General features: G+C 57.3%; 52 protein-coding genes (2 of these 52 cut by a window edge). 29 read left to right on the top strand and 23 right to left on the bottom strand.

What is annotated here, in order from left to right:
- The 3 genes from IM265_RS04635 to deoR form a co-directional block, all read left to right on the top strand.
- Positions 1–486: the 3' portion of a phosphatase PAP2 family protein gene (locus IM265_RS04635; RefSeq protein WP_193030905.1), read on the top strand. It extends 243 nt beyond the left edge of the window; 486 of the gene's 729 nt are visible here — the last part of the coding sequence; its start codon lies beyond the left edge, outside the window; the stop codon is at positions 484–486.
- A gap of 7 nt (positions 487–493) precedes the next feature.
- Positions 494–1,102: an undecaprenyl-diphosphate phosphatase gene (gene ybjG, locus IM265_RS04630; protein ID WP_028012487.1), complete on the top strand. Its 609-nt coding sequence runs from the start codon at positions 494–496 to the stop codon at positions 1,100–1,102.
- A 66-nt stretch (positions 1,103–1,168) separates the two neighbouring features.
- Entirely contained in the window at positions 1,169–1,927 is a 759-nt protein-coding gene (deoR, locus tag IM265_RS04625) for a DNA-binding transcriptional repressor DeoR (RefSeq protein ID WP_047368171.1), read from the top strand.
- A 39-nt stretch (positions 1,928–1,966) separates the two neighbouring features.
- On the opposite strand, the gene dacC is transcribed toward deoR, so the two are convergent.
- Complete coding sequence (gene dacC, locus IM265_RS04620; protein WP_032644979.1) at positions 1,967–3,172, bottom strand: serine-type D-Ala-D-Ala carboxypeptidase; 1,206 nt, start codon at positions 3,170–3,172, stop codon at positions 1,967–1,969.
- Between the two features lie 240 nt (positions 3,173–3,412).
- Here dacC and IM265_RS04615 point away from each other — a divergent pair, with 240 nt between their 5' ends.
- Positions 3,413–4,039 carry a glutathione S-transferase family protein gene (locus tag IM265_RS04615; protein WP_063437584.1) on the top strand — a complete coding sequence of 209 codons (627 nt, stop codon included), beginning with the start codon at positions 3,413–3,415 and terminating at the stop codon, positions 4,037–4,039.
- On the opposite strand, the gene IM265_RS04610 is transcribed toward IM265_RS04615, so the two are convergent.
- Both IM265_RS04610 and bssR read right to left on the bottom strand, forming a co-directional pair.
- Positions 4,040–5,158 (bottom strand): PQQ-dependent sugar dehydrogenase, encoded by a 1,119-nt coding sequence (locus IM265_RS04610; RefSeq protein WP_048957049.1) that lies wholly within the window; start codon positions 5,156–5,158, stop codon positions 4,040–4,042.
- Positions 5,159–5,266: 108 nt separating this feature from the next.
- A complete protein-coding gene (bssR, locus tag IM265_RS04605; RefSeq protein WP_048960862.1) occupies positions 5,267–5,650 on the bottom strand; it encodes a biofilm formation regulator BssR in 384 nt (127 codons plus the stop codon).
- Positions 5,651–5,866: 216 nt separating this feature from the next.
- On the opposite strand from bssR, the gene rimO reads away from it, so the two are divergent.
- Entirely contained in the window at positions 5,867–7,192 is a 1,326-nt protein-coding gene (rimO, locus tag IM265_RS04600; protein WP_041910688.1) for a 30S ribosomal protein S12 methylthiotransferase RimO, read from the top strand.
- Positions 7,193–7,255: 63 nt separating this feature from the next.
- On the opposite strand, the gene gsiD is transcribed toward rimO, so the two are convergent.
- The 5 genes from gsiD to iaaA are packed head-to-tail and all read right to left on the bottom strand — an operon-like array spanning position 7,256 to position 13,478.
- Positions 7,256–8,167 (bottom strand): glutathione ABC transporter permease GsiD, encoded by a 912-nt coding sequence (gsiD, locus tag IM265_RS04595; RefSeq protein WP_047368167.1) that lies wholly within the window; start codon positions 8,165–8,167, stop codon positions 7,256–7,258.
- Position 8,168: 1 nt separating this feature from the next.
- A complete protein-coding gene (gsiC, locus tag IM265_RS04590; protein ID WP_045630942.1) occupies positions 8,169–9,089 on the bottom strand; it encodes a glutathione ABC transporter permease GsiC in 921 nt (306 codons plus the stop codon).
- Between the two features lie 5 nt (positions 9,090–9,094).
- Complete coding sequence (gsiB, locus tag IM265_RS04585) at positions 9,095–10,633, bottom strand: glutathione ABC transporter substrate-binding protein GsiB (RefSeq protein ID WP_193030903.1); 1,539 nt, start codon at positions 10,631–10,633, stop codon at positions 9,095–9,097.
- 23 nt (positions 10,634–10,656) lie between these two features.
- Positions 10,657–12,528: a glutathione ABC transporter ATP-binding protein GsiA gene (gsiA, locus tag IM265_RS04580; protein ID WP_045630941.1), complete on the bottom strand. Its 1,872-nt coding sequence runs from the start codon at positions 12,526–12,528 to the stop codon at positions 10,657–10,659.
- 11 nt (positions 12,529–12,539) lie between these two features.
- Positions 12,540–13,478 carry a beta-aspartyl-peptidase gene (iaaA, locus tag IM265_RS04575; protein ID WP_045260003.1) on the bottom strand — a complete coding sequence of 313 codons (939 nt, stop codon included), beginning with the start codon at positions 13,476–13,478 and terminating at the stop codon, positions 12,540–12,542.
- Between the two features lie 188 nt (positions 13,479–13,666).
- On the opposite strand from iaaA, the gene moeA reads away from it, so the two are divergent.
- Both moeA and moeB read left to right on the top strand, forming a co-directional pair.
- Complete coding sequence (gene moeA, locus IM265_RS04570) at positions 13,667–14,899, top strand: molybdopterin molybdotransferase MoeA (RefSeq protein WP_193030901.1); 1,233 nt, start codon at positions 13,667–13,669, stop codon at positions 14,897–14,899.
- A gap of 1 nt (position 14,900) precedes the next feature.
- Complete coding sequence (gene moeB / locus IM265_RS04565) at positions 14,901–15,653, top strand: molybdopterin-synthase adenylyltransferase MoeB (protein WP_193030899.1); 753 nt, start codon at positions 14,901–14,903, stop codon at positions 15,651–15,653.
- Positions 15,654–15,742: 89 nt separating this feature from the next.
- Here the strand turns inward: moeB and fsa are convergent, their stop codons facing one another.
- Positions 15,743–16,405, bottom strand: a complete 663-nt coding sequence (gene fsa / locus IM265_RS04560; protein ID WP_028012473.1) for a fructose-6-phosphate aldolase — start codon at positions 16,403–16,405, stop codon at positions 15,743–15,745.
- A 128-nt stretch (positions 16,406–16,533) separates the two neighbouring features.
- On the opposite strand from fsa, the gene IM265_RS04555 reads away from it, so the two are divergent.
- From IM265_RS04555 to IM265_RS04540, 4 genes are all read left to right on the top strand, one after another.
- Positions 16,534–17,433, top strand: a complete 900-nt coding sequence (locus tag IM265_RS04555; RefSeq protein WP_193030897.1) for a glycyl-radical enzyme activating protein — start codon at positions 16,534–16,536, stop codon at positions 17,431–17,433.
- Positions 17,434–17,437: 4 nt separating this feature from the next.
- Complete coding sequence (locus tag IM265_RS04550; protein ID WP_045630937.1) at positions 17,438–19,870, top strand: formate C-acetyltransferase/glycerol dehydratase family glycyl radical enzyme; 2,433 nt, start codon at positions 17,438–17,440, stop codon at positions 19,868–19,870.
- 154 nt (positions 19,871–20,024) lie between these two features.
- Positions 20,025–20,840, top strand: a complete 816-nt coding sequence (locus IM265_RS04545) for a Cof-type HAD-IIB family hydrolase (RefSeq protein ID WP_028012470.1) — start codon at positions 20,025–20,027, stop codon at positions 20,838–20,840.
- A 149-nt stretch (positions 20,841–20,989) separates the two neighbouring features.
- Positions 20,990–22,246 carry a DUF1479 domain-containing protein gene (locus tag IM265_RS04540; RefSeq protein WP_045259977.1) on the top strand — a complete coding sequence of 419 codons (1,257 nt, stop codon included), beginning with the start codon at positions 20,990–20,992 and terminating at the stop codon, positions 22,244–22,246.
- Here the strand turns inward: IM265_RS04540 and IM265_RS04535 are convergent.
- On the bottom strand, positions 22,243–23,316 hold the full coding sequence (locus IM265_RS04535) for a LacI family DNA-binding transcriptional regulator (RefSeq protein ID WP_047368158.1): 1,074 nt from the start codon (positions 23,314–23,316) through the stop codon (positions 22,243–22,245). The two genes, IM265_RS04540 and IM265_RS04535, sit on opposite strands and share 4 nt — an antisense overlap.
- Positions 23,317–23,604: 288 nt before the next feature.
- Here IM265_RS04535 and IM265_RS04530 point away from each other — a divergent pair, with 288 nt between their 5' ends.
- Positions 23,605–24,906: an MFS transporter gene (locus IM265_RS04530; protein ID WP_028012467.1), complete on the top strand. Its 1,302-nt coding sequence runs from the start codon at positions 23,605–23,607 to the stop codon at positions 24,904–24,906.
- Between the two features lie 17 nt (positions 24,907–24,923).
- Positions 24,924–27,287 (top strand): TIM-barrel domain-containing protein, encoded by a 2,364-nt coding sequence (locus IM265_RS04525; protein ID WP_193030895.1) that lies wholly within the window; start codon positions 24,924–24,926, stop codon positions 27,285–27,287.
- 187 nt (positions 27,288–27,474) lie between these two features.
- On the opposite strand, the gene IM265_RS04520 is transcribed toward IM265_RS04525, so the two are convergent.
- The gene (locus IM265_RS04520; RefSeq protein WP_041910703.1) at positions 27,475–29,070 is read right to left on the bottom strand and encodes an ABC-F family ATPase; all 1,596 of its coding nucleotides are present in this window, start codon (positions 29,068–29,070) and stop codon (positions 27,475–27,477) included.
- Between the two features lie 222 nt (positions 29,071–29,292).
- Here IM265_RS04520 and ldtB point away from each other — a divergent pair, with 222 nt between their 5' ends.
- Positions 29,293–30,213 (top strand): L,D-transpeptidase, encoded by a 921-nt coding sequence (gene ldtB, locus IM265_RS04515; protein ID WP_008501186.1) that lies wholly within the window; start codon positions 29,293–29,295, stop codon positions 30,211–30,213.
- A gap of 41 nt (positions 30,214–30,254) precedes the next feature.
- Here the strand turns inward: ldtB and IM265_RS04510 are convergent, their stop codons facing one another.
- The 3 genes from IM265_RS04510 to IM265_RS04500 are packed head-to-tail and all read right to left on the bottom strand — an operon-like array spanning position 30,255 to position 33,737.
- A complete protein-coding gene (locus IM265_RS04510; RefSeq protein ID WP_025912880.1) occupies positions 30,255–30,971 on the bottom strand; it encodes a GntR family transcriptional regulator in 717 nt (238 codons plus the stop codon).
- A 15-nt stretch (positions 30,972–30,986) separates the two neighbouring features.
- Positions 30,987–32,309, bottom strand: a complete 1,323-nt coding sequence (locus tag IM265_RS04505) for a PTS sugar transporter subunit IIC (RefSeq protein ID WP_182034127.1) — start codon at positions 32,307–32,309, stop codon at positions 30,987–30,989.
- Positions 32,310–32,360: 51 nt separating this feature from the next.
- Positions 32,361–33,737 (bottom strand): glycoside hydrolase family 1 protein, encoded by a 1,377-nt coding sequence (locus tag IM265_RS04500; protein ID WP_193030893.1) that lies wholly within the window; start codon positions 33,735–33,737, stop codon positions 32,361–32,363.
- A 298-nt stretch (positions 33,738–34,035) separates the two neighbouring features.
- Between IM265_RS04500 and IM265_RS04495 the strand changes: the two genes are divergently transcribed.
- A complete protein-coding gene (locus tag IM265_RS04495) occupies positions 34,036–35,139 on the top strand; it encodes a succinylglutamate desuccinylase/aspartoacylase family protein (RefSeq protein WP_048999203.1) in 1,104 nt (367 codons plus the stop codon).
- A gap of 98 nt (positions 35,140–35,237) precedes the next feature.
- On the opposite strand, the gene IM265_RS04490 is transcribed toward IM265_RS04495, so the two are convergent.
- The 6 genes from IM265_RS04490 to mntR form a co-directional block, all read right to left on the bottom strand.
- The gene (locus IM265_RS04490) at positions 35,238–36,278 is read right to left on the bottom strand and encodes an aldo/keto reductase (RefSeq protein WP_193030891.1); all 1,041 of its coding nucleotides are present in this window, start codon (positions 36,276–36,278) and stop codon (positions 35,238–35,240) included.
- A gap of 104 nt (positions 36,279–36,382) precedes the next feature.
- On the bottom strand, positions 36,383–37,906 hold the full coding sequence (locus IM265_RS04485) for an efflux transporter outer membrane subunit (protein ID WP_193030889.1): 1,524 nt from the start codon (positions 37,904–37,906) through the stop codon (positions 36,383–36,385).
- Positions 37,906–39,477, bottom strand: a complete 1,572-nt coding sequence (locus tag IM265_RS04480) for a DHA2 family efflux MFS transporter permease subunit (RefSeq protein WP_028012453.1) — start codon at positions 39,475–39,477, stop codon at positions 37,906–37,908. Before IM265_RS04480 ends, IM265_RS04485 begins: the two co-directional genes overlap by 1 nt.
- Positions 39,474–40,568, bottom strand: a complete 1,095-nt coding sequence (locus tag IM265_RS04475; RefSeq protein WP_041910714.1) for an HlyD family secretion protein — start codon at positions 40,566–40,568, stop codon at positions 39,474–39,476. The genes IM265_RS04480 and IM265_RS04475 overlap by 4 nt, the downstream gene beginning before the upstream one ends.
- A 101-nt stretch (positions 40,569–40,669) precedes the next feature.
- A complete protein-coding gene (locus tag IM265_RS04470) occupies positions 40,670–41,779 on the bottom strand; it encodes an anion transporter (RefSeq protein ID WP_088204898.1) in 1,110 nt (369 codons plus the stop codon).
- A complete protein-coding gene (gene mntR / locus IM265_RS04465) occupies positions 41,776–42,249 on the bottom strand; it encodes a manganese-binding transcriptional regulator MntR (protein WP_008501176.1) in 474 nt (157 codons plus the stop codon). The genes IM265_RS04470 and mntR overlap by 4 nt, the downstream gene beginning before the upstream one ends.
- 183 nt (positions 42,250–42,432) lie before the next feature.
- On the opposite strand from mntR, the gene mntS reads away from it, so the two are divergent.
- A complete protein-coding gene (mntS, locus tag IM265_RS04460; RefSeq protein ID WP_032644847.1) occupies positions 42,433–42,561 on the top strand; it encodes a manganase accumulation protein MntS in 129 nt (42 codons plus the stop codon).
- 269 nt (positions 42,562–42,830) lie between these two features.
- The gene (locus tag IM265_RS04455; protein WP_193030887.1) at positions 42,831–44,414 is read left to right on the top strand and encodes a phosphoethanolamine transferase; all 1,584 of its coding nucleotides are present in this window, start codon (positions 42,831–42,833) and stop codon (positions 44,412–44,414) included.
- A 117-nt stretch (positions 44,415–44,531) separates the two neighbouring features.
- Here the strand turns inward: IM265_RS04455 and ompX are convergent, their stop codons facing one another.
- Positions 44,532–45,050 carry an outer membrane protein OmpX gene (ompX, locus tag IM265_RS04450; RefSeq protein WP_028012448.1) on the bottom strand — a complete coding sequence of 173 codons (519 nt, stop codon included), beginning with the start codon at positions 45,048–45,050 and terminating at the stop codon, positions 44,532–44,534.
- 355 nt (positions 45,051–45,405) lie between these two features.
- On the opposite strand from ompX, the gene rhtA reads away from it, so the two are divergent.
- The 6 genes from rhtA (at position 45,406) to ybiO (ending at position 52,011) form a co-directional block, all read left to right on the top strand.
- Entirely contained in the window at positions 45,406–46,293 is an 888-nt protein-coding gene (gene rhtA, locus IM265_RS04445) for a threonine/homoserine exporter RhtA (RefSeq protein ID WP_041910716.1), read from the top strand.
- Positions 46,294–46,592: 299 nt separating this feature from the next.
- The gene (dps, locus tag IM265_RS04440; RefSeq protein ID WP_008501171.1) at positions 46,593–47,096 is read left to right on the top strand and encodes a DNA starvation/stationary phase protection protein Dps; all 504 of its coding nucleotides are present in this window, start codon (positions 46,593–46,595) and stop codon (positions 47,094–47,096) included.
- A 361-nt stretch (positions 47,097–47,457) separates the two neighbouring features.
- Positions 47,458–48,201 carry a glutamine ABC transporter substrate-binding protein GlnH gene (gene glnH / locus IM265_RS04435; protein ID WP_014831177.1) on the top strand — a complete coding sequence of 248 codons (744 nt, stop codon included), beginning with the start codon at positions 47,458–47,460 and terminating at the stop codon, positions 48,199–48,201.
- Positions 48,202–48,294: 93 nt separating this feature from the next.
- Positions 48,295–48,954: a glutamine ABC transporter permease GlnP gene (gene glnP, locus IM265_RS04430; protein ID WP_003858462.1), complete on the top strand. Its 660-nt coding sequence runs from the start codon at positions 48,295–48,297 to the stop codon at positions 48,952–48,954.
- Entirely contained in the window at positions 48,951–49,673 is a 723-nt protein-coding gene (gene glnQ, locus IM265_RS04425; protein ID WP_193056006.1) for a glutamine ABC transporter ATP-binding protein GlnQ, read from the top strand. The genes glnP and glnQ overlap by 4 nt, the downstream gene beginning before the upstream one ends.
- A gap of 124 nt (positions 49,674–49,797) precedes the next feature.
- Positions 49,798–52,011 carry a mechanosensitive channel protein gene (ybiO, locus tag IM265_RS04420; RefSeq protein WP_193031018.1) on the top strand — a complete coding sequence of 738 codons (2,214 nt, stop codon included), beginning with the start codon at positions 49,798–49,800 and terminating at the stop codon, positions 52,009–52,011.
- Between the two features lie 45 nt (positions 52,012–52,056).
- Here ybiO and rlmF read toward each other — a convergent pair whose 3' ends face one another.
- Complete coding sequence (gene rlmF / locus IM265_RS04415) at positions 52,057–52,968, bottom strand: 23S rRNA (adenine(1618)-N(6))-methyltransferase RlmF (protein WP_193030883.1); 912 nt, start codon at positions 52,966–52,968, stop codon at positions 52,057–52,059.
- Between the two features lie 243 nt (positions 52,969–53,211).
- Between rlmF and mcbA the strand changes: the two genes are divergently transcribed.
- The 3 genes from mcbA to ybiJ all read left to right on the top strand — a co-directional run bounded on the left by mcbA (position 53,212) and on the right by ybiJ (position 54,416).
- Positions 53,212–53,478 carry a DUF1471 family periplasmic protein McbA gene (gene mcbA, locus IM265_RS04410; RefSeq protein WP_047368146.1) on the top strand — a complete coding sequence of 89 codons (267 nt, stop codon included), beginning with the start codon at positions 53,212–53,214 and terminating at the stop codon, positions 53,476–53,478.
- 124 nt (positions 53,479–53,602) lie between these two features.
- Positions 53,603–53,869: a DksA/TraR family C4-type zinc finger protein gene (locus IM265_RS04405; RefSeq protein ID WP_028012442.1), complete on the top strand. Its 267-nt coding sequence runs from the start codon at positions 53,603–53,605 to the stop codon at positions 53,867–53,869.
- Between the two features lie 286 nt (positions 53,870–54,155).
- Positions 54,156–54,416, top strand: coding sequence for a DUF1471 family protein YbiJ (gene ybiJ / locus IM265_RS04400; RefSeq protein ID WP_014883102.1), 261 nt, complete (start codon positions 54,156–54,158; stop codon positions 54,414–54,416).
- Positions 54,417–54,535: 119 nt separating this feature from the next.
- On the opposite strand, the gene ybiB is transcribed toward ybiJ, so the two are convergent.
- Positions 54,536–55,498: a DNA-binding protein YbiB gene (gene ybiB, locus IM265_RS04395; protein ID WP_045630919.1), complete on the bottom strand. Its 963-nt coding sequence runs from the start codon at positions 55,496–55,498 to the stop codon at positions 54,536–54,538.
- A gap of 255 nt (positions 55,499–55,753) precedes the next feature.
- Here ybiB and IM265_RS04390 point away from each other — a divergent pair, with 255 nt between their 5' ends.
- The 3 genes from IM265_RS04390 to IM265_RS04380 all read left to right on the top strand — a co-directional run.
- On the top strand, positions 55,754–56,290 hold the full coding sequence (locus IM265_RS04390) for a fimbrial protein (protein ID WP_028012440.1): 537 nt from the start codon (positions 55,754–55,756) through the stop codon (positions 56,288–56,290).
- Positions 56,291–56,359: 69 nt separating this feature from the next.
- The gene (locus IM265_RS04385) at positions 56,360–57,034 is read left to right on the top strand and encodes a molecular chaperone (RefSeq protein WP_045259963.1); all 675 of its coding nucleotides are present in this window, start codon (positions 56,360–56,362) and stop codon (positions 57,032–57,034) included.
- A gap of 26 nt (positions 57,035–57,060) precedes the next feature.
- Positions 57,061–57,230, top strand: partial view of a fimbria/pilus outer membrane usher protein gene (locus IM265_RS04380; protein WP_136486311.1) — the 5' portion only. 2,374 nt of this gene lie beyond the right edge of the window; only the first 170 of its 2,544 coding nucleotides appear in the window; it begins with the start codon at positions 57,061–57,063; its stop codon lies beyond the right edge, outside the window.

Raw genomic sequence — 57,230 nt, 5'->3', positions numbered from 1 at the left:
CGTCTGGCGAAGTACATTGCGATTGCCTTAGGCGCCGTGGCGCTGCTTTACGGCGCTTACAAACGTAACGCAAGGCTTGTCACAGCCGCGCTGCTGATGGGGCTTGGCGCGCTGGTGGTCGGCGTGCTGAAAAGCATCAGCCACCACAGCTGCCCGTGGGATCTGGTGGAATATGGCGGTAAGGCCATGTCTTACCCCCTGTTCAGTGCTGTTCCGGCAGACAGCGGTCCGGGCCGCTGCTTCCCGGGTGGCCATTCTTCCAGCGGCTTTATGGTGATGGGGCTGTTTTTTGCCTTCTGGCGCGAGCGTCCGCGTCTCGCCTGGAGCTTTGTGGTCCTTGGCGCGGTTCTGGGTCTGGCGATGGGCTTCGGCCAGGTGATGCGCGGGGCACATTTTTTCTCTCACAACCTGTGGGCCGGGTGGTGGGTCTGGTTTTCCCAGGTGGCGGTCTACGGGCTGGTTTCCACCCGGTTTGCAAAAGAGTGATTACGCTATGCTAGAGAATCTGAATTATCAGCTGTTTTATCTGATCAACGCCACCCCGGCCTCGCCAGAGTGGATGATTGATTTTGCCACCTTTCTGGCGAAAGACCTTATCAGCATCGTGCCTGCGCTGGCTGCCATTCTCTGGCTGTGGGGGCCGCGCAGCCAGGTTAAGGCACAGCGCCAGCTGGTGATCAAAGTCGCGATGGCGCTCGGGGTAAGCGTGCTGGTCAGCTATCTTCTCGGCCACGCATTCCCGCACGATCGTCCTTTTGTCGATCGCATTGGCTACACCTTCCTGCACCACGCGCCGGATGACTCTTTCCCGAGCGATCACGGTACGGTTATCTTCACCTTCGCGCTGGCTTTCCTGTTCTGGCATCGCCTGTGGTCGGGGGCGGTGCTGATGGTGGTCGCTGTGGCTATCGCCTGGTCGCGCGTCTATCTTGGCGTCCACTGGCCGCTGGATATGGTGGGCGGTTTCCTGGTGGGGCTGATTGGCTGCGTGAGCGCGGCTATCCTGTGGAATCTCTTCGGTGAGGCGCTCTACCGCGGGCTCTCTTCGCTCTATCGCGCCATTTTTGCCATCCCGATCCGCAAGGGCTGGATACGTGACTAACCCCAACCGGACAGGTTACACTGAGCCCCCGCCCTGCGGGGGCTCACTTTTTTATCCCGAGGAACTATGGAAACACGACGCGATGACCGCATTGCTCAGCTGCTGCAGGCGCTGAAGCGCAGCGATAAGCTGCATCTGAAGGAAGCCGCCAACCTCCTCGGCGTCTCAGAGATGACTATTCGTCGCGATCTGAACAGCGACAGCGCCCCCGTGGTACTGCTGGGCGGGTACATCGTCCTTGAGCCACGCAGCGCCAGCCATTATCTGATCAGCGACCAGAAGACACGTCTGGTTGAAGAGAAGCGCAAAGCCGCGCGCCTTGCGGCTACGCTGGTTCAGCCGCACCAGACGCTGTTTTTTGACTGCGGCACCACTACGCCGTGGATTATCGAAGCCATCGACAGCAGCATTCCCTTTACCGCCGTGTGCTACTCCCTGAACACCTTTCTGGCGCTTCAGGAGAAACCCGAGTGCCGGGTGATCCTCTGCGGCGGCGAGTTTCACGCCAGCAACGCCATCTTTAAACCGCTTAACCTGCAGGACACGCTTAGCAATTTATGCCCGGACATCGCGTTTTATTCTGCCGCAGGCGTGAACGTGCGCCAGGGTGCAACCTGCTTTAATCTGGAGGAGCTGCCGGTCAAGCACTGGGCGTTAAATGCCGCGCAGTATCATGTGCTGGTGGTCGATCACAGTAAGTTTGGCAAGGTGCGTTCGGCAAGAATGGGCGAGCTGGCGCAGTTTGACGCCATCGTCAGCGATTGCCGCCCCGATGACGAGATTGTGGCCCATGCAAAGGCACAGCAGGTGAAGTTGATGTATTGAGGTTATGCCGGGTAAGCGCAGCGCCACCCGGCATAAAACTTAACTAAACCAGCTGCCAAACCAGCTATGGAATTTCATCAACACGAAATCCCACATCCGGCTGAAGAAGCCGCCCTCTTCCACCGCTTCCATCACAATCAGCGGACGCTGTTCAATCGACTTACCGTTTAGCTGGAAATCAATCGTCCCGACCACCTGGCCTTTTTTCAGCGGCGCGGTGAGCTGCGGTTCGGTCAGGGTATAGCTTGCTTTCAGGTTTTTCAGCTGACCGCGTGGAATGGTCACGGAACCGGCCTCACCCGCCCCCAGATTCACCTCGCTCTTATCACCAAACCAGACGCGCTGGCTGACGAACGTGGCATCCGGTTTAATCGGCGTCACGGTTTCATAGAAGCGGAAGCCCCAGGTCAGCAGTTTTTCTGACTCGTTAAAGCGGATGCGGTCGGTTTTGGTGCCCAGCACCACCGAGATCAGGCGCATGTCGCCCTGCGTCGCGGAGGCCACCAGGTTGTAGCCCGCGCCAGCCGTAGTGCCGGTCTTCATTCCGTCCACGTTAACGTTGCTGCTCCACAGCAGGCGGTTGCGGTTCGGCTGGCGAATTTTGTTGAAGGTAAACTCTTTCTCTTTGTGGATGGCGTATTCATCCGGCACGTCGTGGATCAGCGCTTTTCCCAGCAGCGCCATGTCGCGCGCGGTACTGAACTGTCCCGGCGCATCCAGGCCGTGGACCGTTTTGAAGGTGGTGTTGGTTAAGCCGAGCTTTTGCGCATAGCCATTCATCAAACCAATGAAAGAATCCTGACTGCCGGCAACGTAGTCGGCCAGCGCGATACACGCATCATTTCCCGACTGAATGATTACCCCTTTGTTCAGATCGGAGACGGAGACCTGATCGCCTGGCTTCAGGAACATCACCGACGAGCCCCGCAGCGCCGGGTTGCCGGTCGCCCAGGCATCCTTCCCGATGGTGACCATATCGTCCAGCTTGATCTTGCCCGCTTTTAACGCCTGCCCGACCACATAGCTGGTCATGATTTTGGTCAGGCTGGCCGGATCGAGTTTCTCATCCGCATTGCCTTCCGCCAGCACCTTACCGCTGGAATAGTCCATCAGGATCCAGGCGCGCGCGTCCACAGGCGGCGCTTCGGGCGCAGCCTGTTCAGCCGCGTAGAGTGTTGGTGCAAACAGGAAAAGAAGCGCAGAGCCTGCCGCCAGGCTGCGCAGAGAAGTCATTTTTCGCGTCATAAATGCCACCCGAGTGTCCATTCAAAAATTACGTCACATCACCGTGTCGCAAGAAGCGATGAGTAATAGCGCACTAAAACGGTTAAAGAAACCCAACGAGGGTAAAGTTATTAAAGTTTATGCAATAACATTCATTTACGCTTTGATTCAGGCGATTTTTTTGTCTTCTGTTGCGTAATTGTTAGGTTTATCTCACCATGGCAAAAAGCCGACCCGGATTCACACTCAACAGGAGTAAATATGATTACGCTGTGGGGCAGGAATAATTCGACCAACGTTAAGAAAGTGCTCTGGACGCTGGAGGAACTGGATTTACCGTTTAACCAAATCATGGCTGGCATGTCGTTCGGCGTGAACAAAGAGGCCGACTATCTGGCGATGAACCCGAACGGCCTGGTGCCGCTGCTGCGCGATGACGAAACAGACGCAACGCTTTGGGAGTCCAACACTATTGTGCGTTACCTCGCCGCCCAGTACGGTCTTGGCCGCCTGTGGGTTGAAAACCCGGCGCAGCGCGCGCAGGGTGAGAAGTGGATGGACTGGGCAAATCAGACGCTCTCTCCCGTTCACCGCGTGATCCTGATGGGGCTGGTGAGAACCCCTGAAGCCGAGCGTGACTACCCCGCCATTCATGCCGCGCAGGATGCCTGCGAAAACCTGTTTGCGATGATGGACGATGAGCTGTCGAAGCACGCCTGGTTCTCCGGCGATACGTTCGGCGTGGGGGACATTGCCGTAGCGCCGTTCGTCTGGAACCTGACTAACCTCGGTCTGAAATGGACGCCGCGCCCGAACCTTGACCGCTGGCTTAAGCAGCTTAGCGAGCGCCCGGCGTACCGTAACGTGGTGATGATCCCGGTCACCTGATTACGCACCGGACGGGCTGACTTTTAACAGCTGCCCGTCCGTTTCGTCAGTCAGGACATACAGATAGCCATCCGGCCCCACTCGCACATCGCGAATACGCTGCTCCCGGTCGCCCAGGATCCGCCCGTCCTCCGTCACTTTATTGCCGTCCACGCTCAGCACGATAACGTCCTTTTCCTTCAGCGCCCCAATAAACAGCTTGTTTTTCCACTGCGGGAACACGTCGCTATTATAGAACGCCATGCCGCTGACCGCGGGCGACACTTTCCAGACAAACAGCGGCTTTTCGGCTCCCTCAACGTGCTCGCCTTTGGCTTCCGGGATTTTCAGCCCGCTGTAGTTAATGCCGTGCGTTGCCAGCGGCCAGCCGTAATTTTTGCCCTTCTCCGGGATGTTGATTTCATCCCCGCCGCGCGGGCCGTGCTCGTTCAGCCACAGCGTGTCGCTCCACGGGTTCATCGCCATCCCCTGCGGGTTACGAATGCCGTAGGACCAAATTTCCGGCCGCGCGCCGGAGGTGTTCACAAAGGGGTTATCCGGCGGCACTTTACCGTCTTCGGTGAGGCGCACCACCTTACCCTGCAGCTTGTCCAGATCCTGCGCCGTCGGGCGCTGGTTGTTCTCGCCGAGTCCAATAAAGAGATACCCTTTGCCGTCGAACACCAGTCGCCCACCAAAATGGTTACCGGTTGAGAGCTTCGGCATCTGGCGGAACACTACCTGGAATCCCTCGATGCGGGAAAGATCGTCGCTCAGGCGGCCATAGCCCACCGCCGTTCCGGCCTTGCCGTCACGCCCGGCTTCGGCATAGCTCAGCCAGACGCGGCGCGACTTTTCAAAATCAGGCGCCAGCACCACGTCCAGCAGTCCTCCCTGGCCGTTCGCCCACACCTTCGGCACGCCGACAATGGGATCGGAAAGCCCTTTCCCGGCCTGCCAGCGCTTGAGCTGCCCGCCCTTAAGAGTGACCAGTAAACCGTCATTACCCGGCAGGAACGCCATCGACCAGGGGTGATCGAGTCGGTTTTGCAGCACCTCAACCTTTACCGCCTCTGGCGCAGCAAGAAGCGAAAACGGAATAAACAATGCAGGCAGGAAAATCAACGAGGATCGAGGCATAAAGCGCTCCTTTTTCGGCATATGGCATAAAGATTAGCCATTACCTCCGGGCGCGTTACCACTTTTACAAAAGCTTAATCAGATGGGGGGAGTTGTCTCCCCCCGAACTCAGTGCTGTGCAAGCGTCTCGTGCTTGTTAAGACACATGATGCAAAGAGAGAGCGTTGTCAGGCAGTTTTCAAGCTTCTCCGCGTTAACAGCGATAAAAGTCGGGCAGTCGTGGCGTCCGTTCATCAAACATACCCCTGCAATGGAGAGCACCTCAGCGGCGCGACGCAGCGCCATCAGCTCGCATTCATCGTATTCCGCCTTCAGGGTCGGTGCTTTTTCACGCATGAAATTACACAGTTCAAACAGATTATCACGCAGATGTTCGCTTTCGCTGACTGACATATAGCCCTTTGCCTTCCTGAGCTGCAGATAGGCGGCCAGGTCGATTCGGGCGTTGATCAGCTTGTTAAGCAGATCGCGTTTCAGTCTGTCAACGGACATGCTATTTCCTCCTCTGTCAGCCATGTTGCACATTCAGAATAAGGTCATTTTTTGTACAGTTTAATGCCTGAGATCAATTATTCTTAACTGATTAACATTATTTACAATGTTACAACCTCGGCCTGGCGCATCCACCTTGCAAAGAGTGTATAAATCCCCCGCGATACGCTGTAAAATCCCGCCCTGATAACTCCATAATTGATGAATTTTTAACCTATGAGCAATGTTACGCACCAGCCGAAAATCGGCTTCGTCTCCCTGGGCTGCCCGAAAAACCTGGTGGATTCAGAACGCATCCTGACCGAACTGCGCACCGAGGGCTATGACGTGGTGCCAAGCTACGACAACGCCGATATGGTGATCGTTAACACCTGCGGCTTTATCGACAGCGCGGTGCAGGAGTCACTGGAAGCGATCGGTGAAGCGCTGACCGAAAACGGTAAAGTGATTGTTACCGGCTGCCTGGGCGCGAAAGTGGACCAAATCCGCGAAGTGCACCCGAAGGTGCTGGAGATCACCGGCCCGCACAGCTACGAGCAGGTGCTGGAACATGTTCATCACTACGTGCCAAAACCAAAGCACAACCCGTTCCTGAGCCTGGTGCCGGAACAGGGCGTGAAGCTGACGCCGCGTCATTACGCCTACCTGAAAATTTCTGAAGGCTGCAACCATCGCTGCACCTTCTGCATCATCCCGTCCATGCGTGGCGATCTGGTGAGCCGTCCGATTGGCGAAGTGCTGGCGGAAGCGAAACGTCTGGCTGATGCGGGCGTGAAGGAGCTGCTGGTCATCTCCCAGGACACCTCAGCTTATGGCGTGGACGTCAAACACCGCTCCGGTTTCCACAACGGCGAGCCGGTGAAAACCAGCATGGTGGGCCTGTGCGAGCAGCTGGCTAAGCTCGGTATCTGGACACGTCTGCACTACGTCTACCCGTACCCGCACGTTGACGATGTGATCCCGCTGATGGCGGAAGGCAAAATCCTGCCGTACCTGGATATCCCGCTGCAGCACGCCAGCCCGCGTATCCTTAAGCTGATGAAACGCCCTGGCTCCGTTGACCGCCAGCTGGCGCGCATCAAGCAGTGGCGTGAGATCTGCCCGGATCTAACCCTGCGCTCCACCTTTATCGTCGGCTTCCCGGGTGAAACCGAAGAAGACTTCCAGATGCTGCTCGACTTCCTGAAGGAAGCGCGCCTGGACCGTGTCGGCTGCTTCAAATACAGCCCGGTGGAAGGCGCAACCGCCAACGAGCTGGCGGATCAGGTGCCGGAAGAGGTTAAGGAAGAGCGCTGGAACCGCTTCATGCAGCTGCAGCAGCAGATTTCTGCTGAACGTCTGCAGGAGAAAGTAGGCCGTGAGATCATGGTTATCATCGACGAAGTGGACGAAGAAGGCGCGATTGGCCGCAGCATGGCGGACGCCCCTGAAATCGACGGCGCGGTGTACCTGAACGGCGAAACCAACGTTAAGCCGGGTGATATTATTCGCGTCAAAGTTGAAAACGCGGATGAGTATGACCTGTGGGGTAGCCGGGTTTAATCTCACTGCACATCTTTTACAGGCCGGGTAAGGCGTAGCCGCCACCCGGCACATTTCACTGCACTACCCCTTTATCCTCGGATCCAGCGCGTCGCGCAGCCCATCCCCCAGCAGGTTAAACGCCAGCACGGTCAGGAAAATCGCCAGGCTCGGGAAAATCGCCACGTGTGGCGCAATCACCATATCCGCCCTCGCCTCGTTCAGCATCGCGCCCCATTCCGGTGTCGGAGGCTGCGCGCCTAAGCCCAGAAACGACAGGCTGGCCGCCGAAATAATCGACACGCCGATACGCATGGTGAAATAGACTACGATGGACGACACCGTCCCGGGCAGAATATGGCTGAACAGAATGGTGGTATCGCTGGCTCCCATGCTGCGGGCGGATTCAATAAACGTCTGCTGTTTCAGCACCAGCGTGTTGCCGCGCACCAGGCGGGCAAAGGCCGGAATCGAAAAGACCGCCACCGCGATAATGACGTTGGCCATGCCGCTGCCCATAATGGCGACAACGGCAATCGCCAGCAGAATGCCGGGGAAAGCAAACAGCACGTCGCAGATGCGCATGATGATGCGGTCCCACCAGCCTTCATAATACCCGGCGACGAGCCCCAGCACGGTACCGATAGCCGCGCCGATCAGCACCGCGACTACCCCGGCGGCGAGAGAAATTTGCGCCCCCACCAGCACGCGGCTGAAGATATCGCGGCCAAGCGAGTCCACGCCGAACCAGTGCAGCATTGAGGGGCCGTCGTTCAGACGGTCGTAGTCAAAGTAGTTTTCCGCATCAAACGGCGCTATCCACGGCGCAACGACCGCCACGGCAATCAGCACCAGCACGAACAGCCCCGCCGCCATTGCGACCGGCTGACGGCGAAAACGTCGCCAGAATTCGGACCACGGGGTGCGGACATGCTCCGGTTTCAGCCCCGGCATCGCGTTCAAAACGGCCTGACGCCGCCAGTTCAACAATCGCATCTTACTTATACCTGATGGCCGGGTTAATGGCGGCGTAGAGCACGTCCACCACTAAGTTGATAAGAATAAACTCCAGCGAGAAAAGCAGGACTTCTGCCTGAATCACCGGGTAGTCGCGCATCTCGACGGAATCGACCAGCAGACGCCCCAGCCCCGGCCAGTTGAAGACCTTTTCTACGACGATAGAGCCACCCAGCAGGAAACCAAACTGTAGCCCCATCATCGTCACCACCGGGATCATCGCATTGCGGAACCCGTGCTTGAGAATGACCCACTTCTCGCTGACTCCTTTCGCCCGCGCGGTGCGAATATAATCTTCGCTCAGCACGTCCACGAACGAGGCACGGGTAAAGCGGGCCATCACCGCCGAAACGGCAGCGCCCAGCGTCATGGAGGGCAGAATGTAATGCTTCCAGGTATCGGCCCCGACGGTCGGCAGCCAGCCCAGCTCGACGGAGAAGATTTGCATCAGCAGCATCCCCAGCGCGAATGCCGGGAAGGAGATGCCGGTCACCGCCAGAGCCATGCCGAGCTTGTCCGGCCAGCGGTTACGCCAGACGGCCGCAATAATCCCCGCGCCCAGCCCAAACGCCACCGCCCAGCCCATGCTGGCAATCGTTAGCCAGAACGTGGGCATAAAGCGGCTGGCAATCTCCTCCGACACCGGACGCCGCGACACCATTGAAATACCAAAGTCGCCCTGCAGAACGTTGCACATATAGTGCAGAAACTGCATATACAGCGGCTGGTCGAGGCCCAGCTGTTTACGCACCAGCTCAATGACGGTGGCATCCGCTTCGGGCCCGGCTACCAGACGCGCCGGATCGCCCGGCAGCATGTGGACAAACAAAAACACCAGCACCGCCACTATCAGCAGCGTCGGGATAAGCCCCAGCAGACGTTTACAAACATAATTCAGCATGAGGTTTATTTTAAATCCGCATCGTCAAAGCTAAAGCCGGTGTCCGGCATGATGTAGAACCCGGTCAGCGCTTTGTTATGGGCTGAGACCAGTTTCTCCACCACCAGCGGTACCCACGGCGACTCTTTCCAGATAATGTCCTGCGCGTCCTTGTAGAGGCGGGCTTTCTCTTCCGGTTTGGTGGTTTTCAGGGCATCGGCCAGGTCTTTGTCCACCTGCGGATTGCTGTAAAACGCGGTGTTGAACAGTGTTGGCGGCCAGTTCTGCGAAGCAAACAGCGGCGACAGCGCCCAGTCGGCTTCACCGGTCGAGGCCGACCAGCCGGTGTAGAACATCCGCACGCCGCTCTCTTTCTGCCCTTTCCCCTCCACTTCTGCCGCACGCTGCCCGGCATCCATCGCGGTGACCTGCGCCTTAATCCCCACCTGCGCCAGCTGCTGCTGGGTGAACTGCAGCACCTTCTGGGCGGTGCTGTGATTGTGCGACGACCACAGCGTGGTGCTGAAGCCGTTCGGGAAACCCGCCTCTTTCAGCAGCTCGCGCGCTTTAGCCGGATCGTACGGCCACGGCTGATAGCTTTGCGCATACGCGATAGCCGGCGGCAGCACGCCGGTGGCCGGGGTGGCATAACCCGCAAAAGCGACCTTCACCAGCGCCTGACGGTTAATGGCATAGTTGATGGCTTCACGCACCTTCGGGTTATCGAACGGCTTCTGCGTGACGTTCATGCTGATGTAGCGCTGCATGATAGACGGGCTGGCAACCAGCTCCAGCTTGCTGTTTTTCTGCAGAATGGCGGCCTGCTCATACGGGATGGGGAAGGCAAACTGCGCCTCGCCGGTTTGCAGCATTGCCGCGCGGGTGTTGTTATCCACCACCGGACGCCAGGTGATGGTGTCCAGCTTCGGCAGCCCCTGCTGCCAGTATCCCGCGAATTTTTTCACCTTCACATAATCGGTCTGGTTCCAGGTGAGCAGCTCGTACGGCCCGGTTCCCACCGGGTGGAAGCCGATCTCTTTACCGTACTTTTTCAGCGCGGCGGGCGAGATCATCGCCGTCGCCGGATGCGCCAGAATATTGATAAACGCGGAGAATGGCTCTTTCAGAGTGATTTTTACCGTTGCCGGGTCAACTACCTCGGTGCTGGCGATATTTTTATACAGGTTATAGCGCTTGAGGCTGTTTTCAGGATTGCTGGCACGGTCGAGGTTGACCTTTACCGCCTCCGCATTGAAATCAGTCCCGTCCTGGAACTTCACGCCGGAACGGAGCTTGATGGTATAGACCAGCCCGTCGTCGGATACGGTGTACCCCTCCGCCAGCACATTTTTCAGCTTCATCTCTCTGTCGAGACCAAACAGCCCCTGATAGAACGATTTCGCCACCGCCTGGGAGAGCGTGTCGTTGGCGTCGTACGGATCGAGCGTGGTGAAGTTGGAGCCGACGGCAACCACCACGTCTTTGGCGGCGAACGCGGGGGCAGCGGCCAGGGCTGCCGTCACGCTCGCGGCTAACAACCATCTACGCGCTACAAATGTAACCATTGTGTTCTCCTGCCTGTTGTAAGTTATAACCGTGAGAAGGCATTGTCCTGGCGCGGCGGAGCCACGAAGTGGCCCGGACCAACCTCACGCAGCGTGACGCGCTCCACGGCTTCGCCGCGTTTACGAATGTTGCTCGGCATCTCATCCTGCAGCAGCACGCGCTGGCCGTGGCGGTGCGCGGGATCGGCAACCGGGACCGCCGCAATAAGCTTGCGCGTGTAGGGGTGCTGCGGGTTCTCAAACACCGCCCTTCGCGGGCCAATCTCCACGATCTGCCCCATAAACATCACCGCCACGCGGTGGCTGATACGCTCAACCACCGCCATGTCGTGCGAGATAAACAGGAAGGCAATCCCCATATCCCGCTGTAAATCCAGCAGTAAGTTGATAATTTGCGCCCGGATCGAGACATCCAGCGCCGAGACGGACTCATCCGCAATCACCACCTTCGGGTTCAGCGCCAGCGCGCGGGCGATGCAGATACGCTGCCGCTGCCCGCCGGAAAACTCGTGCGGATAACGCCAGGCGTGTTCCGGCTTCAGGCCAACGCGTTCCAGCAGCCAGGCCACGCGACGCTGCGCCGCCTCGCCGTCGAGCAGGTTATGCACCCGCAGCGGCTCCATAATTGAGTACCCTACCGTATGGCGCGGGTCGAGAGAGGCATACGGATCCTGGAAGATAAACTGAATATCTCGCCGTATCGCCTGTAATTTATTATCTGGTAGGGTGTCGATACGTTCACCGTTAAAGGTGATCGTCCCCTCCTGGGTCTCCACGAGCCTGAGCAGCGCCCGCCCGGTGGTGGATTTCCCGCAGCCGGACTCTCCTACCAGCGCCAGCGTTTCACCCGGCCAGAGATCAAAACTGACGTTTTCCACCGCATGCACTTCGCGCTTCAGGCGGTTGAAAATTCCGCTGCGCAGCGGAAAGCGGGTCACCAGATTGCGCACTTCGAGTATCGGTTTGCCCGACACCACGGTGTCCTGCTCGCCTTCATCCTCCTGCGGCTCTGTCGCCTCCAGGGAAATCAGCGGAAAACGACGCGGCAAATCGCTGCCGTTCATTGCCCCAAGCCGCGGCACCGCCGCCAGCAGCGCTTTGGTGTAAGGATGCTCGGGGGCATGGAAAATCTGCTCGACCGCACCGGTTTCCACAGCATTGCCCTTGTGCATCACCAGCACCCGATCGGCGATGTCAGCCACTACGCCCATATCGTGAGTGATGAAAATCACCCCCATCTCCATCTCCTGCTGCAGCACTTTGATGAGCTGCAGGATCTGCGCCTGAATCGTCACGTCCAGCGCCGTCGTCGGCTCATCGGCGATCAGCACCGCCGGACGGCAGGAGAGCGCCATGGCAATCATCACCCGCTGGCGCATGCCGCCGGAAAGCTGATGCGGGTAGCGCCCCAGAATGGCCTGCGCCTCCGGAATGCGCACCAGCTCCAGCATGCGTCGGGCCTCTTTGAGCGCCTCATCGCCGCTCAGCCCCTGATGCAGCCGGATGGACTCGGCAATTTGCTCCCCGACCGGGAACACCGGGTTCAGGGAGGTCATCGGCTCCTGGAAGATCATCGCGATATCCGCCCCGCGCACGCCCTGCATCTGCGCGCCGCTCAGCTCGTTTAAATCAATGACCTGACGGTTACGGCGGCGCAGGAGCATTTTCTCGCTGCTGATTTGCCCGCCCGTCTGTTCCAGCAGGCGCATCAGCGCCAGCGCGGTGACCGATTTCCCGGAGCCGGATTCGCCAACAATCGCCAACGTCTCGCCGCGCCTGAGCGAGAACGATAAATTCTGTACTGCGGGGATGAACTGCCGCTCTTCCTGAAACGCAATATTCAGCTGATGGACAGCCAGCACCTCGCGGTTGTCCAGTTCTTCAGTGTGCGGCACGCGCTGCCCCCTTATTCACGATAGATGCCCGTGCTCGGCTCATCACCGGCATAACCCCAGGCGCGGTACATGCCTTCGCTGTTGAACGGCAGGGCCACGTTGCCCTCACGATCGACCGCAATCAGCCCGCCGACGCCGCCCAGGGCAGGTAATTTTTCCATCACCACGCGCTCGCAGGCCTCGCTCAGGCTTAAACCGCCGTAATCCATCAGCGCGGTGATGTCGTAGGCCGCGAGGGCGCGAATAAACACTTCCCCGGTGCCGGTACACGACACCGCTGCCGTGGCGTTATTGGCATAGCAGCCCGCGCCGGGCAGCGGGCTGTCGCCGACGCGTCCCGGCAGCTTGTTGGTCATGCCGCCCGTTGACGTCGCCGCCGCGAGGTTACCGGCTTTATCGAGCGCCACCGCGCCGACCGTGCCCATTTTGGTGGTTTCATCCAGCGGCGCAGTATGGTCAAGCTGCGTTATACCCGCCGTACGGGCTTCCAGCAGCTGCTGATAGCGTTCTTCCGTGGAAAACAGATCCGGCGATACCGGTTCCATTCCGTGCTCAAAGGCAAATTTTTCCGCCCCAGCGCCCGCCAGCAGAACGTGCGGGCTCTCCTCCATCACCAGACGCGCCGCCAGCACCGGATTTCGCAGATGGCTCACGCCCGCCACGGCGCCCGCCTTCAGGGTGACGCCGTCCATCACGCAGGCGTCCAGCTCGTGGGTTTCATCCCGGGTAAAGACCGAACCTATTCCGGCATTAAAGAGCGGACACTCTTCCAGCAGGCGCACCGCCTCGGTGACCACATCCAGCGCGCTCTCGCCCGCTTCCAGCATTTTCTGGCCCGTTTCCACAATGGCGTACAGCGCGTCAATGTAGCGCTTTTCCTGCTCGGGACTGAGCTGTGCACGGGTGATTGCCCCTGCGCCGCCATGAATTGCGATTACCGCATTAACCATTCGCATCACCCGTTAGCCTGATTCGCGGCTTTTTCTATAAATATCATTATCGTCGATGAAACTTCAGATGATTTTTGAATATAGAAAGACGCAACAGTGATGTAAAGCGTACACCCATCGGGTCATACAGTTAGCCGCACTTTTCTGCCATAATGGGCGCTTTCGTTGTTACTCCGCAGGAGCCCACCATGGATTTTACCGCCGGACTGATGCCGCTTGAGACGGCACTCTCGCAGATGCTTGACCGTATTTCTCCGCTGCATGACGTTGAGACGCTGCCGCTTGTGCGCTGTTTTGGTCGTATTGCCGCGCGCGATATCGTCTCGCCGATGAACGTGCCGGGGTTCGATAACTCCGCGATGGACGGTTACGCGGTACGCCTGGCGGATCTCCAGACGGGTAACGCCCTGCCGGTGGCGGGTAAAGCCTTTGCGGGTCAGCCGTTTGGCAGCGAATGGCCTGCGGGCACCTGCGTGCGCATCATGACCGGCGCGCCGGTTCCGCAGGGCTGCGATGCCGTGGTGATGCAGGAAGAGACCGAGCAGACCGACGACGGCGTGCGTTTTACCGCGAACGTTAAAGCGGGCCAGAACATCCGCCGCACGGGCGAAGACATCACCCTCGGCGCGACCGTTTTTGCCGCCGGGCAGAAATTGACGGTAGGTGAACTGCCGGTGCTGGCGTCGCTCGGCATCGCCGAAGTTGACGTTGTCCGCAAGGTGCGCGTGGCGGTTTTCTCCACCGGCGACGAGCTGCAGCTTCCGGGCCAGCCGCTGCAGGACGGCCAGATTTATGACACCAACCGCCTGACGGTACACCTGATGCTGGAGCAGCTGGGCTGCGAGGTGATTAACCTCGGCATCATTCCAGACGACCCGGAAAAACTGCGCGCGGCGTTTATCGAGGCGGACAAATCCGCCGACGTGGTCATCAGCTCCGGCGGCGTCTCCGTGGGCGAAGCGGATTACACTAAAACCCTTCTTGAAGAGCTGGGCGAAATCGCCTTCTGGAAGCTGGCGATTAAGCCGGGCAAACCTTTCGCGTTTGGCAAGCTTCCGCACAGCTGGTTCTGCGGCCTGCCGGGTAACCCGGTCTCTGCGGCACTCACCTTCTACCAGCTGGCGATCCCGCTGCTGGCGAAGCTTTCCGGCAACAAGGCCAGCCCGCTGCCGGAACGCCTGCGCGTGCGTGCCGCTACGCGCCTGAAAAAATCGCCGGGTCGTCTCGATTTCCAGCGCGGCATTCTGGCACGCGGCGCGGACGGTGAGCTCGAAGTGAGCACCACCGGACACCAGGGCTCTCACATTTTCAGCTCCTTCAGTCTGGGTAACTGCTTCATCGTGCTGGAGCGCGAGCGCGGCAACGTGGAAGCCGGCGAGTGGGTTGAGGTAGAAAGCTTTAACCACCTGTTCGGAGGCTGACATGACGGTGGAGCTGAGCGACCAGGAGATGATGCGCTACAACCGCCAGATCGTGCTGCGCGGGTTTGACTTTGAGGGCCAGGAAGCGCTTAAGGCAGCCAATGTGCTGGTCGTCGGTCTCGGCGGGCTGGGCTGCGCCGCCGCGCAGTATCTTGCGGCAGCGGGCGTGGGCAGGATGACGCTGTTGGATTTCGATACCGTCTCGGTGTCCAACCTGCAGCGCCAGACGCTGCACAGCGACGCGACGGTTGGCCAGCCGAAAGTGGGCTCTGCCCGCACGGCGCTGGCGCGCATCAACCCCAACGTTCAGTTCACCCTGATTGACGCGATGCTGGATGACGACGCGCTGTTCGCGCAGATTGCGCAGCACGATCTGGTGCTCGACTGCACCGATAACGTCGCCGTCCGTAACCAGCTGAACGCGGGCTGTTTTGCCCACAAAACCCCACTGGTCTCCGGCGCGGCAATACGCATGGAGGGGCAAATCAGCGTCTTCACGTACGCGGATGGTGAACCCTGCTACCGCTGCCTGAGCCGTCTGTTTGGCGAGAATGCGCTGACCTGCGTCGAGGCGGGCGTGATGGCACCACTCGTCGGCGTGATTGGCTCATTGCAGGCAATGGAAGCGATCAAAGTGCTGGCACACTACGGCACGCCTGCCGCGGGGAAAATCGTGATGTATGACGCGATGACCTGCCAGTTCCGCGAGATGAAGCTGATGCGTAACCCGGGGTGTGAGGTTTGCGGAGGTTAAAGCAAACGGCAACCTTCAGGTTGCCGTTTTAGTGTTTGCTCCCTCTCCGTGTGGGAGAGGGTTGGGGTGAGGGCATCAGGCCGCCCCCGTCAGATAGACGTCCGTCCAAACGCTCCCTGCCAGTCCTGCTCAAACTTCACGATCGCCGCATCCACCGCAGGGGAAGTAATAAACTGCTGCGCCACGTCCAGTGGCAGCGTGATGGACTCGCACCCTGCCAGCAGGCAGTCCAGCGCCTGACGCGGGGTTTTAAAGCTCGCGGCCAGCACCTTTGACTGCGGCGCGTGCAGCGCCAACAGCTGCTGCAGTTCAATTACGGTCTGAATCCCGTCCCCGCCCTGCGCGTCCACGCGGTTAACGTAAGGGGCCACATACTCTGCTCCGGCCAGGGCGGACAGCATCCCCTGCGCGGCGCCATACACCGCCGTGCCCAGCGTCGGGATCCCTTCCGCTTTCAGCATCTTAATGGCTGCCAGCCCTTCTGCGGTCACCGGCACCTTCACCACCAGGTCGTTAATGATAGCGCGCAGCTTGCGCGCGTCTTCCACCATCCCTTCGGCGGTGGTTGCCATTACCTGCGCAAACAGACGGCCCTTACCGCCCAACGCGTCGTGCAGCGCGGGCAGCAGCTCGTCGAGCGGCGTTTTTCCTGCCGCCACAATGCTTGGGTTGGTGGTCACGCCCGCCAGCGGGAAGATACGCGCCAGCTTTTTGACTGCCGCAACGTCAGATGTGTCGAGATAAAGTTCCATGATGTCACCCTCAAAAATTAGCCTGCACTTACCCTATCACGATAAAACCTGCTCAAGAGTTGACCTGAATCAAGATAACTTTCATTCGAAAGTCATTTAATCTTCATATGCAACTTGAGGGCAAAAATATGATCTTCAATATTCAGCGTTATTCCACCCACGACGGCCCCGGTATTCGAACCGTGGTGTTCCTGAAAGGCTGCTCGCTGGGCTGTCGCTGGTGTCAGAACCCGGAAAGCCGCTCGCGCAGCCGGGACGTGCTGTTTGACGCGCGCCTGTGTCTGGAAGGCTGCGACCTGTGCCAGCTGGCGGCACCGGGCTGTATCGAACGCGCGCTCAATGGCCTGGTCATCCACCGCGAAAAGCTGAGTGAAGAGACGCTTAACGCCCTCACCGACTGCTGTCCAACGCAGGCGCTTACCGTCTGCGGTGAAGAGAAGCAGGTGGACGAGATCATGACCACCGTGCTGCGCGACAAACCTTTTTATGACCGCAGCGGCGGCGGGATCACCCTCTCCGGCGGCGAGCCGTTTATGAACCCGGAGCTGGCGCACGCCCTGTTCAAGGCCAGCCACGAACAGGGTATCCACACCGCCGTCGAAACCTGCCTTCACGTGCCGTGGCACTATATCGAGCCGTCATTACCGTACGTCGATCTGTTCCTTGCCGACCTTAAGCACGTCGACGGAGCGGTGTTCAAACAGTGGACCGACGGTTCGGCCAAACGGATCCTGGACAACCTGAAGCGCCTCGCCGCTGCCGGGAAAAAGATCACCATCCGCGTGCCGCTGATCCAGGGCTTTAACGCCGATGAAACGTCCATCACAGCCATTACCAACTTCGCCGCCGACGAACTCGGCGTCGATGATATTCATTTTTTGCCGTATCACACGCTGGGCATGAACAAATACACCCTGCTCAGCCAACCTTACTCTGCCCCTGACAAACCGCTGGATAACCCTGCCCTGCTGGATTTCGCGCAGCAGTATGCCTGCCAGAAAGGGTTAACCGCGACCTTACGAGGATAAACCTATGACCACCCTGAATCTCAACACCCTCAGCGAACGTATTAAAGCGCATAAAATGGCGCTGGTGCATATCGTCAAGCCGCCGGTCTGTACCGAGCGCGCGCAGCATTACACCGAAATGTACCAGCAGCACATGGACAAGCCGATCCCGGTGCGTCGCGCCCTGGCGCTGGCACATCACCTGGCGGAACGCACCATCTGGATCAAGCACGACGAGCTGATTATCGGCAACCAGGCAAGCGAAGTGCGCGCCGCGCCGATCTTCCCGGAATATACTGTCTCCTGGATTGAGAAAGAGATTGACGATCTGGCGGACCGTCCGGGTGCGGGCTTCGCGGTGAGCGAAGAGAACAAGCGTGTGCTGCATGAAATCTGCCCGTGGTGGCGCGGCCAGACGGTGCAGGACCGCTGCTACGGCATGTTCACCGACGAGCAGAAAGGCCTGCTGGAAACCGGCATCATCAAAGCCGAAGGCAACATGACCTCCGGCGACGCGCACCTGGCGGTAAACTTCCCGCTGGTGCTGGAGAAAGGTCTCGACGGCCTGCGCGCCAAAGTGGACGAGCGCCGCTCGCGCATCAACCTGACGGTGCTGGAAGACCTGCACGGCGATCAGTTCCTGAAGGCAATTGATATCGTGCTGGAAGCCGTCAGCCTGCACATCAAACGCTTCGCCGACCTGGCGCGTGAGATGGCGTCTACGGAAACCCGCGAAAGCCGCCGCGACGAGCTGCTGGCGATGGCGGAAAACTGCGACGTGATTGCCCACGAGCCGCCAAAAACATTCTGGCAGGCGCTGCAGCTGTGCTACTTCATTCAGCTGATCCTGCAGATTGAGTCCAACGGCCACTCCGTTTCCTTCGCCCGTATGGACCAGTATCTCTATCCGTACTATCGCCGCGACGTGGAGCTGGACCAGAGCCTGGATCGCGAGCACGCCATCGAGCTGCTGCACAGCTGCTGGCTGAAGCTGCTGGAAGTGAACAAGATCCGCTCCGGCTCGCACTCCAAAGCCTCTGCCGGCAGCCCGCTGTACCAGAACGTCACCATTGGTGGTCAGAAGCTGGTCAACGGCGAGCCGATGGACGCGGTGAACCCGCTCTCCTACGCGATCCTGGAATCCTGCGGCCGTCTGCGCTCTACCCAGCCGAACCTGAGCGTGCGCTATCACGCGGGCATGAGCAACGACTTCCTCGACGCCTGCGTGCAGGTGATCCGCTGCGGCTTCGGGATGCCGGCATTTAACAACGATGAAATCGTGATCCCGGAATTTATCAAGCTTGGCGTGGAGCGCGACGATGCGTATGACTACGCGGCCATCGGCTGTATCGAAACCGCGGTGGGCGGCAAGTGGGGCTACCGCTGCACCGGCATGAGCTTTATCAACTTCGCCCGCGTCATGCTGGCGGCGCTGGAAGGCGGCCGCGACGCCACCAGCGGCAAGGTGTTCCTGCCGCAGGAAAAAGCGCTCTCAGCCGGCAACTTCGACAATTTCGAGGAGGTGATGGCAGCGTGGGACAGCCAGATCCGCTACTACACCCGCAAATCCATCGAGATCGAGTACGTGGTGGATACCATGCTGGAAGAGAACGTCCACGACATTCTCTGCTCGGCGCTGGTGGACGACTGCATCGAACGCGCGAAAAGCATCAAGCAGGGCGGCGCGAAGTATGACTGGGTCTCCGGCCTGCAGGTGGGTATCGCCAACCTCGGCAACAGCCTGGCAGCGGTGAAAAAGCTGGTCTTTGAGCAGGGCGCTATCGGTCAGCAGCAGCTGGCGGCGGCGCTGGCGGATGACTTCGACGGGCTGACCCACGAGCAGCTGCGCCAGCGCCTGATCAACGGCGCGCCGAAGTACGGCAACGACGACGACAGCGTGGACATGCTGCTGACCCGAGCCTATCAGACCTACATTGAAGAGCTGAAGCAGTACCACAACCCGCGCTACGGCCGCGGCCCGATTGGCGGTAACTACTACGCGGGCACGTCGTCTATCTCCGCTAACGTGCCGTTCGGCGCGGCGACGATGGCGACGCCGGACGGACGTAAGGCGCATACCCCACTGGCGGAAGGGGCCAGCCCGGCCTCCGGTACCGACCACCTCGGCCCGACGGCGGTGATCGGCTCGGTCGGTAAACTGCCTACCGAGGCGATCCTGGGCGGCGTGCTGCTTAACCAGAAGCTGAACCCGTCGACGCTGGAAAACGACAGCGATCGCCAGAAGCTGATGGTACTGCTGCGTACCTTCTTCGAGGTGCACAAGGGCTGGCATATTCAGTACAACATCGTCTCGCGCGAAACGCTGCTGGAGGCGAAGAAACACCCGGACCAGTACCGCGACCTGGTAGTGCGCGTGGCGGGTTACTCGGCGTTCTTCACCGCCCTGTCGCCGGATGCGCAGGACGATATTATCGCCCGTACTGAGCATACGCTGTAGCGAAGTATTCCCTCTCCCCGTGGGAGAGGGAGAAAACACTAAAAACGGCAACCTCGGTTGCCGTTTTGCTTTTACTTTCGAATGAAATTAAATTTGTGCTCCCCGTCACCTTGTTATTAGAATGTTTCAAAACGCAGTGACCCAGGAGCACAGTATGACCGTTAAAGTTATCGTCACCGATATGGACGGAACTTTCCTTGATGATGCCAAGCAGTACGATCGTGACCGCTTCCAGGCACAGTTTGAGCAGCTTAAAGCCCGCGATATTGAATTCGTTGTCGCCAGCGGCAATCAGTATTACCAGCTCATCTCCTTCTTCCCCGAGCTGAAAGAGCAGATCTCCTTCGTGGCGGAGAACGGCGCGCTGGTGTTTGACCACGGCGAACAGGTTTTCCACGGCGAGCTGACCCGCCATGAGTCGCAGATCGTTATTGGCGAACTGCTGAAAGACGAAGGGCTGAACTTTGTAGCCTGCGGTCTGGAGAGCGCCTACGTCAGCGACAAAGCCCCGGACGCCTTCGTGGCGCTGATGTCAAAGCACTATCACCGCTTAAAACGCATCAGCGATTACCGCGAAATCGACGACGTGCTGTTTAAGTTCTCCCTGAACCTGCCGGACAGCGATATCCCGAACCTGGTCGATAAACTGCACGTCTCCCTGGACGGCATCATGAAGCCTGTCACCAGCGGTTTCGGTTTTGTCGATTTGATTATCCCCGGCCTGCACAAAGCCAACGGCATTAGCCGCCTGCTGAAACGCTGGAAAATCTCCCCGCAGGAGTGCGTCGGCATTGGCGACAGCGGCAACGATGCCGAGATGCTGAAGCTGGTGAAATACTCTTTTGCGATGGGCAACGCGGCGCAGAGCATTAAAGACATTAGCCGCTACAGCACCGACGATAACAACCATCAGGGCGCGCTGAACGTCATTCAGGCCGTGCTCGACAACCACTCTCCTTTCGACGTCTGATCCTTTCCTCGCCGGAGCCCCGCTCCGGCCTCTCACTCTTTTTCCGACCTGTGGCTTGCGTCAAGTTTTTAAACTTGCATTAACTTATTTTTAACTTAAAGTATCACTTGTAGACATTTTTACTTTCGAATGAAAGATGCGAGGCAGTTATGACCTTTACCAGTGAAACCTTGCCAGCGGACCACAAAGCGGCAATCCGTCAGTTAAAACGTGAGTTACGCGCGCAGATCGGCGACGTGCAGGCGGTGTTCGACAAGCTCAGCGATAAAATCGCCACCCGCGTGGCGGAGATCAACGCCCTGAAAAATAAAGGCGAATCCGTCTGGCCGGTGATTCCGTTTGCAGATGTGAAAAACGGCACGATTACCGACGCTCAGCGCGAGGCCGTTAAGCGCCGCGGCTGCGCGGTGATTAAAGGTCACTTCCCCCGCGAGCAGGCGCTGGCGTGGGATCGGTCGATGCTCGACTACCTCGATCTGAACAAGTTTGACGAGGTGTACAAAGGGCCGGGCGACAACTTCTTCGGCACCTTAACCGCCTCCCGCCCGGAGATTTACCCGATCTACTGGTCCCAGGCGCAAATGCAGGCGCGCCAGAGTGAAGAGATGGCGCAGGTGCAGTCGTTCCTGAACCGTTTATGGACATTCGAGAGCAACGGCAAGCAGTGGTTTAACCCTGACGTCAGCGTGATTTACCCGGACCGCATTCGCCGCCGTCCGCCGGGAACCACCTCCAAAGGGCTGGGGGCGCATACCGATTCCGGCGCGCTGGAGCGCTGGCTGCTGCCGGCTTACCAGCAGGTGTTTGCCCGCGTGTTTGACGGCAACGTCGAGAAATACGATCCGTGGAACGCCGCGCACCGTACTGAAGTGGAAGAATATACCGTGGATAACACCACCAAGTGCTCGGTGTTCCGCACCTTCCAGGGCTGGACGGCGCTGTCGGACATGATCCCCGGCCAGGGGCTGCTGCACGTGGTGCCGATCCCGGAAGCGATGGCCTACATTCTGCTGCGTCCTCTGCTGGACGACGTGCCAGAAGACGAACTGTGCGGCGTGGCGCCGGGGCGCGTGCTGCCGATTTCCGAGAAGTGGCACCCGCTGCTTGTCGAAGCATTGACCAGCATTCCGGCGCTGGAAGCCGGTGATTCCGTGTGGTGGCACTGCGACGTGATCCACTCCGTCGCGCCGGTGGAAAATCAGCAGGGCTGGGGCAACGTGATGTACATCCCCGCCGCGCCAATGTGCGAGAAGAACCTCGCCTATGCGAAAAAGGTCAAGGAAGCGCTGGAAACCGGCGCGTCGCCGGGAGACTTCCCGCGCGAGGATTATGAAAAAAGCTGGCAGGACCGTTTTACCGTGAACGATCTCAATATCCACGGCAAGCGTGCGCTGGGCATGGCTTAACTGTCGTACAGCCCTTCCCGCTCCACGGCGGTGCGTCGTTTCCCCTGACGTATCCGCCGTACCGATTCCCGCACGGCCAGCGTGCCGTTCAGCAGCAATGTTCCTACCGGCGCGTCCGGGCGCATCAGCCGCTGCTGGAGCATATGCACCGCTTCCGTTCCCAGCTCGTCGCGGGGAACATGCACCGCCGTTAAGGGCACATCCTGAATCGCCGCCAGATTAAAGCCGTCAATGCTCATCACCGAGACGTCCTGCGGCACGCGCAGACCGTGATTTTGCAGCGCGCTGATGGTGCCCGCCGCCATAAAGTCCCCGCCTACCAGGAACGCCGTCGGCAGGTCTTTTCCCTTCTGTTGGTTAAGCCACTCGCTCACCAGTTGCTCCGTCTCTCTGGCGCTGAAGCTTGGCACCACCAGCAGATCGCGCCTGTCGTTAAACCTGAGATTATGAGCGTGCCACGCGTCGCGGATCCCCGCCAGGCGCAGCTCCATGGTGTAGCGACGCAGGCACAGCACGTTCATCACCTCGCGGTGCCCCATCTCGAACAGGTACTCCGCCGCCCGCTCGCCAATAGCACGGTGATCCGGGGCAACGGCAGGCAGGCGCATGCGGCGGTCCCGACAGTTAATCAGCATGCAGGGTTTCCCCACATCCACCGCCAGATCGTGGATATGCGGATCGTCGATACCGAGCAGAATGGCCGCCTGGGTATCCGGCTCGTTCATGCGTGCCAGAAAAATCTGGGCGTCGCTGTCGTTCTCCTCCAGCGCGCAGTAGCGCAGCCGAACCTCGTGCGAGGCAAGCCCTTTGCTCACGCTCTGGATCACGCGGTAGTAAAAGATGTCGGACCGCTCGTCGAAGGCACGCTGAGGGGCAAAAACCACCAGGCTGTTAAGCAGCAGACGCCCCGCCGCCATGCCGTCCATTACCCCCAGCTCCCGCGCGCACGCCAGCACCTTAGCCCGCGCCTTTTCGCTGGTATTCGCTTTGCCTGCCAGCACACGGGAAACCGTACTGATGGAGAGCTGGGTACGGGCGGCGATTTCGGTGATTTTTAGCCTTTTGTCCATTTTGTGATCTGGCTCCATTTGCGAAATGAAAAAATTTTCATAGCGTATTCATCAGGCAATAACTGACATAAAGACCATCATGCCAGAGGGTTTACGTCAGTTATGAGAAATTTTGCACAAAATCCACTTTTGCCCTCTCATTTTCTTCCCTAAGGTGAACTTGTCACACAGCTTCCATACTAGTTGTATAGCAACTTAAGCATTCTAAGCGGATAGAAATCAAAGGCATAACAATCTGTGTGACACCTGAACCTCCGTCCCCTTACCGTCCGTCTTGTGGAGAGTAAAATGAGTCAGGACATCAATAACACCGTTGCGACAAGCAAAACCCGTCGCGTCATTAAGAATTTGCGCTGGTACGTGCTGGTGCTGTTTTTACTTGGCGTCACCGTTAACTACATCACCCGTAACTCACTGGGGATCCTCGCCCCGGAACTGAAAGAGAGCCTCGGGATCACCACCGAGCAGTACTCCTGGATAGTCGGCGCGTTTCAGATCGCCTACACCATTTTCCAGCCCCTGTGCGGCTGGCTGATTGACGTTATCGGCCTGAAGATTGGCTTTATGGTCTGCGCCGGGATCTGGGCGCTGATGTGTATCTTCCACGCGGGTGCCGGAAGCTGGCTACATCTCGCGATTCTGCGCTTCTTTATGGGTGCTTCCGAAGCTGCCGCCACGCCAGCGAATGCCAAAACCATCGGTGAATGGTTCCCGAAATCAGAGCGTCCCGTTGCCGCCGGCTGGGCGGGCGTGGGCTTCTCCATCGGCGCGATGCTGGCCCCGCCTATCATCTACTTTGCTCACGCGTCGTTCGGCTGGCAGGGCGCGTTTATGTTTACCGGCGTGCTGGCGCTGCTGTGGGTGATCCTCTGGTGGGCGTTCTACCACAACCCGGAACAGCACCCGAACCTGAGCCGCGACGAGCTGGCGTTTATCAAGCAGGATAACGAACCCGCACCGGTCAAGCTGCCCTTCCTGACCGCGCTGAAAACCGTCTCGAAAAACAAACGCTTCTACGGTATCGCCATCCCAGCCTTTATGGCAGAACCCGCCTGGGCGGTGCTGAGCTTCTGGGTGCCCCTGTACCTCGCCAAAGAGCACGGCATGGACCTGAAGCAGATTGCGATGTTTGCCTGGCTGCCCTTCCTCGCCGCCGACCTCGGCAGCGTGGCAAGCGGCTACCTGACGCGCCTGTACACCCGCTGGTTCGGCTGCTCCCGCGTGAACTCGGTGGTGGCAAGCTCCGTCACCGGCGCGTTTCTGATGATTTCTCTGGCCATCGTCGCCGTGACCCGCGACCCGTATATCACCATCGTGCTGATCTCCATCGGCGGCTTCGGGCACCAGATTATCTCCTGCATGCTGAGCGCGCTGGTGGTGGAGTCCTTCGACAAAGGCCAGATGGCGACCGTCAACGGCATGCGCGGCTCGGCGGCGTGGATCGCCAGCTTCCTGTTCTCGCTATTAATCGGGGTGACCGCCGACAAAATCGGCTTCAACCCGCTCTTTATTGCCATGGGCTTTTTTGACCTGATTGGCGCTCTCTTCCTGGTGGCATTTATTGCTGAACGTCGCGCCAAGCGCGCCTGATAGTGGATGTATTGCATATGAAAACCCTGAAAAACTGGACCGTTGATAAGCAGTCTGCGAATCATCTGGAGCTGCTGGTCGATAACCAGCACCGCCTGTGCCTGTACGTGCTGGAACAAAACCTGTTCCGCGTGCTGATTAAGCGCAAAGGCGAGCTGGCGCTGGACCGCACCTGGAGCATCGCGCCGGAACAGGACGTGCCGTGGGAAGGCCGCCATCGTGACGACTTGAGCGGTTTCTCCTGCCCGGCCTGGACCCTGACGCAGCAGGATGACGCAGTGACGGTGGCAACCGAGCAGCTGCGCGTCACCGTCCACCAGCCCCTGTGGCTGGAGTGGCACTACCGTAATGATGCGGGCGAATGGCAGCCGCTGGTCCAGGATCGCCCGACCAGCGCCTACCTGCTGAACGCCCACGGCGACGGCGTGGCGCACTATCTCAGCCGCCGTAAGGACGAGCGTTTTTACGGCCTGGGTGAGAAAGCGGGCGATCTGCAGCGCAACGGCAAACGCTACGAGATGCGTAACCTGGACGCGATGGGCTATAACGCCGCCAGCACCGACCCGCTCTACAAGCACATTCCGTTCACCCTTACCCGCCGCGACGACGTGAGCTACGGCCTGTTCTACGACAACCTGAGCAGTTGCTGGCTGGATCTGGGCAACGAGATCGACAACTATCACACCGCCTATCGCCGCTGGCAGGCGGAAGCGGGCGATATTGATTACTACCTCTTTACCGGCAAGCGCGCGCTGGACGTCACCAAAGCCTTCGTGCGCCTGACCGGGAAAACGCTGTTTGGGCCGAAGTGGAGCCTGGGCTACAGCGGCTCGACCATGCACTACACCGACGCGCCGGACGCGCAGAATCAGCTGATGAACTTCATCCGCCTGTGCGAAGAGCACGCCATTCCGTGCGATTCGTTCCAGCTCTCGTCCGGCTATACCTCCATCAACGGCAAACGCTACGTCTTCAACTGGAACTACGACAAAGTGCCGCAGCCGAAGGCGATGAGCCAGGCCTTCCACGACGCGGGACTGAAGCTTGCGGCCAACATCAAGCCGTGCCTGCTGCAGGATCATCCCCGCTATAACGAAGTGGCGGAACGCGGCCTGTTCATTCGCGATTCAGAAACCGACGCGCCTGAACGTTCCAGCTTCTGGGATGACGAAGGCTCGCACCTCGACTTCACCAACCCGCAGACGGTGCAGTGGTGGCAGAACGGCGTGACCACGCAGCTGCTGGAGATGGGCATCGACTCCACCTGGAACGACAACAACGAGTACGAAGTGTGGGACGGGGAAGCCCGCTGCTTTGGCTTCGGCAAGGAGATCGCCATCAAGCACATTCGCCCGGTGATGCCGCTGCTGATGATGCGCGCCTCGCTGGAAGCGCAGCAGCGCTTTGCGCCGGAAAAACGCCCGTATCTCATCTCCCGCTCCGGCTGCGCCGGGATGCAGCGCTACGTTCAGACCTGGAGCGGCGACAACCGCACTAACTGGGACACCCTGCGCTATAACATCCGCATGGGGCTGGGCATGAGCCTGTCCGGATTATTCAACGTCGGGCACGACGTCGGCGGTTTCTCCGGCGACAAGCCGGACGCCGAGCTGTTCGTGCGCTGGGTGCAGAACGGCGTAATGCACCCGCGCTTTACCATCCATTCCTGGAATGACGATCGCACCGTGAACGAGCCGTGGATGTACCCGGGCGTCACGCCTGCCATTCGCGGCGCCATTGAGCTGCGCTACCGCCTGCTGCCGTATCTCTACACCCTGCTCTGGCAGGCGCACGCCGACGACGAGCCGATGCTGCGCCCGACCTTCCTCGACCACGAGCACGACGCGCAGACCTTCGAAGAGTGCGATGACTTCCTGCTGGGCCGCGACCTGCTGGTGGCAAGCGTCGTCGAAGCCGGGCAGCGCGAGCGCCGCGTCTGGCTGCCAGATAACGAAACGGGCTGGTACGATTTTTACACCCACGCGTGGTATGCGGGCGGGCAATCCATCGTTCTCGACGCGCCGCTGGAAAAACTGCCGCTGCTGGTGCGCGCCGGGGCCGGTCTGCCGCTTAGCGAGCGCATCACGCATGTGAGTGCTGAAAAAGATACGACCCGCGAGCTGAAGCTGTTCCCGGTTAAAGGCGTCGGCACAACCACGGGGCTGCTGTTTGAGGACGACGGTGAAAGCTGGGGCTATCAAAAGGGCAATGCGCTGTGGGTGGAATGGGAAATGGAGTGTGATGGCGCAACCATCAACCTGAAGGTCAACGCGCGCGGGGATTATCGTCCGGCGTGGAAGGCGCTTAAGGTGTCGTTACCTGCGGGGGAAAAACGTACGCTGCGGGTGAACGGGGTTGAAGGGAGCGAGTGGGTGGTGTAGTGCGGCCAGATGCCCTCACCCTAACCCTCTCCCACGGGGAGAGGGGATAAAGGCACGACGCCTTTCCCTAAGTATTTCGCGCTGCAGGAAGGCGGCAAACCTGTGAATCCCCGGGAGCTTACATAAGTAAGTGACCGGGGTGAACAGGTGCAGCCAACGCATCTGCAGCGTGAAAGACGACGGGAAATTAGCCGTCGATACCTTTGCTGCGCAGGTAATCTTCGTAGTTACCGGTGAAGTCCACCACGCGCTCTGGCGTAATTTCGATCACGCGGGTCGCCAGGGAGCTGACGAACTCACGGTCGTGAGAGACGAAGATTAGGGTGCCCTGATACATCTCAAGCGCCATGTTCAGCGATTCGATCGATTCCATGTCCAGGTGGTTGGTCGGTTCGTCCATCACCAGAATGTTCGGTTTTTCCATCATCAGCTTGCCGAAGAGCATGCGGCCTTTTTCACCACCGGAGAGCACTTTGGCGGGCTTTTTGATGTCGTCCTGGCTGAACAGCAGACGACCCAGAATGCTGCGCACCGCCTGCTCGTCGTCACCTTCCTGCTTCCACTGGCTCATCCAGTCGAAGACGGTCAGGTCGTTTTCGAACTCATATTCGTGGTCCTGCGCGTAGTAACCAATCTGCGCGTTTTCAGACCACTTCACGGTGCCGTTGTCCGGCTGCAGTTCACCCACCAGGGTTTTCAGCAGGGTAGATTTACCCACGCCGTTGGCGCCCAGAATGGCAATCTTCTCACCCACTTCCAGCAGCAGGTTGAAGTTTTTAAACAGCGGGCCTTCATCGAAGCCTTTGGTAAGGGCTTCCACTTCCAGCGCGTTACGGAACAGTTTCTTGTCCTGCTCGAAGCGGATGAACGGGTTCTGACGGCTGGAGGCTTTAACTTCTTCCAGCTTAATTTTGTCGATCTGACGGGCGCGCGATGTTGCCTGACGTGATTTAGAGGCGTTAGCGCTGAAGCGGCTCACGAAGGACTGCAGGTCCGCAATCTGTGCTTTCTTCTTGGCGTTATCTGCCAGCAGACGCTCGCGCGCCTGGGTGGCTGCCGTCATGTACTCGTCGTAGTTGCCCGGATATACGCGCAGCTCGCCATAGTCCAGATCCGCCATGTGCGTACAGACCATGTTCAGGAAGTGACGGTCGTGCGAGATGATGATCATGGTGCTGTCGCGGTCGTTCAGCGTCTGCTCCAGCCAGCGGATGGTGTCGATATCCAGGTTGTTCGTTGGTTCGTCGAGCAGCAGGATGTCCGGGTTAGAGAACAGCGCCTGCGCCAGCAGCACGCGCAGCTTCCAGCCAGGCGCGACTTCGCTCATCGGGCCGTAATGCTGTTCAACCGGAATACCCACGCCCAGCAGCAGCTCGCCCGCGCGGGCTTCCGCAGAGTAGCCGTCCATTTCGCCGTACTGCGTTTCCAGATCGGCCACTTTATAGCCGTCTTCTTCGCTCATTTCGGCGAGACCGTAGATACGATCGCGCTCCTGCTTCACTTCCCACAGCTCCGCGTGCCCCATGATCACGGTGTCGAGCACGGTGAACTCTTCGAAGGCGAACTGATCCTGACGCAGCTTACCGATACGCTCGTTCGGATCGAGCGACACGTTGCCCAGCGTCGGCTCTAAATCGCCGCCGAGGATCTTCATAAAGGTGGATTTTCCGCTACCGTTGGCACCAATCAGGCCGTAACGGTTGCCGCCGCCAAATTTGACGGAAATGTTTTCGAACAGCGGCTTACTGCCAAACTGCATAGTGACGTTGCTGGTAACTAACACGGAGAGATTCCTGCGAAAAGTGTGATAAACACGGCATTATGCCACAATTCCGAATTGAGATCCCGTGTTGCGGCAATCCACTAAACTTTAACAAAATCGAAAAAAATGTGATTTCGTACACATCTGAATTCCCTGTTAGCGGGAATGCACATATAATGCGCTCCCATCACAGATTCAGACTTATCAACTCATCGCCTGAATGGCTTAGATACCTCGCACAACATGAACATGAAATTAACAACGCTTTTTGCGGCGGCGTTAGCCGTAGTAGGTTTTTGTAAGACCGCGTCTGCGGTGACGTATCCCCTGCCGACAGACGGAAGCCGTCTGGTGGGTCAAAACCAGGTGGTGACGGTGCCTGAGGGTAACTCTCAGCCGCTGGAGTATTTCGCCGCGCAGTACCAGTTGGGCCTGTCCAACATGCTGGAAGCGAACCCGGGCGTTGACCCGTATCTGCCAAAAGCAGGTACCGTGCTGAATATTCCTCAGCAGTTGATCCTGCCGGATACCGTTCATGAAGGCATCGTGATTAACAGCGCCGAAATGCGCCTGTATTACTACCCGAAAGGCACTAATACCGTTATCGTGCTGCCAATCGGTATCGGCCAGTTGGGTAAAGACACCCCGCTGAACTGGACCACCAAAGTAGAGCGTAAGAAAGCGGGCCCAACCTGGACCCCTACCGCCAAAATGCACGCGGAATACATCGCTGCGGGCGAGCCGCTGCCCGCCGTTGTGCCAGCCGGCCCGGATAACCCGATGGGCCTGTACGCGCTGTATATTGGTCGTCTGTACGCCATCCACGGCACCAACGCCAACTTCGGTATCGGCCTGCGCGTGAGCCACGGCTGCGTGCGCCTGCGTAACGACGACATCAAGTTCCTGTTCGAAAACGTGCCGGTCGGTACGCGCGTGCAGTTCATCAACGAACCGGTGAAAGCGACGTCTGAGCCAGACGGCAGCCGCTACATCGAAGTGCACAACCCGCTGTCAACCAGCGAAGACCAGATCAACAACAACGAGATCGTGCCGATTACGCTGAACAGCGCGGTGCAGTCCGTGACCTCTCAGCCAGACGTGGAAACCACCATCGTCGACCAGGCGATTCAGAACCGTTCCGGTATGCCGGTGCGTCTGAACTAATCACGCGCATCAAAAAAGCGGGCCTCGAGGCCCGCTTTTTTTTATCCGTTATTCACTATCACAATCCCGCCGTGGTCGTAACGATAGTGGCAGTGGGCATACTCCAGCGGCGTGCCATCTTCCAGATAAATGACCTGCTCCACCTCCAGCACCGGATCGGTTTCCTCACAGACCAGATGCTCTCTGTCCAGCGCGCTGGGCTTTAGCGCCCGCACGACCCGGTATGACCCCATAATTTTCAGCCCCAGGGTTTCCTGAACGTACTGAAACACCGAACCTTCAAGGTGGTTTTTCGTCAGGCCCGGCACCAGATTCATCGGCATCACCGTGGAATCCAGCGACATTGGTTCGCCGTTCAGTAAACGCAGGCGAATGAAGTCGTAGATCGGCGCATCGGCGTTAATCATCAGCGACGCCTGCTCTTTTTCGTTCGGGAAGCGCAGTTCGAAATGCACCACCTGGCTCGTGACCGTACCCAGATGCGCCCAGGTTTTGGTCGCGCCAAAGTAGTCGCTGCCGGAGAGATCCCACTGCGAGAGCTGGAGGAAGTTTTTGCGGATGAACGTTCCCTGCCCCTGACGGGTGTAGACCAGCCCTTCGACGATCAGCTGGCGCATCGCCTGCTGAATAGTCATCCGGCTGGTGCTGAACTCCGCCGCCAGTGCAAACTGGTCCGGCAGGGGTTCGTTGGCGGCGTACTGCTGGCTGATAATGCGTTTCTTAATTTCCCGCGCTATGGTGATGTACTTCGCCGCCATCGTCCTTCCTTTCTGTTAGTTTTCTATCCCGCTGTTTTTCAAGGCCACTCGCTCGGCAATTTTGAGGAAAGGCAGGTAGAAGAATACACCAAATACGATGATTGCCAACTGGACCACCACGGCGCGCCAGTCCCCCGCCGTCGCCAGCCAGGCGCTGAGGATCGGCGGCGTGGTCCACGGGATCATCACCACGCAGCGCGACATTAACCCCAGCGTGGTGCAGAGCCAGGCGAAGTAAATGCCGATGGCGGGCAGCAGCACAAACGGGATCATCAGCGGCAGGTTAAAGACGATCGGCAGGCCGAAAATCACCGGCTCGTTGATGTTGAATAAGCCAGGTGCCAGCGACAGACGCGCCACCTGCTTCGCCGACTGCTGGCGCGAGAAGATAAAGATGGCGATCAGCAGCGAGATCGTGCTGCCCGTGCCGCCCACCATGCCAAACGTCGGCACAAAGATGTTGTTGATGATGTGCGGGATCGGTTGTCCGTTGGCGAAGGCCAGCATGTTCTCGTTGGTGTTAATCAGCAGGAACGGCTCCAGCACCACGCTGTTGACCACCGACTGATGAATACCGAGCGTGAACAGGAAGTTGCCGAAGCTGTAGATGAAAATCGTCCCCGGCAGGCTGGTGTTGATCAGCCTCAGCGGCTGCTGAATAAAGGTCGTAATGAGGTGGATCAGATCCGTGTGCAGCACGTTCGCCAGCAGCGCCGCCAGCACCGCGAACAGGGAGAGCGTGAGGATGGTCGGAATCAGCGCGGTAAAGGATTTGCTCACCGCCGGAGGTACGTTTTCCCCCAGCGAAATGTGCAGCGCCTTCAGCCGCGAAATAGCGATGAAGACCTCCGTTGAGAGCAACCCAATCAGCACCCCGGCGAAAATCCCGGTGGAGCCGATATTGGCGAACGTCAGCACCTGCGTCACGCTGACCGCAGCGTCGCTGCCAACGGGCGTAACCTGTAAGCGCATCGGCATCATGATGATAAAGCTGCTGACGGCGATAACCACTGCCGAGACCGGATTGTCGAAATCTTTGTTGCGCGCCAGCGACCAGGCAATCATCGGCGCCAGCAGCAGCGCGGCGATGTTCAGCGTGCCGTTAATAATCGCCTCGCCCCACACCTTAAACTGTGTGAGCGTGTCGCCCTCAAAAATCCACGGGAACACCACGTTGTTCACCAGCACCGCCAGACCGGCGAGGATGAAAATCGGCATCACCGTGGCGAAGGCGTCGCGCAGGGATCGCAGGTGCACCTGGTTTGCCAGGCGCGCCGAGAACTCAACAAATTTGTCGACAAAAGACTGCATGTGCGGTGTGATTTTTGTTTCAGACATAGCGGAGTGTTCCCATCAATCAGTCACAAAAACGGCCCGGCAGCGTACGGCTTACATCTCGCGTCCGTTGGTATGGATAACCTGTTTTAACCACGCGTAGCTCTTCTTCGGCACGCGCTTAAGGTCTTTCAGGTCGTGATTCTCGCGGTTGACATAGACCACACCGTAGCGCTTACGCATGTCCCCCTGCGAGCTGAGAATGTCAATTAACCCCCAGCCGAGATAGCCAATGACCTCTGCGCCATCCTCGAACATGGCTTCCTTCATGGCCTCGATATGCGCCCGGTGGTAGTCGATGCGGTAGGTGTCCTCAATCGGGTTAACCCCGTCCCAGGACTCAATCACCCCAATACCGTTTTCAATCGGGAAGACCGGCATGCGCCAGTCGTTGGCATAACGCGTGATGATGGTGCGAAAACCGAGCGGGTCGATCTGCCAGTTCCACTCGGTGGCTTTCAGGTAGGGGTTATTTTTCTCACCGTGCAGCAGGTAATAGTTGACCGGCGTGCCTTTCGGGATCGCGTCGCTGTCCAGCGTTTTGCTGGCGTAGTAGCTGAAGGCCATAAAGTCATTTTTCGTGCGGGCAAACAGAGCGAGATCGTCGGCGCGATAGATATCACCAAAGCCCTCCTGCTCCACCACCGCCATCACCGCCGGGCTGTAGCCCTGACCGGCAAAGACGCGCAGCAGGTTCTGGTTGAGGAATTCGTCGTACTGCTGGGCGCAGAAGATATCGCGCGGCTTGCAGGTGGCCGGATAGATCAGCTGGTGCGCCAGCATGCCGCCCATTAGCTGGCCCGGTTTTGTCTGGTGCAGATACTCGGTCAGCGACATGTGCGCCACCATCGCATGGTGCTGAAGCTCATACAGCTCTCGCAGGGTTTTCTCGCCTTTCATATAGCCGGAAATGCGGAACGCTTCCGGCATATGGAAGATGTTCTGCTCGTTAAAGGTCAGCCAGTACTTTACCCGGTCGCCGAAGCAGTCGATCATCTTTTTGCCATAGCGGATAAAAGCCTCCACCACGCGGCGATCGTTGAAGCCGTTGTACTCCTGCGCCAGCGCCAGCGGCATGTCGAAGTGGTAGAGGCAGATCATCGGCTCGATGCCGCGGGCGATGAGATCGTCAATAAAGCGGTCGTAAAAGGCGATGCCCTCGTCGTTGAACGCGCCGTCGCCCTGCGGGCAGACGCGGCTCCAGGAGATCTGGAAGCGGTAGCAGTTCATGCCCAGATCCTGCATCAGGTCGAAATCTTCCCGGTAGCGGTGGTAGGAGTCGGTCGCCACCTTCCAGTCAGAGACGTTTTCTCCGGCTTCACGAATGTCGTACACCGACATCCCCTTCCCACCCTCGTTCCAGGCCCCTTCCGTCTGCATGCTGGACACCGAGTTGCCCCATAAAAAGTTGGCCGGCAGTGAATTGTTCATGCTCTCTCCCTATATGACTAGTCATTTAAAATCTCATGACTAGTCATATAGGCGAAGATGAAATTTCGATCAAAGGGGAGGATCGTTTTTTGTGAGGAATGTCGGAAAGAAGCGCTAAGCAGGAAAAATGAATAGCGAAATCCTGTTATTCAGGCCTGAGCGTTAGCCTATGCAGAATCACATTTCCCGAACGTGCCACTGGCTGGCCTCATAAAATCATTATTAACTTAATGCGCACGAACCACGGCCCAGGCCGGAACATAAAAATCTCAACCCTATCAAATGGAAAATGACGCTCATGAAGATATCTACTCGCCGTATCGCATTCGCTCTTAGCTTAGCGTTGCCCGGCTCAATGACTCACGCGGCAACGGTGTATACGGGTGATAAAGTGCAGGGAGTGCCGGTTATCTCTACGCTGGATGTATCAGACCTGCCAGCCGGACAACATCGCTTCATGTTCGAGGGGGTTGAGACCGGAACAGGACAGCGCTGGTATGTACCCATAATGGTGGCAAAAGGGAAAACGGACGGGAAGAAAGTCCTTCTGCAAGCGGGCGTCCACGGGGATGAGCTAAACGGCGTGCGCATCGTACAAAAAGTGATGGAACAACTGGACCCCGAAAAAATGAACGGCAGCGTTATTGGCATCATTGGCCCAAACCGTTCTGGCCTTGAGAGAGTCTCCCGGACATGGTCTGTTTCAACCGATGGGGGTGAAACGATCGACTACAACCGCGTCCATCCAGGAAAAGAAACGGGTAACCCTGCTGAACGTCAGGCATGGATGATGTGGAACAAGGTTTACAAGGGGAATGTCGACCTGGCGATTGACTATCACACCCAGTCTACCGGAACGGCTTATCCGCTGTTCATTTATGCCGACTACCGCAATGCGGATGCCCGGACAATTGCGGAACTTTTTCCGGCAGATCAAATTAAGAAAGACCCCGGCGAAGCCGGCTCAATGGAAACCACCTTTATTCAAAATGGTATCCCGGCAATAACGGCCGAGACGGGAGAGCCGAGGATTTACCAGCAGGATATGATTGCCCGGGGTTTAGAGGGTGCTCTCAATGTACTGATCCATTACAAGGTGATTGAAGGCAAAATCGGCGCAACCGCCAGCAGCAATAAAACGTATATTGGTAATGCGATCAGTTCCATACGAGCAACTACGGGTGGGTTTGCGGAAGTTTTCGTTAAACCCGGCGACACGGTAAAAGCAGGACAAGAGGTCGCCCTGCAGCGAAATGCTTTCGGTGATGTTGTCGCGAAGTATTCAGCGGAAAGGGACGGCAAAGTACTGGCAATTGGAACAGATGTGGTCAGAGAGCCCCGAGCCCTGCTGGTAAGAGTCCTTGAGCAAAACCCAGCCGCAACCTGCAAAGACGGCTGCTGATTACCGCCACAGCCCCTCGTTGAATCGGCAAAAGCAGCTTATCGTCATTTCTTCGATATCATCCCCGGCAGGCGAAGCGCCGCCGGGGATGAGGAGCGTTATTGTTGCGCAAGCTGATTGCGACGATACTCCCCCTGACGCTCCAGCATCCAGCCCGGATATTCACGCGGCAGCGCGCTGACGGCATCCAGCTGTTTAAGCTCGTCTTCGCTTAAGCGGATCCCGGTGGCAGCAATGTTATCGTCAAGCTGATCGACGCGTTTCGCACCAATGATGACGCTGGTCACCGCTTTCTGGTGCAGCAGCCACGCCAGCGCGATTTGCGCCACGGAGGCGCCCTTACTTTCGGCAATCACGCGCATCACGTCCACGCAGTCAAAGGCGCGATCTTTATTCACAGGCGGGAAGTCAAACTCCAGACGGCGGCTACCGGCTTCGCTCTGCCCGTCGCGACCATATTTTCCGCTCAGCAGGCCGCCCGCCAGCGGGCTCCAGACCATCAGCCCGACGCCTTCGCTCTGCATCATCGGCACCAGCTCGCGCTCAAGATCGCGCCCGGCGATGGTGTAGTACGCCTGCAATGACGCAAAACGCGCCAGCCCCAGACGCTCGGAAATCCCGAGCGCTTTGGCTATCTGCCACGCCGCCCAGTTCGAGACGCCGATGTAGCGCACGTGGCCGTGCTGCACCAGGTTATCCAGCGCATACAGCGTCTCCTCAATCGGCGTGGCCGGATCGAAACCGTGAAGCTGATAGAGATCGATATGATCGAGCTGCAGGCGGCGCAGGCTCTCCTTCACGCTGCTGATGATGTGATAGCGCGAGCTGCCGCGCGAGTTCACCCCCGCAGTGCCCGTTTCGCCGAACACCTTGGTGGCAACCACCACATTCTCGCGCGGGACGTTGAGATTTTTCAGCGCCTGCCCGAGGATCACCTCCGAGCGCCCTTCCGAGTAAACGTCCGCGGTATCGATAAAGTTGATACCCGCGTCCAGCGCACGGCCCACCAGCTGTTCTGCTTCGCTCTGCTGGAGCTGACCAATCTTGCCCCACATGCCGCCTTCTCCGCCGAAGGTCATGGTGCCGAGGCACAGTTCAGAAACGAACAGACCGGTGTTGCCCAGTTTTTGATAACGCATAAGATAATCCTCGCATGTCGATTGGGTACCCGATAGTTATACCCGCCCCTCAGCCATCGCGAATGTGGCGTTCCTGTCCGTTTCTTGCCCAATCCTCTGAATATTTATCCGCGCGGGGCGTCGCCAAAGACGCTGTAGTCCGGCAGCTGTACCTGCTGATACGGCTCCCAGCCGCCGCCGAGCGCCTTGTAGAGCGCCACCAGATCGAGGGCGCTTTGTACCTGCGCCTGCGCGCGCTGCTGTTCGGCCTGCGCCAGCTGCCGCTGGGCGTCCAGCACGTCGATAAAGCTGGCGATCCCCTGCCGGTAGCTGTCGCTGGCTAAATCAAAGGCGTTTTGCAGGGCATCAATGGTTTTCGCCAGGCCCGCCTCACGCTGCTGGTCGGTGCGATAGCTCACCAGCGCGTTTTCGACATCGCCGAGCGCGGTGAGCACCGTCTGGCGATAGTCCAGTACCGCAGCGCCCTGCTGCGCGCGCGCCACCTTGACGCTGGAGACCAGTCGACCACCCTGGAAAATCGGAATGGAAACCTGCGGGCCGAAGCTGTAGAAGTGGCTGCTCCAGTCGGTCAGCCAGCCGGATTCGCTGTTGCGCAGGCCAAACTGTCCGGAGAGGGTAAAGCTCGGGAACAGCTCGGCCACCGAGACGCCAATCTGCGCCGTGGCGGCATGAAGGTTGGCCTCCGCTTCGCGCACGTCCGGACGGCGGCGCGCCAGCGTGGACGGTATACCAGTCTGCACGATATCCGGCAGCGCGGGCATTGGCTGCGCTGATTGCAGCTCGCTATCCAGCGCCCCCGGCGGCTTGCCGAGCAGAATAGCCAGCCCGTTCATCGCCTGGCGTTCCTGGGCCTGATACTGCGGCAGCTGGGCTTCAAGATTGCCCAGCTGCGCCCGGGCGTTTTCCACGTCCATCTGCGGCGACAGCCCGCCGCGCTGGCGGCTTTCGGTCAGATCCAGCGTCTGCTGCGCGCTTTTAATCTGGGTGTTCAGGGTAGCGATAATGCTCTGCGCCCCGCGCAGCTGGAGCCACGCGCGCGCCACTTCCGCTTCCAGCGACACCAGCGCATCGTTACGCTGTTCGATGGCGGCCTTCTGCTGCGCCTCGGCGACTTCCACCTGACGGCGCACTTTGCCCCAGAGGTCGATTTCCCACTGGGCGTCGAAGCTGCCCTGATAAAGGTTAATCGGCTGCGTCAGCGGTCCTAGCGCGCCTCTGAGTTCAGGGTCGACATTATCCAGTTGGTCGTACACGCCGTGGGATTTTAGCTCCCCTTCCAGCCCGAGCTGCTGGCGCGTCGCCTGCAGATTGCCGTTCACCGACGGGAAAAATGCCCCGCCCGCCTGGTTAATCTGTTCACGCGCCCCGGCAATGCGCAGTACCGTTTGCTGCAGCGTCAGGTTTCCGGCGATGGCGCGTTCAACCAGACTGTCGAGCTGCGGCGAGCCGAAGGTTTTCCACCAGCGCGGATTGGTCGCGGCGGAGGTGGTTTGCGATTTTACCGCGCTGTCGCCCTTATCGTTCCAGTGCGTAACGGCGGGTGGCGCAGGCTGCTGGTAGTCCGGCCCGACGGCGCAGCCCACCAGCAGCATCATTATCATCAGGGGGTGTAAACGTCTGTGTATCATCAGTGTGCTCCTGCACTCCCCTCGCTCTTAACCGGCGAGAGCAACAAACAAAACGGAATCAATAGCAAGGCCACGGCGCTCAGAATGGTGAAGACGTCGATGTAGGCCAAAAAGCGGGACTGCTCGATCATCGTCTGGTACATCCGCCCGGTGGCAATCCCGGTCGGATCGCCCACCTGGGTGGTGAAGTTCTGGATCGCCTGGGCGCTTTCGCGAATCGCCAGCTGGAACTGCTCGTTAAACGGCGAGGCGTGGTAGGCAAGGTGCGCGCTGTGCGCCTGCGCGCGCTCGGTGATGGCCGCCGTCGAGAGAGAAATCCCGATGGATCCCGCCACGTTGCGGAACATGGTAAACAGCGCCGCCGCATCGGCGTTGAGCCGTCTCGGTATCGAGATGAAGGCGATGGTGGTGAGCGGCACAAACAGGAACCCCAGACCAATCGACTGGGCGCTGCGGAACAGCACCAGGGTTTCGAAGTCAATATCCGGCGTCAGCGTGCGCGACCAGAAGAACGACACCGCCAGGCAGGTAAAGCCAAAGGCGATGATCCAGCGCGTCTGCACCACCGGCATCAGCTTCAGCACCAGCGGGATGGTCAGCACGATCAGCACCGCGCCGGGCGAGAGCACCAGCCCGGACCAGGTGGCGGTATAGCCCAGATCCTGCTGCGCCAGCTGCGGGATCACCACCGAGCTGCCGTAGAGGATCATCGCCATCCCAGCCATCAGCAGGCTGGAGATCGCGAAGTTGCGGTCCTTCATGCAGTGCAGATCCACCACCGGCTTTTTGGCATACATCAGCCAGTAGATTGCGCCGATAATGCCGACCAGCGTCAGCACCGCGAAGGTGCGGATAAAGTTCGAGTAGAACCAGTCGTCATCCTCGCCCCGGTCGAGCATCACCTGCAAACAACCCAGACCGAGGGCGATCAGGCCGATCCCCGTCCAGTCGATGGTCAGCTTCTCTTTTGATTTGCTCTCCCACGGCGGATCTTCCAGCAGCTGGTAGATCGCCAGCACCGTCACAATCCCCACCGGGATGTTGATAAAGAACACCCAGCGCCAGGAGTAGTTGTCGGTGATCCAGCCCCCCAGCGTCGGGCCGAGCACCGGCGCGACGATAATCGCAATGGAGGAAAGCCCAAACGCTTTGCCCCTGTCCTCCGGCTTGAAGTAGTCAAGCAGCACCGACTGCTGGGTGGGCTGTAGCCCGCCGCCAAAGAAGCCCTGCATCACGCGGAACAGGATGATTTGCCACAGCTCGGTGGCGATGCCGCACAGAAACGAGCAGATGGTGAACATCACGATGCAAATGAGGAAGAACTGCTTGCGGCCAAACAGCCGGCTCAGGAACGCCGAGATGGGCAGCACGATGCCGTTCGCCACCAGGTAGCTTGTCAGTACCCAGGTGGATTCGTCGTAGCTGGCCGAGAGCGACCCCGCCACGTGCGGCAGCGCGACGTTGACGATGGTGGTGTCCAGAATTTCCATGAACACCGCCAGGGTGACGACAATCGCCACCGCCCACGGGTTACTGGCGGGCTTCCAGTTATCGTGGCTATGATCCGTCATTCCACGGTGACCTTCGGTTCAACCGACAGCCCCAGCGGCAGCGGCTTGTTCGGATCCAGACCTTTATCAATGACGATTTTTACCGGTACGCGCTGAACAATCTTCACGAAGTTACCGGTGGCGTTTTCCGACGGGAAGGCGGAGAAGCGCGAGCCGCTGCCCTGCTGGATACTGTCGATATGGCCTTCAAGCTCCATATCCGGCCAGGCATCCACGGAGACGCTAACCTTATCGCCGGGCTTCATGCGCTCAAGCTGGGACTCTTTAAAGTTCGCCACCACCCACACGTTCGGGGAGACCAGCGAGAACAGCGCGGTGCCCGCCTGAACCAGCGTGCCGGGCTGCACGTTGCGTTTGGTGACAAAGCCGTCGAACGGGGCGCGGACTTCGGTGTAAGAGAGGTTCAGATTCGCGGTTTCCAGCTGCGCTTTGGCCTGTTCGACCTGACGCTCGCGGGCTTCGACGTTGGTCTCCTGCTGGCGGATTTGCAGCTGTACCTGCTCCGCCACTTCCAGCTGCGCCTGTGCGCTGGCAAGGCCAGCCTGGGCGCTGCGCAGCTGAGCGTTCGCAGAATCAATACTTTGCTGGGTGGTCGCGCGCGGATCGACGCCGCGCTGGCGCCGGTACTCCGCCTGCGCGTTCGCCAGATCGGCCTGCGCTTTCAACACCTGCGCTTTGGCTTCGTCACGCTGGGCGGGATACTGCACTTTTGAGAGCGCCAGCTGCGCCTGGGCCTGATGCAGCTGCGCGATAGCCAGCCCAAGCTGAGCCTGAGCCTGATCGCGCTGGGCGGTGGTATCACGCGGATCGATCACCACCAGCACATCCCCTTTCTTCACGCGCTGGTTATCCCGCACGCGAAGCTCGGTAACGTAGCCCGCCGTTTTAGGGGCAATCGTCACCACGTCGCCGTCGGTAAAGGCGTCGTCGGTCGTCTCTTCGTTGCGGGTTAAAAACCACCAGACCAGCGCCACGATCACCATCACGATGACCACGATGCCAAGGATAATTAACGGTTTTTTGCCCGGGCGTTTACGCTCGTTATTGTTTTTATCCTGCTCGTCAGCAGGTGGATTTTGTTCTTCTGCCATAATTCAGCAACGGTCCTGTCAGTGAGCGGCATCACACTATGCCGTTCACTAAAGCTAGGACGTTGCTATACATTTGCCAGGAAAAACTGACAAATTGCGCACTATATGAGAAGGAATAGTCCGAAACCGATCGCCGCAGCCCAGAGCAGCATCGGGATCGACCAGAGGTGGAAGCGCCACCAGATGCGACGGTCGTTGGCCATGCGCAGGGCGATCAGGTTTGCCAGGGAGCCGGGCAGCAGCCCAAACCCACCGATGTTCACCGCCCAGGCCAGCAGCGTGTCCGGCGGAACGTAGTTGAGCAGTAGAATGGTGGCAGGCACGTTGCTGATAAACTGCGACAGGCCAATCGCCGTCAGCCACAGCCCCGGCTGCGACAGCGTGCTGACGCTGTGCAGAACGTTTTGCAGCACCGGAAGCTGAATAAGCAGATGCACGTCGATGAACATCGCCATAAAGACCAGCAGCAGCGTCCAGTCCACGCTCACCAGCACGCGCCGCGCCAGCACGACAAAGCCCGCGGCGACGAGCAGGACGCCCTGGAGCTCATACCTCAGCTCCAGGGCGAACAGAAAGACGATATACAGCCCGAGGCAGCTCCAGACCAGCCGCGGCTGCCACTGCGGGCCCGTGGTCCCGCTATGGTATTGCAGCTTTTTATCCGGAAACGCGAACCAGCAGACCGCCAGCAGCGACAGCATCATCACCAGCGCCAGAGGCGCCATCTGCCAGGTAAAGGCGGCGAATGACAGACCGGAACGTCCCCAGAGAAGAATATTTTGCGGGTTGCCGATGGGCGTCAACAGAGAACCGGCGTTAACGGCGAGCGCTTCAAAGATGATCAGTCTGCTGACCGGGATCTCGCAAAGCTTACGCAGGGTGAGCGTGAGGGGCACGATGATAAACAGCGCCACATCGTTGGTCAGAAACGTCGACAGCACCGCGGCGGAGAAGACCATAAACAGGGCCAGCCTGCGCTCGGTGGCAAAACGGCGCACCATTTTACGCCCCAGGACGTCAAAATAGCCGCTCAGCTCGACCCCTTTGGTCAGCATCATTAACCCACTCAGGGTAATGATGGTGCGCCAGTCAATCGCCGCAGACCAGGCCTGTGGCGCAAACGGCACAAACAGGCTTAACCCGGCGCCAATGATTAATAAGAGATGGAAGAAACGATCGCGTGAGAGGGCCTGCAGTCCAGGGATTTTCATTCAGCAGAGGGACCATATTTAAGGGTAAATTCGCGAAACTTCACCAGCGTCTCTTCGCTAACGTGGTGCTCCATTCCTTCCGCATCCCGACGGGCAATTTCCGGGCTGACGCCCAGCACCAGCAAAAAGTTCTCGACAAGCTGATGGCGCTCGCGGCTCTCCTGCGCAAGCTTCTCCCCTTCCGGCGTCAGAAACACGCCGCGCCAGGGGATCATTTCGATCAGGCCTACCGAGGCCAGACGTTTTAACATTTTAGCGACCGTGGGCTGCGAAACCCCGAGCCTGGCGGCCATATCGACCTGACGCGCTTCCCCAACCTCGCGGATCAGATCGGAAATCAGTTCAACATAATCATCAATCAGTTCACGCCGGTGCGCTTCACGGACCTGGCGAAAACCTTCGACATGTTCTTCAACATTCACCAGTTGCGTCGTTTTTTTAATGGTTGGCTTACCTGCGCGACGGTTCATTGTACTTCCTCATTGGGGTGACGCTTCCAGCGCCCGGTATCGAGAGCGCACATTGTAAACCATCCCTCCACAAGCACAAAAAATTAACGAAATAGCCATAGCTATACAATATAGCCTGTGCTATATCTGTATGTAATGCAGTCACCCTTCACGGATCGAAGGGATCAAACATCAGGAGGTCTCATGAACGAATTCAAGAGGTGTATGAACGTGTTTACCCACTCTCCTTTTAAAGTGCGCTTAATGCTGTTGAACATGCTGTGCGATATGTTTAACAACAAACCGCATCAGGACGACAAACCTTCCCACTAAGCGGCGTTGCGGTACGCCGCTTCATTTTTCTGTCACACTTCCGCTGTAAACTGACCAATTCCCGATAATTTTTGCGGATTTGCAGCCCCCTTCGCAAAACATCTGTTTAGCAACTGTTGACCTTAATTCACGCTCGCACTATCTTCTTGCAGCCCTGCACAATTTGCGGCTCGCTGAAGCGGACCTCTCATTCCCTTTCCACGCACTGTCCGGCAGGCTTTGACCCTTGGCGCCAGGGTGAGCACATGGCGTTTTTGTGATAGTGACCTATGAATGTAACCCTGATAGATACCATCGTTACCCGCAGCCGGGCCTTAAGCCCGTGGACGGGATTTTACTTTTTGCAGTCGCTGCTGATTAACTTTGCGCTCGGCTATCCTTTCAGCCTGCTTTATGCAGTGGCTTTCACCTGCATCCTGCATGTGCTGTGGCGAGCGGCCCCGCGCGTGCAGAAAGCGTTGGTAGGGGTCTGTTCGCTGATAGCTGCGATGTATTTCCCGTTTGGCCAGGCCTACGGCGCGCCAAACTTCAACACCCTGCTGGCGCTGCACTCCACCAATATGGAAGAGTCGACGGAGATCCTGACGATCTTCCCCTGGTACAGCTACGTCGTCGGCCTCTTTATCTTTGCGCTTGGCGTCATCGCGGTTCGTCGCAAAGCAGACGCGAAGAGATCATGGGGAAAAATGGAGTCTCTGTGCCTGGCGTTTAGCGTGGGGACGTTTTTCGTTGCGCCGATGCAAAACCTGGCCTGGGGCGGCGTGTTCAAGCTGAAAGATACGGGCTATCCGGTGTTCCGTTTCGTTAAAGACGTCGTCGTGAACAATAAAGAGGTTCTCGACGAGCAGGCGCGCATGGCTGAACTTTCCAATATGAAAGACACCTGGAACGTGCTGGCGGTTAAGCCGAAATACCATACCTATGTGGTGGTGATTGGCGAGAGCGCACGTCGCGACGCGCTGGGCGCATTCGGTGGGCACTGGAATAACACGCCGTTTGCCAGCTCTGTCAACGGCACCCTGTTTACCGATTATGTGGCGGCCAGCGGCTCGACGCAGAAATCGCTCGGCCTGACGCTGAACCGCGTAGTGGATGGCAAACCTCAGTTTCAGGATAATTTTGTCACGCTGGCCAACCGCGCCGGTTTTCAGACCTGGTGGTTCTCCAATCAGGGGCAAATTGGCGAATACGACACCGCCATCGCCAGTATTGCTAAGCGTGCTGACGAAGTGCAGTTCCTGAAGAGCGGCGATTTTGAAGCCGACAAAAACACCAAAGACGAGGCGCTGCTGAAGATGACGGCGCAGGTCTTTGCTACCCAGCGCACCCAGCCGCAGCTGATTGTTCTGCACCTGATGGGATCGCACCCGCAGGCCTGCGATCGCACTGGCGGTAAATACGCGGAGTTTGTGCAGTCGAAAGAGACCTCTTGCTATCTCTATACCATGACGCAAACCGACGAGCTGCTCAGCAAGCTTTACGATCAGCTGCGCAATACGGGCGAAAGCTTCTCTGTGGTCTATTTCTCTGATCACGGGCTGGCGTTTAAAGAGCGTGGCAAAGAAGTGCAGTATCTGGCGCACGACGACCAGTTCCAGCAAAATTTCCAGGTGCCGTTTATGGTGCTGTCGAGTGATGATAAAACGCATCGCGTTATCAAAGCGCGGCGCTCGGCGAATGATTTCCTGCAGTTCTTCTCGCAGTGGACGGGGATTAAGGCCAAAGAGATAAAAAATGATTACCCGTTTATCTCCAACAAGAAAGCGCCCCCAGTGTACGTTACCAACTTCAAGTTACAGAAAGTTGACTATAACCATCTGGGTACCGATATTTTTGATATTAAGAGTAAGTAAGCTGTCCGATCTCGTGCGGTCTGATGCCCTCACCCTGACCCTCTCCCACAAGGAGAGGGAAAAGCTAAAAAAAAATCCGCCACATTGGGCGGATTTTTTATTAGCTCACCGAAGTGATTAGAAGCGGTAACCTACGCCCGCGATCCAGGTGCCAACGTCAACGTTGCGGATACGGCTCTGCTCATAGGAGAAGTCCAGAGCCACGTCCTGGATTGGGTTGAACTGCAGGCCTGCGCCATAGGAGAAGCCGTAGTCGCTGTTGCTTGCAGTGCGGTTCAGACCCTGGTTTTCGGTCTGCTGGAATTTACCGTAGCCAACACCTACAACACCGTAGATGCTCGCCCAGTCGTTCAGACGGTAAGCTGGACCAGCAGTGATACCGTAGTACTGGCCTTTGTTGTATGCGCCGTTTTCAGTACGATCTTTCTCGGTGTAGGTGAAAGAACCGATCACGCCCAGCGGGTTGTTATCCTGCTCGTAACGATACTTCAGGTTGAAACCGTTGGTTTTGTTCATCACGCCCTGCATATCGCTCTGAGCGTAACCACCAGTTACAGTAGAAGTAGCAGCTACAGCGGTACCTGCGGAAACAGCCAGTACAGCGGCCAGTGCTGAAAGACATGCAATTTTTTTCATAACCACCTCAAATGTGCTTCAAGTAAGTCCGTAAGTTTTAAATATATCAAAAAATTTTGCGAAACTCTTTGTGATTCGTGATGTCTAATGAGGCCTTTCCTGTAACAGAACGTTTCCAACCTCAGCTAACTCTTTCAAATCACATGCGATTTTTCCTACTAAACGCCCATATTGCGCGTCTGCGCCGTTACATTCATCCAGATTATTCCTAATCTTTCAGGTGATAAATCCACCAGCGCTTAACCATTTTACGGATTTCACGGGTCTTTTTTTTCAACCTAGTCTCAACCGTAGCTGTATATTTCCTTTACACTGCAACCTTTACTCCACTTGACATTAGCTGACAGGAGAAAGGATGCCTGGGTTATCCCGCACGTCGTCGGTCTGGTTGCCGGTAGCCGTCATACTTATTGCCATGTTGTCCATTCAAAGCGGTGCTTCGCTGGCAAAATCGCTTTTTCCACTGGTGGGTGCGCCCGGGGTAACAGCCCTGCGTATCGTGCTGGGAACGGCGATACTGGTCGTCATCTTCAAACCCTGGCGTCTGCGCTTCAAAAAAGAGCAACGTCTCCCCCTGCTTTTTTATGGTCTGTCCCTCGGGGCAATGAACTATATGTTCTACCTCTCCATCCAGACCATCCCGCTGGGGATTGCCGTCGCGCTGGAGTTTACCGGCCCGCTGGCGGTCGCGCTTTTCTCGTCACGTCGTCCGGTGGATTTTATCTGGGTCGTGCTGGCCGTTCTGGGCTTATGGTTCCTGCTGCCGCTCGGCCAGAATGTCTCAGAGATTGATCTCACGGGCGCAGCGCTGGCGCTGGGAGCAGGAGCCTGCTGGGCTGTCTATATACTCACCGGGCAGCGAGCGGGTGAAGAGCATGGCCCGGCAACGGTCGCCCTGGGTTCCGTGATTGCGGCTATCGTTTTTGTGCCGATCGGTATGGCGCAGGCCACGGAGTCTATCTGGCAATGGTCAGTCATGCCCATCGGGCTGGCGGTCGCTATTCTTTCAACGGCTCTCCCCTATTCTCTGGAGATGATTGCCCTGACGCGTCTGCCGACGCGCATATTTGGCACTCTGATGAGCATGGAGCCCGCCCTTGCGGCGATCTCCGGGATGGTGTTCCTGGGCGAAACGCTGACGTTTACCCAGACGCTGGCGCTCTGCTCAATTATCGCGGCGTCAATGGGGTCAACGCTCACCATGCGCCCTGAACCTAAAGTTGAGAAAATCGACATCGGCTAATGCCATATATTCTGCATGGCTTCACGGCCATGCAGAATAAAGGCCAGAATGCCATCCGTTATAATTTCTTACATAGTTTGTCATATAACCGAAATATCCTTCCCCACCTATTCCCCTCCAGGCGAATTAAGATTGATCTGTATCAATTTTAAAATTATCGATTAATTTCAATAAATTAAATTATCAACCGCCTTCTTGCTATTAAACCGATAGGCACAGCCAGACCGCAGAGAAAAAATCCGGTGCTATACTTAGTTCCGTAATTACCTGGGACATAAACATCAAGAGGATATGAGATTATGAGTACCGCTAAACTGGTGAAAACGAAAGCGTCTAATCTGCTTTATACCCGTAACGATGTATCGGATAGCGACAAAAAAGCGACCATTGAGTTGCTGAATCGCCAGGTGATCCAGTTCATCGATCTTTCGCTGATCACCAAACAGGCCCACTGGAATATGCGCGGTGCAAACTTCATTGCCGTCCATGAAATGCTGGATGGCTTCCGCACAGCACTGGTGACACACCTCGATACGATGGCTGAACGTGCCGTTCAGCTGGGTGGTGTTGCGCTTGGGACCACGCAGGTGATCAACAGCAAAACGCCGCTGAAAAGCTACCCGCTGGATATCCACACCGTTCAGGATCACCTGAAAGAGCTGGCGGACCGCTACGCGATTGTGGCCAATGACGTGCGCAAAGCGATTAGCGAAGCCAAGGATGAAGATACCGCAGACATCTTCACCGCCGCGTCCCGCGACCTGGATCAGTTCCTGTGGTTTATCGAATCTAACATCGAGTAATCCATAAGACTTTCCTGTCAAACCCTCGCCTCTGGTGAGGGTTTTGCACATTTATGGTGCACAGTTTTTGCCTGAGACGGTGCAAAAGTGAATAAATTGTAATAATCACCTCACACAACCGTTAATGGAAGATTGTTTTTTCGTCAGAATTTACGCTTAATATCTCCCCGTCAGTTGACCCAAACGAAGCGCACCAAAATGGTGCTCCATGCTGGTGCAACACGACATCATTGCCACGCTTTTTGTGCAATGTATGATTTCATCCCCTTTGTAAAACAACAGCTTGTAAAGTTGGCACGATTTTTTCATTGTGCCAGTCGTTCTCGCAGGGGATCGCCCCGTGGATATAAAAGGAAATGCTATGAAGTCTGTATTAAAAGTTTCACTGGCTGCACTTACCCTGGCTTTTGCGGTGTCCTCTCAGGCTGCCGACAAACTGGTTGTGGCGACCGACACGGCGTTCGTTCCGTTTGAATTCAAACAGGGTGACAAATACGTTGGTTTTGATGTTGATCTGTGGGCCGCTATCGCCAAAGAACTCAAACTGGACTACACCCTGAAGCCGATGGACTTCAGCGGCATCATCCCGGCGCTGCAAACCAAAAACGTCGATCTGGCGCTGGCGGGCATCACCATTACCGAAGAACGTAAAAAAGCGATCGACTTCTCTGACGGCTACTACAAAAGCGGCCTGCTGGTGATGGTCAAAGCGGATAATAACGACGTAAAAAGCGTGAAAGACCTCGACGGTAAAGTGGTGGCAGTGAAGAGCGGCACCGGTTCCGTGGATTACGCGAAAGCGAACATCAAAACCAAAGACCTGCGCCAGTTCCCGAACATTGACAACGCGTATATGGAACTCGGCACCAACCGTGCTGACGCTGTTCTGCACGACACGCCGAACATCCTGTACTTCATTAAAACGGCGGGTAACGGCAAGTTCAAAGCCGTGGGCGACTCTCTGGAAGCTCAGCAGTACGGTATCGCGTTCCCGAAAGGCAGCGACGATCTGCGCACCAAAGTTAACGGCGCACTGAAAACGCTGAAAGAGAACGGCACCTACAACGAAATCTATAAAAAATGGTTCGGTACTGAGCCTAAATAATTTTACCTGAATTCAGGTTTATAGCGCCCGGCGGCGCTCACGCTGGCCGGGCCTACATTTTTCGTTTTTCACCACGGTATACAGGAATACATCATGCAGTTTGACTGGAGCGCCATCTGGCCTGCCATTCCACTCTTGCTTGAAGGCGCTAAAATGACCCTGTGGATTTCGGTCCTGGGTCTGGTAGGTGGGTTGATTATCGGTCTTGTCGCCGGTTTCGCCCGCACCTACGGTGGCTGGATTGCAAACCACATCGCACTGGTTTTCATCGAAGTGATCCGCGGCACGCCGATTGTCGTGCAGGTCATGTTTATCTACTTCGCCCTGCCAATGGCCTTCACCGACCTGCGCATCGATCCGTTCAGCGCGGCCGTCGTGACCATTATGATCAACTCGGGCGCCTACATCGCGGAAATCACCCGCGGGGCGGTGCTGTCGATTCATAAAGGTTTCAGCGAAGCCGGTCTGGCATTAGGTCTTTCTCGTCGCGAAACGATCCGCCACGTTATTCTCCCGCTGGCGCTGCGCCGCATGCTGCCGCCGCTGGGTAACCAGTGGATTATCAGCATTAAAGATACATCGCTGTTCATCGTTATCGGCGTGGCCGAACTGACCCGTCAGGGCCAGGAAATTATTGCGGGCAACTTCCGCGCGCTGGAAATCTGGAGTGCGGTCGCCGTTGTTTATCTGATCATTACGCTGGTACTGAGCTTCGTTCTGCGCCGTCTTGAAAGAAGGATGAAAATCCTGTGATTGAATTTAAAAACGTCTCCAAGCACTTTGGCCCAACCCAGGTGCTGCACAATATCGATCTGAATATCAAGCAGGGTGAAGTGGTGGTGATTATCGGGCCTTCCGGTTCCGGTAAATCGACCCTGCTGCGCTGCATCAACAAGCTGGAAGAGATCACCAGCGGCGATCTGATCGTTGACGGTCTGAAGGTAAACGACCCGAAAGTGGACGAGCGTCTGATTCGTCAGGAAGCGGGCATGGTGTTCCAGCAGTTCTACCTGTTCCCGCACCTGACGGCGCTGGAAAACGTGATGTTTGGCCCACTGCGCGTGCGCGGTGCCAACAAAGCGGCGGCGGAAACGCTGGCAAAAGATCTGCTGGCGAAGGTTGGCCTGGCGGAGCGTGCGCACCACTACCCTTCCGAGCTCTCCGGTGGCCAGAAGCAGCGCGTGGCGATTGCGCGCGCGCTGGCGGTGAAACCGAAGATGATGCTGTTTGATGAGCCGACGTCCGCACTCGACCCGGAGCTGCGCCACGAGGTGCTGAAAGTCATGCAGGATCTGGCGGAAGAAGGGATGACGATGGTGATCGTGACCCACGAAATCGGCTTTGCTGAGAAAGTGGCTTCCCGCCTGATCTTTATTGATAAAGGCCGCATCGCCGAAGACGGTAACCCGCAGGAATTGATCGCGAATCCGCCTAGCCAGCGTCTGCAGGAGTTCCTGCAGCACGTCTCCTGATCCCTCGCTACATACCGAGCCGGGCTTGCCCGGCTTTTTTACGCCAGATTGTTCCCAAAAACTTCCCTCCGCCTCTCGCCCTCTATACTTATCATTTTGCACGATATTTTTGTCGGAGGACGCCGTGCCGTGGATCCTGCTGCTGTTGATAAGCCTGTTTAGTGCGCCATCGCTCGCCGTGGCAATCCCCGGCGTCACCACCGGAGCAACTGCTACTCAGCAAAATACGCCGCCTCCGGAGCCGGATGTAGAACAAAAAAAAGCGGCCTATAGCGCACTTGCCGACGTCCTTGAGAATGACACCTCCCGGCAGGAGCTGATCGATCAGTTGAGGAAGGTGGCCGCCACGCCGCCTCAGGATCCGGTTCCGACCATTACGCCACCGCAGGTCGAAGAGGAAAAGACGGTACTGGAAAACGTCACCGACATCAGCCGCCGCTACGGGGAAGCCCTGTCGTCGCGTTTTGCCCAGCTCTATCGAAATCTTGTTGGCACCTCGCATAAACCTTTTAATCCCCACACCTTCACCGCAGCCGCCACGCAGTTTGCGATTCTGGCGGGTGCCGTATTCATTTTTTACTGGCTGCTGCGCCTGTGCGCCTGGCCGCTCTACCGGAAGATGGGCCACTGGGGACGGAAAAAAAATCAGCATAAAAGCAGCTGGCTGCACCTCCCGGCCATGATTACCGGGGCGTTTATCATCGATTTACTGCTGCTGGCCCTGACGCTGTTTGTCGGTCAGGTGCTGGCGGATCGCCTCAATACGGGCAACAAAACCATTGCCTTCCAGCAGGCGCTCTTCCTGAATGCGTTTGCGCTCATCGAATTTTTTAAAGCGGTGCTGCGCGTCATCTTTTGCCCGCGCGTGCCTGAACTTCGCCCTTTCAACATCAACGACGACAGCGCGAAATACTGGGCCGTGCGGCTAAGCGTGCTCAGCGGGCTGATAGGATACGGCCTGCTGGTTGCCGTGCCGATTATCTCCAACCAGGTCAACGTGCAGTTTGGCGCGCTGGCGAACGTGCTGATTATGCTCTGTATAACCGTCTGGTCTCTGTACCTTATCTTTCACAATAAAAGGACGATCACCGAGAGTCTGCTGCATCTGGCCGACCGTTCCCTCTCTTTCTTCAGCCTGTTTATCCGCGCCTTCGCGCTGGTGTGGCACTGGCTGGCAAGCGCGTATTTTATTGTGCTGTGCTTCTTCTCGCTGTTCGACCCGGGAAACAGCCTGAAATTTATGATGGGGGCGACGTTTAAAAGCCTGGCGATTATCGGCATCGCGGCGTTTGTGTCCGGGCTGCTGTCCCGCTGGATCTCGAAAACCATCACCCTGTCGCCGCAGGTGCAGCGTAATTACCCGGAACTGCAAAAACGGGTGAACGGCTGGGTGTCGGTGTCGCTGAAGGTGGCGCGCATTCTGACCGTCTGCGTGGCGATCATGCTGCTGCTGAATGCGTGGAGCCTGTTTGATTTCTGGAACTGGCTACATAACGGCGCAGGCGAGAAGACCGTCGATATTTTAATTCGTATCGCGCTGATTCTGTTCTTCTCCGCCGTCGGCTGGACGCTGCTGGCGAGCCTTATCGAGAACCGTCTGGTATCGGATATTCACGGCAGACCGCTCCCCAGCGCCCGCGCACGCACGCTGTTGACCCTGTTCCGCAATGCGCTGGCGGTGATCATCAGCACCATCACCATCATGATTGTGCTATCGGAAATCGGCGTGAATATCGCCCCGCTGCTGGCGGGTGCCGGCGCGCTGGGTCTGGCGATCTCCTTCGGCTCGCAAACGCTGGTGAAGGATATTATTACCGGCATCTTTATCCAGTTTGAGAACGGGATGAACACAGGGGATCTGGTGACCATCGGGCCGCTGACCGGTACCGTGGAGAGGATGTCGATTCGCTCGGTAGGCGTGCGTCAGGATACCGGGGCATATCACATCATTCCCTGGTCATCGATCACTACCTTCGCCAACTTTGTGCGCGGCATTGGCTCCGTTGTGGCCAACTACGATGTGGATCGTCATGAAGATGCCGACAAAGCGAAGCAGGCGCTGCGGGATGCGGTCAGTGAACTGATGGAAATGGAGGATATTCGCGGGCTGGTGATTGGCGAGCCGTCGTTTGCCGGCATCGTTGGGCTGACCAACACGGCTTTCACCCTGCGCGTGTCGTTCACCACCCAGCCGCTGAAGCAGTGGACGGTGCGCTTTGCCCTCGACAGCATGGTGAAAAAGCACTTCGATCTGGCGAACGTGCGAACGCCGGTGCAGACGTATCAGGTATTGTCGCCGCCCGCCTCGCCGCTCCCTCCGCAGGAGCCGACGCTGTAACCGAGCCGGGTGGCGGCTTTGCCCTACCCGGCCTGGGGCGGGATACTATTTGCGACGTTTGTTATCGTCCATAAACGACCAGGCGATAAATCGGCTCTGCTTCTGGCCCTGCGCCATCTCTTTTTTCACCACTTTTACGGCACCCGCTTCGCTCAGCGCGCGGTAGAGCGGCGGCAGGTTATCCCCGCGGGAAACCAGCGTCGTGAACCACTTCAACTGACGGCCAAACTGTTGGCTTTCCGCAATCATGCGCAGGATGAAGGCAACTTCACCGCCCTCGCACCACAGCTCCTGCTGCTGCCCGCCGAAGTTCAGCACGGCGTCTTCCGCCTGACCGAGGTTGCGGCGTTTACGTTCGCTGCCCGCGCGAGCCGCTGCCGCCGAATCATGAAACGGCGGGTTGCACATCGTAGCGTCATAGCTTTCGTTTTTATGAATTATGCCGTTGAAGATGGAAGCCGCCTCTTTCTGACGACGCAGACGAATGGAACGGCTCAGGCCAGGGTTCGCACTGATAATCGCCTGCGCGCTGGCAAAGGCCTCGGCGCCGATTTCGCTCCCGGTGAAGCGCCAGTGATATTCATGTACGCCAATCAGCGGGTAAATCAGGTTTGCCCCGGTGCCTATATCCAGGATGGAAGCCTGCTGCGGTACAGCGCCGTCACGATCTTCGGCAAGCAGATCGGCAAGGTGATGAACGTAATCAGCGCGGCCCGGCACAGGGGGGCAGAGAAAGCCTTCCGGAATATCCCAGTGAGCCACACCGTAAAAATGCGCCAGCAGGGCTTTGTTCAGCGTTTTCACCGCCTGCGGATCGGCAAAGTTGACGGTCGGCTCACCCGCTGGGGTCTGGACAATATAGTCCTGCAGCGCAGGGCAGCTCTGGCACAGGGCGTTCATGTCGTAGCGGCTGCGGTGGCGATTTCGTGGGTGCAATCCCGGCTTTTGGGAAGTCATGGCGTTCTCCTTTAAACAGCGGCGTAAGATACCCTGTGCTGGCCCAGCGGTAAATCTTTCTCTGCGGCGCTTAAAAAAACACCGTAAATCAAACACCTCTACGTCTATGATCTGTCAGCGAATTGTCAGTTTTTATCGTTCAAAAAATAAGCAGATCATCATCAAATATTTGCGCTAAGTCACCCTCGTCAGGCTTCTAAACTTAAAGGGAATCACCTGTTGTTTCCTCATGAGGATGTGATTATGAAAAAGTACCTGACCCTTGCTGTTATCGCCGGCGCCCTGGCAACGGCTTCATTTTCTGCGATGGCCGTTCAGCCACTGAATGAAAGTACCGATACTAGCCAACTGCGTCCGGCGGGCACCGTCTCGGTAAGTCGCGCAAGTAACCTGGACGATCTGCAGAATAAACTGGCCGAAAAAGCCCGCCAGGAAGGTGCGAAAGGCTTTGTCGTGAACTCCGCTGGCGGAGATAACCATATGTACGGCACAGCAACCATCTATAAATAATTTTTTTCCTCCACAAAAAGACTGCATCTGCCTGCCGGATGCAGTTCATTTCCGCTTTATCTTGATTGTTCATTTTTTAACCCCATATTAAAAGCAGGGTATAAACCGATTTCAGGAGGATGCCATGGCTTCCGGTTGGGCGAATGACGACGCCGTTAACGAACAGATCAACAGTACCATTGAAGATGCGGTTGCGCGCGCTCGCGGTGAGATTCCGCGCGGCGAAAGTTTGAAGGAGTGCGAAGAATGCGGAGAGCCGATCCCGGAGGCACGGCGTAAAGCCATTCCAGGCGTAAGGTTATGCATTACCTGCCAGCAGGATAAAGATTCAAAAAATGCCTCACATTCAGGTTATAATCGCAGAGGATCGAAAGATAGCCAGTTACGCTGACTCTCCTTTACCTAAGTTAACCCTGCCTGCACTTACCTTTACGCTCACGGTTTTTAGCGAACCGCGTGGCAAAATGTGCCCTTCATCTTTCTTCTGTAAAGCGCATCCACAAGAAGTGTAAAGCGCTGGCTTGAATTTATTAATATTCAATAAGTTATTTGTCATTCAATTTTTTTGACTGACCACGTCAATTCTCTTCGATTTTATCCCTCAGGAAAAAACGTGATACTTATCACATCGACGGAACATCGTCCCCTTAACAGAAAACACCTGCGAGAGATTAATTATGAAAACCATCAAATATGCTGTAGCTGCTGTTGCCCTGTCCGCTCTGTCTTTCGGCGCATTCGCCGTAGAGCCTGTTTCATCCACTCAGGCCCAGAGCATGAATAAAATCGGTGTGGTAAGTGCAGAAGGCGCGACCACGCTGGACGGCCTGGAAGCCAAGCTGGCTGAGAAAGCCGCTGCTGCCGGTGCAAGCGGATACACCATCACCTCCGCTAACACCAATAACAAGCTGAGCGGTACTGCGGTTATCTACAAATAATCGCCTGAAATGAATGCTGTACCCTCGCCAAACCCTCTGGTGAGCTGCTCCAACCCTCATTGACCCTGTTGTTTGTTACCCTTGCTTGCCCGTCCGCCACTGGACGGGCTTTTTTTTGCTTAAAACGACTGTGCCACCCGCTGTAACCCCGCTTCCACCGTCTCTACCTCCCCTGTCGCCAGCAAGCAGCAGGCCATTTGCAGCTTGATCGACTGTGGGACCGGCACATTTCCGGCCAGGCACTGCGTAATCCAGTGCGCGGTAACCTGCGGATCTTTTGACTCCGGCAGAATCACATCGCTGTTTTCTTCCCCGCGTTCAAGCACAACGCGCGTACCGGCAGAATCGATCAGCATCAGCTGTGGGCAACGCTGCGGGTTGGCGTACACCTCCCCTTCTGTTCCGTGCATCAGCAGTGCGCGTCCACCGATTTCGGTAAAGAACTGACCGACGCGCGTCACGTACTCCGGATGAGAAACACTGGAAAGGCGCAGTGCGGCATCCTCAGCAAACGGCGTTGCCAGCTTCGCCAGGGTGTGCGCACTGTTACGCACGCCCATGCGCCAGCGCATGTCCAGCTGCTTTTCCAAAGGTGGGCAGAGCGCACGAACGGGAATATAGACCGGCTGGTTCCCCTCCAGCTTTGCCTGCGCCTGGCCGGCATGGAGAGTCGGTTCAATGCCCAGCAGTTCAAAGATGGTTTCTGTCAGCACGCGCGTGGGATCTTCGCTGACCCCATGTACCACCACCGGGAACCCCAGCTTATGTAACAATATCGCCAGCAGCGGCGTCAGGTTTGCCTGCTTGCGCGCCCCGTTATAGCTCGGGATCACAATCGGCATCGGTTTTGCCACTGGCGGCGTTAAGCGCAGCGTTTGTGCCTGCATCGCCTCGTAGAAACCACGCATCTCCGCTTCGCCTTCGCCTTTGATACGCAGCGCAATCAGGATGCCGCCCATTTCCAGGTCCGGTACCTCGCCGTTGAGCATACGGGTGTAAAGCGCGCGAGCGGTTTCATGGTCCAGGTCGCGGGCGTGGTTTTTCCCACGACCTACCTCTTTGATAATTTTGCGATAATCCACGACATTCCTCCTGACAGCCTATCTTGTTAACACTATAGCCCTGATGAATGGCTATCCGTTAGTTTTTTATCCCTTAAGACAACCTTCTGTTTTAATAGTAAAAAATAAACACAAGCTTTTTTTCAATTATTTGTGATTTCTATAGCAGATTCGTATTCATACATTTTTTGATTAAATAACCAGCGGAAAGTCATTAAGGGTCAACGGTGAAAACGTCCAGGCAACGCTCTCACCCGAAACATATCAGGATTTGCTATGAACAAGGTTGCTTTAGGTTTAATCATCGCCGCAGCGGTGGGATGTTCTGCATCCACGTTTGCGGCAACGAACGGTGAAGGGCAAATAAACTTCACCGGCGAAATTATCGATTCTGCTTGTCAGGTCGTAAATGGATTAAGTAATCCATTAAATGTACAGCTGGGGAAAGTGTCTAAAACGGTATTTACCGGTGCAGGCTCTACCAGCACCTTAACGAAGTTTGATATTCAGTTAACGAATTGTCCTGACACGGTCACCTCCGCCGCCATTAACTTTGGCGGAACACCGGATGCGAATAACAATTCAACGCTTGCCTTAACGCCAGATACCGATGCGGCGACAGGGGTGGCGATTCAGCTGGTGGATGCCTCGCAGCAGCCTGTCAGCCTGTATACGCCGTCTCAGCAGTATCAGTTAACCTCCGGCACGGCGGTTAACGATCTGGAGTTCGGCGCACGCTATATCCAAACCGGCCCGGCAATTACCGCAGGCCCTGCTAACTCCGTTTCAACCTTCACCGTTATTTATAACTGATCTTATCAATCCGGAGATATTAATGCTTTCGCGAGCATTAATATCTTCTCTATTCATTGAGAAATCTTTATGCGCCACGGTTATTTACTGAGCACGCTTTTACTGGTAGCAACTGCTTCACATGCTGGGGTCATTATTAACGGCACCCGACTGGTCTATCAGGGAGATAAAAAGGAATCTTCTCTTGGTCTTTCAAATCCAGATGCGACGGATTATCTGGTGCAGTCCTGGGTTGATTCCGGCGGTAAAAACCTGGCCAAAGCCCCGTTCCTGATCACCCCGCCGCTTTTCCGTCTGGATGCGCACGAAGATAACGTTCTGCGCGTGGTGCGTACGGGCGGAAATTTACCGGAAGACAGGGAATCCCTGTACTGGTTGAACATTAAAGCGATCCCTTCCTCAAAGCACGTTGAGGGGGTGAATACGCTGCAAATTGCTATCAATACCCGCATTAAATTGCTCTATCGCCCGTCTGCGGTAAAAGGCCGTCCAGAAGATGTGGCGGATAAGCTTGAATGGCGCCGCGAAGGGAACGACCTCGTGGTGAATAACCCCACGCCGTTTTATATGAATTTCCAGACCGTCACGCTGAATGGTCATAAAGTCGCGAAAGCCACCTGGGCTGTTCCGAAAACGGAAACGCATTTTGCCTTACCGGGTAATGTTGGGGGCGCGAACGTGACGTATTCCATTATTACCGACTACGGCAGCATCAGCCATACCTGGTCGAAATCCGTTCATTAATATTTTTTCCCGGTAATAAAATAATTATGTACAGCCATAAAAAGCCGTTCACCTGCCGATTGTCTTCATTGCTGGTCATTCTCTGTGGCCTGGCAATGGCGATCTTTGCGCAGCAGGTTATGGCTGATGATTATTTTAACCCTGCCCTGCTGGATATTGATAATCCCCAGCAGGGTAAAACCGATTTGTCCATCTA

Source organism: Enterobacter cloacae complex sp. P17RS (assembly GCF_014895885.1).
Lineage (GTDB): Bacteria > Pseudomonadota > Gammaproteobacteria > Enterobacterales > Enterobacteriaceae > Enterobacter > Enterobacter bugandensis.
The sequence above is the reverse complement of the archived record's forward strand: the minus strand, read 5'-3'. Positions and strand labels throughout refer to the sequence as shown.

Bases quoted from the DNA above. Each gene is read 5' to 3' on its own strand.
- ybjG (WP_028012487.1), top strand. From the start codon at position 494: ATGCTAGAGAATCTGAATTATCAGCTGTTTTATCTGATCAACGCCACC.
- deoR (WP_047368171.1), top strand. From the start codon at position 1,169: ATGGAAACACGACGCGATGACCGCATTGCTCAGCTGCTGCAGGCGCTG.
- dacC (WP_032644979.1), bottom strand. From the start codon at position 3,172: ATGACGCGAAAAATGACTTCTCTGCGCAGCCTGGCGGCAGGCTCTGCG.
- IM265_RS04615 (WP_063437584.1), top strand. From the start codon at position 3,413: ATGATTACGCTGTGGGGCAGGAATAATTCGACCAACGTTAAGAAAGTG.
- IM265_RS04610 (WP_048957049.1), bottom strand. From the start codon at position 5,158: ATGCCTCGATCCTCGTTGATTTTCCTGCCTGCATTGTTTATTCCGTTT.
- bssR (WP_048960862.1), bottom strand. From the start codon at position 5,650: ATGTCCGTTGACAGACTGAAACGCGATCTGCTTAACAAGCTGATCAAC.
- rimO (WP_041910688.1), top strand. From the start codon at position 5,867: ATGAGCAATGTTACGCACCAGCCGAAAATCGGCTTCGTCTCCCTGGGC.
- gsiD (WP_047368167.1), bottom strand. From the start codon at position 8,167: ATGCGATTGTTGAACTGGCGGCGTCAGGCCGTTTTGAACGCGATGCCG.
- gsiC (WP_045630942.1), bottom strand. From the start codon at position 9,089: ATGCTGAATTATGTTTGTAAACGTCTGCTGGGGCTTATCCCGACGCTG.
- gsiB (WP_193030903.1), bottom strand. From the start codon at position 10,633: ATGGTTACATTTGTAGCGCGTAGATGGTTGTTAGCCGCGAGCGTGACG.
- iaaA (WP_045260003.1), bottom strand. From the start codon at position 13,478: ATGGTTAATGCGGTAATCGCAATTCATGGCGGCGCAGGGGCAATCACC.
- moeA (WP_193030901.1), top strand. From the start codon at position 13,667: ATGGATTTTACCGCCGGACTGATGCCGCTTGAGACGGCACTCTCGCAG.
- moeB (WP_193030899.1), top strand. From the start codon at position 14,901: ATGACGGTGGAGCTGAGCGACCAGGAGATGATGCGCTACAACCGCCAG.
- fsa (WP_028012473.1), bottom strand. From the start codon at position 16,405: ATGGAACTTTATCTCGACACATCTGACGTTGCGGCAGTCAAAAAGCTG.
- IM265_RS04555 (WP_193030897.1), top strand. From the start codon at position 16,534: ATGATCTTCAATATTCAGCGTTATTCCACCCACGACGGCCCCGGTATT.
- IM265_RS04550 (WP_045630937.1), top strand. From the start codon at position 17,438: ATGACCACCCTGAATCTCAACACCCTCAGCGAACGTATTAAAGCGCAT.
- IM265_RS04545 (WP_028012470.1), top strand. From the start codon at position 20,025: ATGACCGTTAAAGTTATCGTCACCGATATGGACGGAACTTTCCTTGAT.
- IM265_RS04540 (WP_045259977.1), top strand. From the start codon at position 20,990: ATGACCTTTACCAGTGAAACCTTGCCAGCGGACCACAAAGCGGCAATC.
- IM265_RS04535 (WP_047368158.1), bottom strand. From the start codon at position 23,316: ATGGACAAAAGGCTAAAAATCACCGAAATCGCCGCCCGTACCCAGCTC.
- IM265_RS04530 (WP_028012467.1), top strand. From the start codon at position 23,605: ATGAGTCAGGACATCAATAACACCGTTGCGACAAGCAAAACCCGTCGC.
- IM265_RS04525 (WP_193030895.1), top strand. From the start codon at position 24,924: ATGAAAACCCTGAAAAACTGGACCGTTGATAAGCAGTCTGCGAATCAT.
- ldtB (WP_008501186.1), top strand. From the start codon at position 29,293: ATGAACATGAAATTAACAACGCTTTTTGCGGCGGCGTTAGCCGTAGTA.
- IM265_RS04510 (WP_025912880.1), bottom strand. From the start codon at position 30,971: ATGGCGGCGAAGTACATCACCATAGCGCGGGAAATTAAGAAACGCATT.
- IM265_RS04505 (WP_182034127.1), bottom strand. From the start codon at position 32,309: ATGTCTGAAACAAAAATCACACCGCACATGCAGTCTTTTGTCGACAAA.
- IM265_RS04500 (WP_193030893.1), bottom strand. From the start codon at position 33,737: ATGAACAATTCACTGCCGGCCAACTTTTTATGGGGCAACTCGGTGTCC.
- IM265_RS04495 (WP_048999203.1), top strand. From the start codon at position 34,036: ATGAAGATATCTACTCGCCGTATCGCATTCGCTCTTAGCTTAGCGTTG.
- IM265_RS04490 (WP_193030891.1), bottom strand. From the start codon at position 36,278: ATGCGTTATCAAAAACTGGGCAACACCGGTCTGTTCGTTTCTGAACTG.
- IM265_RS04485 (WP_193030889.1), bottom strand. From the start codon at position 37,906: ATGATACACAGACGTTTACACCCCCTGATGATAATGATGCTGCTGGTG.
- IM265_RS04480 (WP_028012453.1), bottom strand. From the start codon at position 39,477: ATGACGGATCATAGCCACGATAACTGGAAGCCCGCCAGTAACCCGTGG.
- IM265_RS04475 (WP_041910714.1), bottom strand. From the start codon at position 40,568: ATGGCAGAAGAACAAAATCCACCTGCTGACGAGCAGGATAAAAACAAT.
- IM265_RS04470 (WP_088204898.1), bottom strand. From the start codon at position 41,779: ATGAAAATCCCTGGACTGCAGGCCCTCTCACGCGATCGTTTCTTCCAT.
- mntR (WP_008501176.1), bottom strand. From the start codon at position 42,249: ATGAACCGTCGCGCAGGTAAGCCAACCATTAAAAAAACGACGCAACTG.
- mntS (WP_032644847.1), top strand. From the start codon at position 42,433: ATGAACGAATTCAAGAGGTGTATGAACGTGTTTACCCACTCTCCTTTT.
- IM265_RS04455 (WP_193030887.1), top strand. From the start codon at position 42,831: ATGAATGTAACCCTGATAGATACCATCGTTACCCGCAGCCGGGCCTTA.
- ompX (WP_028012448.1), bottom strand. From the start codon at position 45,050: ATGAAAAAAATTGCATGTCTTTCAGCACTGGCCGCTGTACTGGCTGTT.
- rhtA (WP_041910716.1), top strand. From the start codon at position 45,406: ATGCCTGGGTTATCCCGCACGTCGTCGGTCTGGTTGCCGGTAGCCGTC.
- dps (WP_008501171.1), top strand. From the start codon at position 46,593: ATGAGTACCGCTAAACTGGTGAAAACGAAAGCGTCTAATCTGCTTTAT.
- glnH (WP_014831177.1), top strand. From the start codon at position 47,458: ATGAAGTCTGTATTAAAAGTTTCACTGGCTGCACTTACCCTGGCTTTT.
- glnP (WP_003858462.1), top strand. From the start codon at position 48,295: ATGCAGTTTGACTGGAGCGCCATCTGGCCTGCCATTCCACTCTTGCTT.
- rlmF (WP_193030883.1), bottom strand. From the start codon at position 52,968: ATGACTTCCCAAAAGCCGGGATTGCACCCACGAAATCGCCACCGCAGC.
- mcbA (WP_047368146.1), top strand. From the start codon at position 53,212: ATGAAAAAGTACCTGACCCTTGCTGTTATCGCCGGCGCCCTGGCAACG.
- IM265_RS04405 (WP_028012442.1), top strand. From the start codon at position 53,603: ATGGCTTCCGGTTGGGCGAATGACGACGCCGTTAACGAACAGATCAAC.
- ybiJ (WP_014883102.1), top strand. From the start codon at position 54,156: ATGAAAACCATCAAATATGCTGTAGCTGCTGTTGCCCTGTCCGCTCTG.
- IM265_RS04390 (WP_028012440.1), top strand. From the start codon at position 55,754: ATGAACAAGGTTGCTTTAGGTTTAATCATCGCCGCAGCGGTGGGATGT.
- IM265_RS04385 (WP_045259963.1), top strand. From the start codon at position 56,360: ATGCGCCACGGTTATTTACTGAGCACGCTTTTACTGGTAGCAACTGCT.